A 56,464-nucleotide genomic window follows, 5' to 3' on the forward strand; every position below is an offset into this window, starting at 1 on the left:
CGGCTAGAAGACCGTTGCAAGCTCCGTCGCGGGACAACGCCAGTCCGAGGAACAGCACCGGACTCGACTCCTCGTCGTCATCGAAGATCACCTGTCCAACCGTATTCCAGGCTCGGGCGTAGCCGTGGAGCACCGCCGTGCGCAACTCCTGATCGGCCACCGCATGTTGGCGACTGCGAGATGCGATCAACGATCCGTAGCCGAAAATGAAGATGCGTTTCGGTTGCGACGCCTCCGTCAACATGGCGCGACGCTCCAATGCGAACGACGTGGGGGAGTCGTGGGGGCCGCCGGACTGCTTGCGACGGATCAGCGCCAGCTTCTTTGGATCCTCCTCGATGGTCTCTGCTAGTTGTCCGAAACGGGAGTACAGCGTCGGGCTACCCTGGATCCTGTAGTCATCGACCCAGAACTGCAAGAGTCGCCAGTAATGAGGTGCCAGGAAATCGAACATTCGTCGGGTGTAGGACGGACTGACCGTTCGATTCTCGTAGGCCTCACCAACCTCCTGGAACAGGTTGGCAAACGCCTTGACGGTCTTGTCGAGGATGCGATCGCGTTGGAGTTCCAGCAGCAGGCGCGCCTCCATGTGGGCCAGCTGCAACGTCTCATCATCAAGATCGTTGTCGCCTGACTTATCGGCGGATTGTCGGAGCGCGCTTTCTTCGTATCCCGCCAGCCAGTCATCGACCCGACCACGCATGGAGATGACTTCGGGAGAGTTGAAGCGTTCGATGAAACTAGCCGCCCGCTGATGCCTGAAATGAAAGGCGGTCAACGCAAAAGCTGCCAGCACGAGCAGCAGTTCTACGAGTCCGAGATACGACGGGAAGCTATTGGAGTCGAGCGCGTGCTGGACTCGCGCCTGGCCAGGTACCGTGTCCGGTGGCAGCAGACCGATGATCGCGAAAGCGATCAGGCCAAGGATGATGGCGCCCAGGATTCCGACCAGAAAATCGAAGCGCCGCCGCCAGAGAGTCACCGCAATACCGGTACGTTGCTCACTCATCGTGGGCGATCTTCGCAGACCCGGTGCTCGATGGCAATCGCAGACGTTGAAGATGGTCCGATCGGAGTTCGATCGTCCGTGAACTAGAGTACGATTGCCCCGAAGTACTCGTCCGCCACAGGAGATCGAATCATGGTGTTAAAGAGCCTCGGAGTGTTGTCGTGCGCAAAGATCACGGGGGCGCTGTATGCCGTCCTGGGGCTTATAGGTGGAGCGTTCTTTGCATTGTTCTCGTTGCTTGGCGCGGGAGTGGCGGCCAGTCAAAGTGACGGTGGCGCGTTCATCGGGATGCTTTTCGGCGTCGGAGCGATCATCTTCCTACCCCTGTTCTACGGCGTGATGGGATTCGTGATGGGCGCACTCACGGCGTTTGTCTACAACATCGTGGCTGGGTTCGCAGGCGGTGTGGAAATGGAACTGGAGTAACGGCTGACGTCGTCTCGGGTTACGGCCGATCCGTCAGGTCCATCGTACGTATGAGTCGGCAATCCTTCAGTTTCTTCAGGGCCTTCGCCGGCGGGATCTCCTTCAGGCCCATCGCCTGAAAGTAGTAGTCCTTTCCCGACTCGATCGTGACGGCGGTGTCCCTCTGCCACTTGTCGCGACCCCACCAGACCCGGTGTTCGCCGGGGGCGACGTAGGCCATGTGGTAGGTGTTGCGTTTCGACTCCCCGATGGTGACATCATCGATGCCGACGCGGAAGCGGTTGGCGCCGCCGACCATCCCTTGCGGACGCATGATGTAGACCGTGCCGTGGGGAATCTCCGGGGGGCCGTCGCCGTCGAACGGCATGCGAAGTCTGGCCAGGACTGCCTCGGGTTCCATCCCCTTGGACAGTGAGAGGTAGGCGCCCAATTCGACCGCAGCCCGCTCTTCGATCAACGTGATACTTCGTGCGGTCAGGCCGCCCCAGTTGAAGCTGCGCGTCTCCGAGAAGGTCTGGAGCGTGTTCCCCGTCTGGGCGTCGATCAGCGTGACATCGAATTCGAAGTTGGCCGAACTGGTTCCGGCCACCAGCCACCGGGCGGTAAAACTGCCTGGTTTGTAACGGGTGACATTCACCCGTAGTACGACGCCGCTCTCCGAGTTCTTCGGTGCCCGGCGCAAGACCTCCGGGAACAGGTCGCGATCGATCGCGTAGTCGATGTAGTCGGCCAACCGTGCGGGTACCGTCTTGACCAGGTCCTGGATCTTGCGCTCGGGCGCCTCCGGGTCGGTGACCTCACAGTCCTCGACGAAGACCCGCTCGTAGCCGGAGAGATCCACCGTCGGCCAATCCAACGCACGACGGAGTCGTTTCTCCGAGCCGGCCTGCAGGATGCCGGGAAGAAAGACGAAACAGACGATCCATCCTATGAAACGACGTTGAGCGGTCATGGGGTCTCCGGGTCGAGCGGCGCAGGTATTAGTCTACGCCGCCGTTAGCGATCGACAATGAGCTCTTGGAATCGCGCGTTCCCGTGGAGCTTCTTCAACCGCGGGTCCGCCGCCAGCATCGGCACCGAAACCAGCGATGGGATCGAAAGCAGTTGCTCGATCTGATCCAGCGCCAGGTCATCTTCACCGATACGTGCATAGATCAGGGCCAGCGCCTCGACGGCCTGGGGTCCGAAAACGGCATCCCGCGCGATGGGGTACAGATCGACCGCCTTGGTGCCCGCTCGAATCGCGTCGGCGTCTTCGCCTAACCCCGCAAGCGCGATACCCAGTGCGCTGTAAAGACGGTAGTCGTCGGGCTGTCTCTTGATCTCGCGCTCGAGGATCTGGCGGGCCTGCTCGTAGCTGTCACGTGCCCGCTCGTTGTGACCCATCAGGTCGTGGAGCTCTGCGAGGAACAAGGCCTTCGGCCGGACGGCTCGGAAGTAGACCATCAGCTCTACAGGACTCGCCTCGAGTCGTAACAATGCTTCTTCGTATCGTTGTTCGTAGATCTGCTGTCGGAACCAGTACCAGTCCATGGCCGGATGGTCGGTGGGTGGGATCCTCTCGAGGGTTGCGCGAGCCGCCTCGAGGTCACCGGTCATCCAGTAGGTAAAGGTCTTCTCAAAGTAGCCGGAGGTTTGAAGGGGGAGCAGGCCGATCGAATGATCCAGCGGTGCGAGCGCGTCGTCATAGCGTCGCAGGAAGTTGTAGGTCGACCCCAACTCGCCTCGTACGTTGGCGTCCATCGGATTCAATTCGATCGCTCGCTCCAGATTGCCGGCGGCCTCCTCCCAGCGTCCCTGTCGACGCCAGATGAAGCCGACGAACTCCAGAACCTCGAGCTTCGAGGGCATCCGCTCCTGCACGAAGGCGAAGGAGTCGAGCGCCCGTTCGTAGTCCTTGTGGCACCAGTAGAAGTAGTTCCCCAGGGCGAAATGCACATCGGGCGATGTGGGTGCCAGCTCAAGGGCCTTCTCGACACTCTTCTTCGCCAGCTCCTGGCGTTTCATCGTGCGATCGTGGCCAAAATGATAGAGCGCTGCATGGGCTCGTGAGAGTCCCGCATAGGCGGCGGCAAACTCGGGGTCGAGTTCGATCGCCTCTTCGAAGAGCGCGATCTGGTCCTTGTAGGTCTCCTCGGTATAGATCGGGAGTTGGAGGAGGTGCTGCCCCTGCATGTAAGCGCGATAGGCGTCCAGGTTATCGGTGCTGCGGAGATCGTCTGCCCAGCGGCTGCCACTGAGTGTGATGCCGATATGATCGATCACCTTCTCTGCAATCGCCGACTCCAGGGTGAACATGTCGTCGATCACCTCGTCGTAGGTGTCCGACCAGACGGCGGTCTCGTCCGCAACGTTGACAAGTTGCGGCGTGATCCGCACACGACTCTTGCCACCCGATGATCGGGCCCAGCGAACGGAACCCTCGAGCAGGTAGTCGACGCCGAGCTCGGCTCCGATCTCGGCAGGTGTCTTGTCGGTGTCCGCATACTGAATCGCGCTCTTACTCGATATGACACCCAGGCCGACCACCGACGCAAGCCGGCTTGTAATCTCCTGTGTCATGCCGACGGCGAAGTACTCGTCATCGGCGTCACCGAGATTCTCGAAGGGCAGGACGGCGATCATCTGCTTGCGGCTCGCCAGCGGTCGATCGGTGCCGGGGTTTGCTCGGACCGGGACCGGCTCTCCCGTGGGACGGGTCTGCCACCAGATCGTCCCGAGGACCGCGATGATCACGGCCGCGATGCCGGCGATCGCCGGCCAGCGGCGTCGGGGAGTCGGTGTTGGCGTCGGCGTGGGCGACGGAGCGGATGGGACCGGCGTGTAGTTGGTGAGCCCGGAAGGGCCCTCTTCCGACGTCATGGTGGCTCGACCGGTCGAAAGGTCCCGCTTCAGATTGCGAAGGTCCGTCGCCAACTCGTCTGCGTGTTGGTAGCGCCGTTCGGGTTCCTTCTCCATCGCCTTCCGTACGACCCGCTCTACTTCCGTCGGGATGCCGTCGGATCGATCCGACAACGGCGCGGGTTCCTCCTCCGTGATCGCCTGTCGGACGGCCTCGTCGGTCTTGCCGCGGAAGGGGACGCAGCCGCCCGCCATCTCGTAGAGCAGGACACCGAACGCGAACAGGTCGCTGCGATGATCGATCTTCTCGCCGCGGATCTGTTCCGGCGACATGTACGAGCGGCTCCCGAAGATCTTCCCGTTATCTCTCGGCTCGCCATCGTCAGCGCCGGACCCGATCACCTTGGCCAGGCCGAAGTCGAGGATCTTGACCTGGCCGTCCGTGGTGATCATCACGTTGTCCGGCTTCAGGTCTTGATGAACGATGCCGTTTTTTTGCGCGTGGGCCAGGCCGTCCGCGATGCCGACGCCGACGGCCAGCCATCGCCTTGTCGGCATGGGGCCCTCTCGAAGGATCTGTCGCAGGGTCTGGCCGTCCAGGTACTGCATGACGATATAGGGGTTGCCGTCGTGCTCACCGACCTGATGGATCACGGCGATGTTGGGATGCTGAAGGGCGGCGGCCGCCTCCGCCTCCTGTTGGAAGCGCTGACGCCACTGCGGGTCGGCATTCAGCGTGGCGGGAAGGATCTTGATCGCCACATGTCGCTTCAGCGACGGGTCCAAGGCCTTCCAGACGACACCCATGCCGCCCGCGCCAATCTGGGCCACGATCTCGTAGGGCCCAAGAGTCGATCCGGGCTCAAGATTCATATAAGGCAAGGTTACCAGAACCGTAAGGCTTTGAGGGTGCCCGGTCTTGAGTTACCCTGGAGATCGCACTACGGGGTTTTCATGGCAGTCAGCTTCAAGATCGGTACAACCCTCGTCGAACTCGTCCAGGGCGACATCGCCCTACAGGAGGTCGACGCCATCGTCAACGCCGCCAACCCCGAGCTTTCCGGCGGTGGCGGCGTCGATGGGGCCATTCATCAGGCTGGCGGACCGTCGATCATGGCGGCCTGTGATGCCATCGGCGGCTGTCCGATCGGGCAGGCGGTGGCGACGACGGCCGGAGATCTTTCAGCGAAGAAGGTCCTGCACGCCGTCGGCCCGGTCTACCGCGACGGGAAACAGGGCGAGCCCGAGTTGCTGGCATCGGCTTACACCCGTGCGTTGGAGTTGGCCGTCAAGCACGACCTGAAGACCGTCGCACTCCCGTCCATCAGTACCGGTGCCTACGGCTACCCGATGGAAGAGGCGGCACGGATCTCCCTGGGGATCACCTTCGAGTTTGTGGGGCGTCACTCGGAACTGGAACTGCTTCGCTTCGTCCTCTGGGACGCCGCCGCCCTCGAGACGTATGAGATGGTCTTCTCGGAGCTCGCACCCACCCAGGGGCCGGGCGACCTCTAGACGGACCGCGGTCCTCCCCATTTTGGGGGAGGGACAAATCCTGCCAACGGTCGTACCTTCAGAATCCCATAGCGTTATGTCGATCTCAGGAGGAGAGATCCATGAAAGGGTTCTGCCAGGTTGTATTCGGGATGCTGCTCATCGCCGTCCTCTGCACCGGACCCGCCCTCGCCGAGGTCGCATCCTCTCCCAGCTACGTTCTCCAGCAGACCGCCGTCGATGGCGCCGGGACCGAGTCCTCATCGGGTAGCTACGTCATGAACGGCGCCGCCGTGCAGAAGGCGACTATCGGCACCAGTGCGTCGCCGGCCTACGTGCTGCAGTCGGGTTTCTTCTCGTATCTCGGTTCGGGGTTGGTCCCGGTGGTATTGACCGTCGACAAGGACGCCATCGACCCCCAGGATATCGACCTGAGCTGGTCCGGAAACAACGATCCCTACAGCGTCTATCGCTCGATCGATTGCACGGCGATCATCGGCGGATTCCTCGCACAGGTAAACACCAACGACTATGACGACGACACCGTCGGCACGACGGGTCTGAACTGCTATCGCGTCTTCGCGACTGCGCCGGGGCCCGCCCCGCCAGGAGGAGCCCCATGAGCTCGATTTCGTTTCGCCGAATCTGCCTACTGTCGCTCATACTTCTCGTTAGTGGAATAGCGATGGCCCAGGTGCCGTCCCTCGTCAACTATCAGGGTCGCCTGACCGACAACAGCCCCCAACAGAACCCGCTGACGGCGACGCTTGCGATGGAATTCGCCATCTGGGATGACCCTGTCGGTGGGGTCGAGCTGTGGAGCGAGGTCTGGGCCTCGGTCGATGTGAACAACGGCATCTTCAGCGTGCTACTCGGCAGCAACGGAACGCCACTTACGCCGTCGGTCTTCGTCAGCGGCGGTAGCCGCTACCTGGAGATCACGGTCGGCGGCGAGACGCTGGCACCGCGGCAGCAGATGGGGTCTGCCGCCTATGCGGGGCTGTCCTCGGACAGCGAAGGACTGGGTGGCCTCCCGTCGACGCTGTGGCAGAGACGTGTGGTGTCAAGCTGCGCACCGAACAACTTCATGCGGGCCGTCGCCGCAGACGGCACCGTCACCTGTGAGGCGGACGACGTCGGCGTAGGCGTCGAGAACGACCCGCAGGTCGGTGCGCTGGATCCAGGCGACATCCCGTACTGGGCCGGTAGCACGTTGCTGCCGTCCAACATTCGTCAGGTGTTTTTCGACACGGGGGTGGGACTCGGCGGTGGCGTCGACCCGGCGGAGGATTTCCATGTCTATCGCGCGGACAGCGACGTGGCCCGGATCTATGCAACCGGACAGAGCCAGGGCGGTGGGTTGTTCTTCGCCGGGCAGAGTCCGCTCTACGGCGGTGGGTTCTCCTACGATGGCGATAACAGCCCGGACATCACCGGAGGCTCCGATCGCATCACGTTCTTCAGACGCAACAACAACGTGGACACCGAGGTGTTCTCCTACGGTTACGCCAACGACGACATCTCGTTCAGCGGCAACCTCGACGCGTTCACCGGGGCGACGATCGGTCAGTATCCCGGTCAGTCCGCGACGCTGTCGGCGTTCTACAACAACACAGCGGGCAACTACACGCTCCTCGCCGGAAATGATTCGACGTTCCTGAACGTCCCGAATATCAACGGCACGATGTACTTTCGCACCGGAAACAGCAATCGAATGACTGTCACCTCGTCGGAGGTGGACCTGACCGTCAGCCTGGACGTGGCGGGAACTGCAAACATCGGCTGGGAGCGTGTGACCGCCGCAGGCACCACGAGTGCGACCGCCTCATCTTGCTTACAGGGTGGCACGTCGTGGAGCTGCTATCAGGGGACCACAACGGCTACCTGTACCGCCCCAAGAAAAGTCATCGGCGGTGGCTGCAACTGTAGCGGTCTCAATGACACGATCTGTTACGGGTATCCGGATTCGGATACCAGTTACCGATGCCTCAATGCGGAAGACAGCGCCAGTCAACCCTTCACGGCGTACGCCATCTGCGCGCGGGTCGGGAGCTAGGGTCGGGCTAGGGACAAGGCGTCAGGTTCGTCCGCCCGGTGCCTTCGGAGTCCAGCCCCATCGGTCCTTCGCCCGCGGCGTTACGCCCGGTCACCAGATAGAACCAGCCGGTCCCGACCGGTGGATCGGCGGCCTCGACCGCGGCGGGTGACTGAAGGCTCGGCTGTCCGCAGCTGCCGTACGACCCACCCAGTACGGTCAACGTTCCGCGATAGAGGTTGTAGGAAGTAGCACCACCCGACGAACCGTCTTCCCACGCGAGATTGTCGGCATCGACAAAACGCAACGGTTCCACCGACCCCGGTGGCGCAATTTCCATCGGCGGTTGGAGCGCGGTTACGTCGATCGTCCAGGCCGCCACATCCTGATTGGAACCGTAGCGTGACGGTTTGATGAAGTTGGTATCGGCAGTCACCTCGCAGGTCAACGTGTACTGGCCAGCCAACGTGAAGGTGTGTGAGTAGGCCTCGGTCGCGCTGGCGACGAGGGTGGGACCGGGCAGCCCGGGGCCGTCGAGGGTCCAGGTAATCTCGTGGGTCGCCGGTGGCGCGGGCAGACGCGTGGTGATCGAGAAGTCCTGCTGAACGAAGCTGTTCGTGTTCACATTCGCTGCAGGCGTCATCGATTCCAGTGGCGCCGTCGGGTTGACCCGGGAGTGAGCGAACGACCACAACGACCAGTGCTGGTTGCAGACGTGACAGAACGGTTGGTTCAGGTTGCGCATTTCGCAATCTGCCTCCGGGCGATAGATACACTGGCCCCAGTACTGAGCGCCTTCGCGTGGCGAGCCGATGTCGGCGATCCACTCGGACCAGGCGCCGGAGACGCCGTTGGTCGAGGTGTTGACGTTGCCGGCAAAGCTCCCACAGCCGGAGTTGGACACGTACTCGTCCGCAAGACCGGACATCGAGTGACCCAGCTCGTGAACCGCCAACTCCAACGCCGAACCGTTGCCGGCCGCGTAGGTCGCGCGGGAGCCGCCACAGCCGCCGTAGCGGGTGGTGTTAACCATCACGACCGTCTCGTCCTGGGCCGGTGCCCGCAGTTCGGCGGCGACGACGTTGCCCGTGCCGTTTGTGTCGCAGCCACCTCCGTAGGACAGGCAACGATTGTCGCTGTGACCACAGGTCGGATTGGACAACGGGAACCGGGTTCCCATCGCGGTGTCGACGATGGTCCCGCAGTCGCACTGGTCGGTCCCTTGCTCTCGCGAATAGGCGTAGACGAGGATGTAGTTGTAGAGCAGGTCGTGCTCGGCGTGGGGCGTCTTGCCACGGAAGTAGGCGACCATGGCGTCGGCATGGCTCTCCATCAGAGCCTTGTCTGTGTACTGATAGCCGTCCGGCACGATGACGATGTTGATCCGGCTTCCGACCGCGGCGGCGTCACCATAGACGCGGTAGATGTCGGTGTCGCCAAGGTTCTCCGGCCAGACGACGGTGCTGGCCAACCGCGACGCTCCGGGATCCGTGGAATTGGTGGACGCGATCGCCAGGCTGTCGTAGGTGACCGGACGGCCGGCGGCGTCGAAGTTGTGACGGGTCATCGGAAGCGCGCCAAGAGATCGTCGTGCCGCCTGGCCACGCTCGTTCTCGTGGTAGGCCACCTCGATCGTGTCGAAGCCGGCCAACTCCGGCAGCTCAACCAGGAACGAGTCGCGATGCATGCGGATCGTGTCGCCCTCGACGTGGGGTTCGTCGTAGGGGCCGTGAGACAGACAGACCATGCCGGCGCCCACCCGCCGGGTGTAGCGAGTCCCGTCATCGCTTACGAGACTGACCTCGATCTGGACCTCGTTCCGTTCTTCGTAGCTGCGAACGGGTTCGGTCTGAGCGGTGCGAACGAAGGCGCGGGGCTTGACGGTGTAGCCGAGGATCCGCGCCTCGTCTCGGTCAATCTCGATGCCGACCACCAGCGTGCGGTCGGAGTAGCGGCCCAGGGCTTCGGAGGCCGGCTCGTCCCCGGCGGCCAGACCGACGGATAGCAGGAAGCAGGCAGCAGCGACGACACCACGAAAACAAGGCGATTCCATCATCGGCTCTCCTTCAATCTTCGGGAAGTGTAGCGGCAACCTCAAATATACGCCGATCGCCGTTCCCGAAAGAGCGATTCCCTGCGCTAGTCTAGGTTGATGACCCGACGCGACGACGACGAGTACGCCCGCCAGATCGCTGCAGCGACGAAATTTCTGGAGGAGATCGCCGAGGCCTACGATCAGCTCGCAACGCTGCCGGAGGATTCTCGCCGACAATTTTTGATGGCCGCCGGGCGTGTGGCGCGACCCGGACCCTGGGATCGTCACGCGCTGGCGACGGCCGCGTCGGATCGGCGCAAGGCCAGGCATCGGAAGCGGGACGAGGAGCGGCTCGAACAGACCGGGATCCGTCAGGTCCGCCGTCGGCCGGTCTTCGCGCCATGGGTTCATGGTGGGATGATCGAGAGCGGGGGAGAGACTCGTCGCAACGAACCTGACGACGTCGAGACACCTGCCGACGGGTCTCGTCTTGATGCATCGATCCCATGCTACATCTGCAAGACCCAGTTCAAGCAACTGCACTTCTTCTACGACGCGCTCTGTCCCGACTGCGCGGACTTGAACTGGGCGAAACGGACGCCGAACGCCGATCTCGCTGGACGGGTCGCCCTCATCACCGGCGCCCGGGTGAAGATCGGTTATCAGGCGGCGTTGATGTTGCTTCGTGCCGGTACCCGGGTCGTCGTCAGTACCCGCTTTCCTCGGGACGCTGCGAAGCGCTACGAGTCCGAGAAGGATTTCTCCAGCTGGTCCGACCGGCTGGAGATCTTCGGTCTGGACCTGCGTCACACACCCGCCGTCGAGTCGTTCACCAGATTTCTCCGAGACCATCTCCCGCGGCTCGACTTCATCATTAATAATGCGTGCCAGACCGTCCGCCGCCCGCCGGGGTTCTACCAGCACCTGATGGATGGAGAGACGGAACCGATCGAACAGTTGCCGGTGCACGCCCGGGCCCTACTACCGGCGACCCTATCGCAGATCGCTCTGCTCGAGGAAGACCACGACCGCGGCTCTCACCTGTTTCCCGCCGGGCAGCTGGACGCCGACCTGCAGCAGGTCGATCTGCGAGAAGTGAATAGCTGGCGACTTGGGTTGAGCGACGTGTCGGCGGTCGAACTTCTGGAAGTCCAGCTTGTCAATTCCGTCGCACCCTTCATCTTGAACGCACGACTCAAGCCACTGATGCGGAAGACCGACAACCGCGACAAACACATCGTCAACGTCTCGGCCGTCGAGGGACAGTTCTCCCGTCGGCACAAGACCGACCGTCACCCTCACACCAACATGGCCAAGGCTGCGCTGAACATGATGACCCGGACCTCTGCGGCAGACTATCTCCGCGATGGCATCCACATGAACAGCGTGGATACCGGATGGGTCACTGACGAGGACCCTGCCGTCATCGCCGAGCGCAAGAAGCGCGAGCAGGGATTCCATCCGCCGCTGGACATCATCGACGGCGCGGCACGGATCGTGGATCCGATCTTCGACGGCATCACGACCGGCGTTCACACCTGGGGGGCGTTCCTGAAGGACTACAGGGTCGTGGACTGGTAGTCGCCGTGGGCGAGGACGAAGATCCGCTGTTGCACGTTCCCCGTCGTCACCGCACGATGTTCCACGATTCGCAGTCCGGTACTCTGGACCGCCGCCGTGAACAGACGATACTTGACGACGATGATGGCGATTCGTCCATCGGGAGCGAGTACCCGCTCGAACGCCGCCAACAGCTCGGCGTAGAGGACATCCAGTCGCGCCCGTCGGGCCTGACGCAGCCCGTGGGGTGGGTCGGTGACGATGTAGTCGAACCGACCGTCAGACTCCGGGTCTAACTCTCGTGCGTCGGCGGTGGTGACTTCCAGGGGGATCCCGTGGTTCGCCAACGTGCCACGCGCCGTCTCGACCGTATCGGTATCCCAGTCCGATGCGACGATCTCGAGGCTCGGGTTGGTCGTCGCGGCCTCGACCGGAATGACTCCGGCGCCGCAGAGCGGATCGATCAGCCTCCCGGCCCCACTGTGCGCACCGGCAAGACGAAGCATCGCTGCTGCGATGGTCGGTTTCATCGAACTGCGTAACGATCGTCCCCGACGAACGCGGTTTCCCAGCGAGGGGCGGGTGCGCGACACACCCACGACCAGGCGATGGTCGTAGAGATCGACCCGTATCTCGACGTCAAACTCCTCGAGGCTGACGGGCGTCGCGAAGCGGCGGACGAGGGCCGCACCGGCGGCCCTCTGTAGTTCGAACTTCTCAAGGCCGATGTCACCGAGGATGTTCGACGTGACACGAAACGACCCAGCGTCGCCAAGCAGGTCGAACGCTGTCTTGTCCAGAACGCTCTGTATATCGGCAAGCCCCTCGACCGGCTCCTCCGCGAGAACCTCGAGAACGTGATGGATCGTGGTGAGTTGCAGCAGCGGTGCCGGTTCGTCGGTTTCCACGAGGACCTGCCCCGGGAGACCGAACGGATTCTCCGTGGCTCGGGACGACCGGGATTGCTCGTGAAGCTCGCTTACGACCACGTCTTCGAGCCCGGGATCGACGCTCAGAAGAAATCGCTTTTCGGACTTCGTGGACACGGTGGGACTCTCCGGAACGGAACGGGTTCCAGCATATCCGTAAAAACCCTGGCAACCGCCCGTCGATTCGAGGGGGCCGCGCGTACAATTGGGACGGATGGGGGAAATTTGTGAATAGAGCAGTTGTGGTCCTGGTCGGGTGGATGCTGGTCATCGCGGCGTCCGGTTGTCGGACCCCACCCACGCCGGAAATCAAAAGGCTCGTCATCGAGAACGTCACCGTGATTCCGATGACCGGCGTTGGAGACGAGCGGATCGCAACCGTCGTGATCGAGGACGGAAAGATCGTTTCCATGGTCGGACCCGATGGTGAAGATGCCCGACACAACGTCCGGCGAATCGACGGTAGCGGCAAGTTCCTGTTGCCGTCGTTTGTCGACACGCACGTGCATCTCGACGACGTCGGCGACCTGTCGGTACTCCTGGCCCATGGTGTGGGCGCCGTCAGGAACATGGAGGGGCAGCCGTACCACCTTTATGTCCGGGACCTCGTCGATGATGGGACGTTGATTGGTCCACGATTCAAGACTTGTGGTCCCTACACGAACCTGCCGACGATCCAATCGGTCGCCGATGCCGAGAACGCGGTGCGAGAGCAACACGACGCCGGTTACGACTGCATCAAGATCCATGGGGAGCTATCCGTCGAGAGCCTGGAAGCACTCGGTCGAACCGCTAGCGAGTTCGGGATGCCCGTCGTCGGCCACGCGCCACGGAATCTGGATCTGCAAGCGTCGCTGTCCGTCGGTGCGATCCGGGAGATCTCCCACGCCGAGGAGTACCTCTACACCTGGTACGCCCATCACAACAACGACGGGTGGGAGCGGGACGCCGCGACCGCGACGCGGCAGGCCGGCGTCGAGGTCGCTCCGGCTCTCGCCATGTATCGCTCGATCCTGCGTCAGGTGGCAGACCTGGACGCCGAGCTTTCCGGCATCCCGTTGGAGTTGGCCGGTCCGTTTTCCCGGCGGGCATTTCGACCGTCGAACAACCAGTACAAGAGGAAGTTCAACCCGGAAGACGCGACCTGGATGGGGGAGTACCTGGGCCGGCAACAGGCACTGGTCACCGCGCTTCGTGACGAGGGCGTGACACTGTTGCTGGGCACGGACGCCAACGCGACGGGATCGATCCCCGGCCACGCCGTTCATGAAGAGCTGGCCCTGTTGGTGGCGTCCGGCCTGACACCGTACGAGGCACTCGAGGTCGGGACTCGCAACGGCTGGGACAGCGTTGTCGGGCGGGGGTTCGCCGGGCGAGTAAGAGAGGGCCTTGCCGCCGAACTGGTCCTGCTGGACGCCAACCCTCTGGTCGACATCCAAAACAGTCGAAAAATTACGGGCGTCGTGAGCAGCGGTCGATGGTTCGATCGAGCGGCATTGGATGCGCTACTTCGGGAGCAGATCGATCGATACGTCACCGATCAGCCGTTCGTCGATCGGCTGTGGGACAACGACATCGGCGATGCCATGGAGTGGTATGGACAGATGCGCGAGGAAGACCCATCTGTTCAGGTGGCACGGGAGACGATGGCCTGCCAGGCCATGCGCTCCGTGCGCGACGGCGCCCCTGAGGCCGCGGTCGAGATGCTTGATATTCTCGTCTCGGAGTATCCTGAAGATCCGCTGGGAACCCGTCTTCTAGAAGACCTAAATGAGCGAGGAGCCGCAGAATGAGACACGTAGCACTATCCATCCTGGTCGCGGCCGCATTCATGACGGGGCCTCCAATTTCAGCCCAATCAGATGAAGACCACGCCGGTGTGGAGCGGGCCGTGCTGGACTACGTCGAAGGGCTTTACGAGCTCAAGCCGGAGCTGATCAAGCGCAGCGTCCATCCGGATCTCCAGAAGTTCGGCTTTGCCCGTCGCTCCGCCGACAGGCTGACCGCGGAGTGGGGAGTCGATTACTTCCATCTGGCGAAGTACGACGGGAAGCGGATGCTCGTCCACGTTCTCTGGCAGAGTCTCGACGATTGACTTCTCGCGGTGGCAAGTGCGGAGGTAACGAATTGAATCGCTTATTACGACTTGAACTGGCTGTTCTCTCACTTCTAATCCTGATGTGCGTGACGACGGCATCAGGGGCGGAGATCCTTGTCGTCGGTGGTGAGGGGAGCAACTGTAACGAGGATCCCCAGTGCATCAACCGGATCCACCCCGAGATCCCGATGACGGCACGTGCGAAACCCGGACAGAAGATCCTGCTCCGCACCCGCAACGCCAGTGACTTCGATCTCGCTCCGTCGGCCGCACCCGATCCTCGTCTTGGCGATAGCCAATTCGGCACTGTCCACCCGATGACCGGACCCATCCATATTGACGGCGCAAAAGCAGGCGATGTCCTCAAAGTCACGCTGCTGGATATCGATCCGGGGGAGTACGGCTTCACGTTGATTACCGGGAGCGGGTTTGTCGCCGATGTCGTCGAGGGACCGTATCGGATTCTGTGGCGTCTCGATCGTAATCACGCGGTGACGGACGATATTCCCGGTGTGCGGATTCCCAACGGCAGTTTTCCGGGCGTCGTCACTGTCCTGCCCGGAGTTGAACAACATGCCGCGATGCTGGCACGGGAAGCTGAACTGGCAGCGGTCGGGGGGGCGGTCCGTCTTCCGCATCCGACTCACGCATCGCCCGCCGAAGTCTGTGGCGACGAGGGGTCCAAGACGGACGAGTGTCTGAGAACCATTCCGCCACGGGAGCACGGCGGAAACATGGACATCCGTTACCTCGGCGTGGGCGTCACGATCTATCTACCGTGTTACATCGATGGATGCGGATTGGCCGTGGGCGATCTTCACTACGCCCAGGGGGACGGGGAGGTCGCCGGAACGGCCATCGAGATGGACGCCGATGTGCTGTTGACGACGGAGTTGATCAAGGAGGGGCCGACGCTGAGCCGCGGCCCGCACTACGAGGGACGATCGACCTTGCTCGATATCCCGTCACGCCGGTTCTACGCAACGACCGGCTTCCCGCTGAAGAGTCCGGGCGAGGTTCCACCGGACATGCGGTACCTCGAATCGCCGGTGGTTGCGAAGCTCTCGAACCTCTCGAAGGACATCTCTCTGGCGGCCCGAAATGCTTTGCTGGAGATCATCGACTACATGGTTGACACCTATGGCCTGACCCGTCAGCAGGCCTTTCTGGTCGCCAGCGTCGCCGTCGATCTGCGGATCGGGCAGCTGGTGGATGCGCCCAACGTCGGGGTGACGGCGATCCTTCCGCTGGACATTTTTATTGAGAAATAGTGCCCTTCTTGACAAATGATGTCAAAGTGATATCATATTGATATAAATCAAAATAAAGAAGGAGAGAGCACCCATGAGTACCGAACGGCGTTATCGCCCCATGTCCGGCTGGTTTGCCCTGATCGCCTGTCTCGCCCTGACGATCGGCACACCGATACTTTTCATTACCCACGCCGTCCGCAACGGCGGTCCGACACCGACGGCCGCCATCATCGCGCCGATCTGTTTCATCACCGGCATCATCGTTCTCGCCGGCTTCCAGGCCATCGCCCCCAATCAGGCTCGCGTCATGCTGCTGTTCGGCAACTACAAGGGATCCGTCGTCGAGTCCGGCTTCTACTGGGTCAACCCGTTCTATTCGAAGAAGAAGGTCTCGCTGCGGATCCGCAACTTCGAGACCGGCTCGATCCACACGCCCGAAAAGAAGGATGCCGCCGGTAAGGTGGTCGAGGCCAAGCGTCGCAGCGCGGGCAGGCCGTCCAAGGTTAACGATCGCGACGGTAACCCCATCGAGATTTCGGCCGTCGTAGTCTGGCGAGTCGTCGATACCGCCGAGGCGTTGTTCGAGGTCGACGACTTCGAAGACTTCGTCGCGGTCCAGAGCGAGGCGGCCCTACGAAACCTCGCGACCCGTCATCCCTATGACAGTCAGGATGACAAGATCTCTCTTCGTGGAAACACCCAGGAAGTCTGCGACCAGCTTCAAACGGACATCCAGGAGCGACTGGGTAAGGCCGGCGTTGAGGTGATCGAGGCGCGGATCAGCCATCTGGCGTATGCCCCGGAGATCGCGGCGGCCATGCTCCAGCGACAGCAGGCAGCCGCCGTGGTCGCGGCGCGGACGAAGATCGTCGAAGGCGCGGTCGGTATGGTCCAGATGGCGCTCGAACACCTCTCACGGGACAACATCGTCCATCTCGACGACGAACGGAGAGCGGCGATGGTCTCGAACCTGCTGGTCGTACTCTGTGGCGATCGTCACGCGCAGCCGGTCGTCAACGCCGGCACGCTCTACCAGTAGCCACCCATGGTAACTCGCGAATCGTTCCTGTTGAGGACTTCTCCGGAGGTCCTCAACGCGTTGCGTCGTTGGGCCCGGGACGAGTTGCGTAGCGTCAACAGTCAGGTGGAATACCTGCTGCGTGCGGCATTGAAGGACGCCGGGCGTCTGCCGCCGCCGGACGACGAGTCGTAGCCAACGACGTCAGTTGAGCGTGAAATCGACCTGCACGGTGACGACGACGGCGACATTGTCGCCATTCCGTGTCGCCGGGTCATAACGCCACTGCATCACCGCGGCGATGGCCGCGTCTTCAAACTCCAAGCCCTCCGGATCGACGGTCAGCGGCAGCAGGCTGCACACCGCGCCACGATCCGATACGACTCCCGTCAAAAGGACGGTTCCCTCGATCATCGCGACCCGGGCGGCCTCGGGATACTCGGGTGCCACCTCGCTCGATTGGATCAGGGTCGCGTTGGTGTCGACCTCCGTCGGCGAGAACACAACGAGCGCGGGGCAGCCGGTGGTTCCGAGCAGCGGGTCGCTGCTGCTGGGACAACCGACCGCGAGTAGAAGTAACGGAATCGATAGCAAGGCACGGGATAGACGCATCGGTTCTCTCCACTGGCGTCGGCGGGTCACTTTCGTTCCCTATTGTCCGGCTCTGTACGGCATCATAACCTCATGAAGGCACAAACAGAATCGTTCCTCCGATTGCAGGGAACCGTCGGCGCCAACAAGGTCATGGAGTCCGAGCTGTTACGGCTGGTCATGCGGTCGCCCTTCAAGGTTCGCGTGCCGAAGCCGACCCGCCAGGGATCGACGGCGCTGCGCTATCCCTTCGACCCGTCGGTTGCCTGGGTCGCCGCCTGCTATCACCGCAGCTCATCGCGGATCGGTTGGGAGCTTGCGTCGTCGCCGGCCGTCCGGCTGGAACCCCTTGTCGCCGACCTGGTTCCGCTGTTGGCCGTAGACGACCGTCTTCCGAAGGGCCGATCGGTCAGCATCTCGGTCGAGGTCAAGGGCGCCGAGGACTTCGAGTCCTCGCCTCTGCAGTTGCGCGGCGCGATCAAGAGCGCGTTCGAACAGGCGATGCAGAAGCGTGGCGGGTACGCGGAGGTGCAGCCGAGCGGTGCGGAGATGCAGATCCTCGTGCGTCGCGCCGGTCTGGATGACGAGCGGATGACCTACGTCATCCTCGACCTGGGCGGCGGCCCACGTCATCGACGCGGGCAACGGGTGGCCCAGGGACCGGCGCCGATGCGCGAGACCCTGGCTGCGCAGCTGATCCTTCTGTCGAAGTGGATGCCCCAGGCCGAGCCTCTGGTCGATCCGATGGCCGGGAGTGGCACCATCGCGGTCGAGGCGGCGTTGCTTGCGAGAGGCTTCGCGGTTCGGAAGCCCGAGGACCTGCCGGCGTTCGGAATGTCGGTCTTCGGCGGCTTCCCGTCCCAGTCGCCGCCGCTCTATCCGGATACACGGCCCTTCATCCTGGCCTCCGATATCAACGAGGAGTGCATCGGCTGGATGATCGGGAATCTGCGGGTGTCGGGACTGACGGGGCGGGCGGTCGACAAGTCGATCGTGGTGCATTCGATTGACGCGATGCGATTGACGCCGGAGCGAGTCGCAAGCTATCTCCCCGACGCACCGGCCGGTGTCGGAGTGTTTGCCACGAATCCGCCGTACGGGCACCGGCTACAGACGCGGGAGAGTGAGTTGCTCGCTCTCTATCGCAACCTCGGGCGAACCCTGAAACGTTTCGACGGCTGGCGCGCCGCGTTCATCGTCGCCAACGAGGGATTCCGGGAAGCCTTCAACGCACGGCCCTCCATGGCCAAGCCGACGTCTTCCGCAGGGCTTCGGGGAGAGTTCCTGGTCTACGACCTGGGGGGACGATCCGCCTCGGTCCAGCGTCGGAGGTAGCGGAACAGCTGGCGCGCCGATTTCGGTGGCTTGCCGAGGTCTCGTTCCTTGAGGGCGTTGCGAACGAGTTGGCGCAGTTGAGACCGGTCGCAGTCCGGGTAGTCCTCGAAGAACTCCGCTAACGATTTCTGATCCTGATCGAGCAGGCGATCACGCCACTGCTCGGCCTCATGCAATGCAGCCACCTTGTCTGCGTGGGGTTTGAGTTGACCCTCTAGCGCGGTCCGCAGAACGTCGGCATCCTCATGAGACAGCAACGATGTGAGGTAGCGGAACTGACGCTGCAGCGCATTACGGGTCAGCCCCTTCGTCGCGAGGATGACGTCGCGGGTTTCCTCGGACAGCGGAAGGGCCCGCACCTGACCCTCGGACAGATCAACGAGTTCCTTCCCCAACGCCTTCAGGTCGCGAAACTCCCGCTTGATCTGCGATCGGCTCTTGTCGTCGGATTGCGTCATGGGATCTCTTGCTGTGGGACGGGCAGCGTGCCGCGACACCCATCGCGAAGTCGATTATAGTGGCGGACCCATGACGATCGAAGCCGGCCAGACACTATTGCATTTCCGCCTCGTCGAGAAGATCGGCGAGGGAGGGATGGGTGTGGTCTGGAAGGCGACGGATACCTCTCTCGAGCGGGACGTGGCGATCAAGATCCTACCGGCCCAATTCTCCTCGGAGCCGGAGCGACTGGCGCGGTTCGAGCGTGAGGCACGAGTCCTGGCCTCCCTGAACCACCCTCACATCGCGGGGGTCTACGGTCTACACGAGGCGGACGGGCATCGGTTCATCGCCATGGAGTTCATCCCCGGTGAGGATCTGGCCGACGCCATGAATCGTGGTCGTCTTCCGGCCGAGCGGGTCTTGCAGATCATGCGGGAGGTGGCCGAGGCCCTGGAGGTCGCCCACGAGAGCGGCGTCATCCATCGCGACCTCAAACCGGCCAACGTACGGTTGAACCCGGAAGGCAAGGCCAAGGTTCTCGACTTCGGCCTGGCCAAGGCCTACGACCCGGCGACCGCCAGCGACCCGATGACCTCGCAGACGATGACCTCCGCAGGCACCGTCGCCGGACTGATCCTCGGCACGGCGTCGTACATGTCCCCGGAGCAGGCGTCCGGCCAACCGACCGATCGACGGGCGGACATCTGGTCGTTCGGAGTGATGCTCCACGAGATGTTGTCGGGGAAGCGCCTGTTCGAGGGGGAGACGGTCTCCCATACGTTGGCCGACGTGCTGCGTGCACCGATCTCGATGGACGACATCCCTGCCGATGTTCCTCCGTCCATGAGCAGCCTGGTCGATCGTTGCCTGACCCGGGACAAGATGCGCAGGCTAAGGGACATCGGCGAGGCACGGATCGCCATCGAGAACACGATCGCCAATCCCGACGGGCCGGTGGAGTCGGTGCGGCACGACGCCCGGAAGGCGTCTCGACTACCGTGGATCGTGGCCGGCCTGGCGTTGCTTGTCGCCGTCGTGGCGATCGGATTCTCTTTGTTCGGATCGGGCAGCGACCCATCGACACAACTCACACGACGCTTCACGCTCGAGGTCCCCAACACCGGCAGTACGCGCCAGGGCGCGGGCAGAGCGATTGCCGTCTCTCCCGATGGCACGCGGGTCCTCACGCTCGGTGGGGCCGGCGCCGATGACATGTTGTACATGCGTCAGATCGATGCGTTCGATGCCAGGCCGGTCGAAGGGACGGTGGGTGGAGGAATCCCGCTGTTCTCGCCGGATGGACAGTGGATCGGATTTCGCGATACGGATCGCTTCGCGAAGATCCGGACCACAGGCGGGCCCGCCATCCACATCGGAACGGCCCCCGCGGCGATGGACGGCGTGACATGGGGCAGCGACGACCATCTATATTTCAGCTATCAGGGAGAGCTCTTCCGAATGTCGGCGACGGGGACCGAACCGGCCGAGCAGATCAGCCGCAAGGAGGATCAGAAGATCGGGCTCATGTTCCCTTCCCTGATCCCAGACACCGGGACCGTCCTATGTAGCACGCGGGACGAAGGAAACTCCGTCAGCCGACTCGTGGCGCTGGACATCGCCACCAAGCAGCTGACGGATCTCGAGATGGGTGGCACGAATCCCCGCTACCTACCGACGGGCAAGATCCTCTTCGTTCAGCGTGAGACCATCGTTGTCGCTCCATTCGATCCGGATCGACTGGAGATTACGGGTCCGCCGGCGCCCGTGCTCCCACGTGCGTGGGTCGACGAGGGTCAGATGCAGCTGGACATCTCCAGCGAAGGCAGCGTCGTCTACCTGCCGATCTCTCAGTCCCAGAATCAGTCGCTGATGAGTGTCGACCTCAGCGGCCAGGTGACGCCACTGTTCACGGACGGATTGCCGTTCAAGAACTTCAATGACCTCCGTCTATCCCGAGACGGTCGGAGTATCGCCGTTTCCGTCGAGGGAAATGCCATCTGGATGGTCGACCTGGACACCCAGACACCGACCAAGTTGTCCGAGAGTGGGTTCTACCCCCTGTGGAGCCCGGATGGCAGCGAGCTGATCTACGGAAGCGCCCGGTCCGATTCGTTCAACATCTACCGACGTCCCGTAGATCTCAGTCGGCCCGAGGAGATTCTGCTGGACGTGGAGAACAATCTTCGTTCTGCGGATTGGACCCGTCAGGGTGCCCTGGTCGTCCGCGAGCAGATTCCCGAGAAGGGGATGGATCTGCACTACGTCGAGGACGTCGATCAGCCGTCGATGGTCAGTCTCATGGACGGCGACGATGACGAACTGGCGCCGATCGTCTCGTACGATGGGCAATGGTTGGCCTACGTTTCGGACTACTCCGGTACCGACGAGATCTACGTGACCTCCTTTCCCGATACCGGTGCTCGCCACCGCATTTCTACAAAGGGCGGGACAAGTCCCACGTGGGCTCCCGACGGCAAGACGGTCTACTACCTGGAGGGTGCGACGATGGTCGCCGTGTCGCTCGAGTTCGCCCCACGCTTCCGGGTCACCGGCCGGGAGCCGCTGTTTGACGGCGCATGGGTTCAGTACCGCTGGTCCCGGCAGTACGACATCCATCCGGACGGCGACCGCTTCCTGATGGTCCTCAATCCCCCCCGTGGCAACGTCGAGGTCATCACCAACTGGTTCCAGGAGCTGGACGCGTTGGCAAGAACGAATTGATCCTCCTCGGTGGAACGTCGCAGCTCGGCTACTCCATCGTGCGACGGTTTGGTCTTGATACGCTGACGCCGTTTTGTAGCGAGTACAGTCGTTACGAAGAGTGCCAGACCTGGCCACGGGTCAATCTGGACGACGCCGATGGGCTTCGTCGCGTGATCGATGAGTGGCAGCCGAAACTGCTTCTTCACTGCGCCGGCATCTGCGACGTCGAGAAGTGCGAGAAGGAGCCTGAGTTCGCGCGGGCGGTCAACGTCAAGAGCATGGACGTCTTGCTGAACTCACTGCCCGATTCGACGCGACTGGTCTACTGCTCTAGCGATCACGTCTTCGGTGGGGATCGTGGTCCGTATTGCGAGAGCGATCCGACTCATCCGATTTCGATCTATGGGCAGACGCGATGTGAGGCGGAGGAGAAACTCCTTCGCCGGCGACCGAGTTCGTTGATCATCCGCCACGGCCTGGGAATCGGCCCTTCGATCAGCGGCCGAACCGGCCATCTGGATTGGTTGCGTTATCGCACGCAGAACCGACTACCGATAACGGTGATCTCCGACGAGGTTCGCAGCGCGGTATGGGCAGCGGATCTGGCGGAGCGTGTCTGGAGTCTCGCCGATTCCGACATCACGGGAATTCGCCACGTGACAGCGACGACGTCTGGAACCCGCGTGGAGCTGGCACAGTTCCTGAGTCACGAGTACGACATCGGTGCGACTCTGAACATCGCTTCACGACATCAGCAGGCGTTCCCACACATCGGAGATGTCGAGTTGGCGACGGAGTTTCTCGATCCGCTTTATAGACCCCTGGAAGCGGTTAGTTCTCGAACAACCGTTCCCTGAAAACCGGACGCCCGGGCAGAGAGGCGCGGAACGCCCGCCCCCCCTAACTTTCGTTCTCTTCACCGAGGATTCGTTTGCGGGTATCCTTGGCTCCGCGAAAAGAGGGGATCCCATTGCAAGCCAAACCGGACCAGATGCTGGGTCACTATCGTCTTGTTGAGAAACTCGGCGAGGGTGGGATGGGTGTGGTCTGGCGTGCTGTCGACACGACCCTCGATCGCGAGGTCGCGATCAAGATCCTGCCCGAGACCCTTCAGCAACATCCCGAGCGATTGGAGCGATTCGAGCGCGAGGCCAAGGTGTTGGCCTCGTTGCATCACCCGAACATCGCGGTGATCCATGGACTGCATCAGACCAACGGTGTTCACTATCTGGCGATGGAGCTCGTCGATGGCGACGACCTCTCCACCCGTCTCGCCGCCGGCCCACTGCCGATGCTTGATGCGCTGAAGCTCTGCGCGCAGGTCGCCAGAGCGCTACAGTCGGCCCACGATCGCAACATCGTTCATCGCGACCTGAAGCCGGCTAACATCGTGTTAACGAAGTCGGGCGAGGCCAAGGTCCTGGACTTCGGGTTGGCCAAGGTGCTCGACCCGGAGAATTCGATCGAGAGCGACGAAACTTCATCGCCCACCGTGACCACTGGTGGCACCGTCGCCGGAATGATCCTGGGGACCCCGGCTTACATGAGCCCCGAGCAGGCGAGAGGCAAGGCGACGGATCGTCGTACCGACATCTGGTCCTTCGGTTGTGTGCTACACGAGTGCTTGACCGGTGTCTCGGAGTTCCGTGGTGACACGATGTCCGATTCGATCGGAGCGATCCTGCACAAGGATCCGGACTGGGGAGTGTTGCCGGTCGATCTTCCGGTCACTGTGCACTGGTTGCTGCGCCGCTGCCTGACGAAGGATCGGGACAACCGACTACATGACATCGCCGATGCCCGCATCGAGTTGGAGCAGGCGATCGTCGACCCCGAAGGGGTCGTCGTGGGTGCAGCCGCGGCGGACCGACCGGCAGAGCCGGCGGGGCGACGCTGGCTTCGTGGCGTCGCCATCGTCGGACTGATCGCGCTGGCGGCGACAATTGGCTGGTGGCTCAAGCCGGCTCCGGATGGAACTGTCGAGCCGCTGGGGTTGTCGCTTCAGTTGAACGAACCGCAGACGCGGAACGTGCAATTCTCGTTCTCGCCGGACGGATCCTCGATCGTCTACCGAGCGATGGGCAAGGATGCCGGGAACGGCGGTGTTGCGACCTCCCGTCTCTGGCTACGACGCCTCGACTCGTTTGTCGCGGCACCGATTCCGGGAACCGAGAACGCCGACGTTCCGAAGTTCTCACCGAACGGGGGACAGATCAGCTTTCTCGTCGAGCCCGATGGAGCGGACGATCATCGGGCGGATCTTCGTGTCGTCGGTCTTGACGGTCGTCCACCACTGACGATCGCGATGAACGTACTCGATCACGGGGCGACAAGTTGGGTCACCGAGGATCGAATCGTCTACGTCGATTATCTTGACGAACACCGTCTTCTCTCGGTCTCATCGGGCGGAGGTGAGCCCACAGTTTTTGCGGAGATTTCCGAGAACGGGCAATTCAGTGTATTTCAGTTTGAAGTGATCGATGGTGGAAGGTGGATACTTGATTCCAGCTTCATCGACGGTCAGCGGGCGATCCTACTCGTCGACACGAGGGACGGCACCGAGCATACGCTCCTGAAGAACGCCTACAGTGCACAGGTACTTGACAGTCGGCAATTGCTGTTCTTGCGCGGCAAGACCCTGTTGTCGGCTCAGCTCGATCTGTCCCAGACACCTCCGGCATTGACGGGAGATATCGTGACCGTGTTGGGGGGCGGCTCCAACCCTGACGATGAGATCCGGTGGATGCGTGCCTCACGGGCCGGGCATCTTGCGTTCGTGACCGGTGCCGGTGCAGGATCGGACAACAGGTTGATGACCATCGATCAAGACGGGGTGGTCGAGCCTTTGATCGAGGCCCGTGGTGCGTACATGACACCCGTCCGGTTCTCGCAGGACGGCCAGCGGTTGCTGGTCTCGATGTCTGCCGACGAGTCGCCATCGGAGCTGTGGTTGGTGGAACTGGACACCGGGTCCAGCCGTCCGATCGCATCGGACCAGTTCGTAACGTTCGGGGGGGCATGGCTGTCAGAGCAGCAGTTTGCATTCACTTCCTGGCAATCGATAGAGGACGGAGAGATCTTGACCCGTGAGTTGCGGCGGGACTCCAAGCCCCGCCCGCTGTTCGACGAGTGGCCGCAGGATCTCGTTCTTCACAGCGGCGACATCGACTTCGACGGCAGGTACGCCCTGTTTGACGTCAGGAGTTCTGGTTCCACGCAGTCGGACATCTGGATCGGCGCCGTAGATGGTTCTTCCGAGATTCGGCCCCTGATCGCCACCGTGGCCAGCGAGTCCCGCGGCGCAGTATCACCGAATCGCCGTTGGATTTCCTACGTATCGAACGAGAGCGGTCGGCCGGAGATCTACGCGCGGTCGTACTCCCTCGAAGGTGGGGTGGGCGAAACGGTGATCAAAGTCTCACGCAGTGGTGGAGTGAACCCGTTCTGGAGTGCCGACGGTAAGCAGTTGTTCTTTTTCGACCGGCCCCGAAAGAAATTGTTAGCAGCGACGTTGGACAATGACAGCGGACGGTATTCAACCCCCGACGTTCGGATCGAATCCGTCGAAGACCTTCAGTTGTCCGAGTTGTTCTCTGAGCAATCGTTCGTACCGGTTCCCGGCAGTGATCGATTGGCGTTCGTTCAACGTCCGGAGTCACAGCAGGCCACCGATCGGATCGAGGTCGTGCTCAACTGGGAGCAGCTACTCGATCGGTAAGCCTCGAAGACCTACTCACCGCTCAATAGCGAGTCGCCGAAGATCTTTCGTCCCGCCAGCGCCGCGTAAAATGCCCAGAGCGCAATAGCGACCCAGATCGCCAGCGGCAGTACTGCTGCTCCGGCGTACCAACGGGATGTGTCCAGGCTTACAGGAAATGTGGAGAGCATGAATACCGACATCATGGCGATTCCTGCCACCAGGCCGATCCGCAGCATCAGCAGAGAGAGGGTCGCCATCAACGTCATCATCGCAAGGACCGCCCACACCAGTAGAGATGGCGGAGTGCCGTCCGGCATGCTCACGATCGGACCGATCACAAAGAGAATCATCAGAGCGGAGACGGCGGCCCAGTCACGTCGCAAGAGTAGGCGGAACAGCAACAGCACGACGAGAAGGAGCATGGGCATGAAGATGCTGGTCTGGCTCTCGCCTATGATCGTGCCAAGGCTGTCTCCTGCGCCAAGCATGCCCTCGTTCGGTAGGTTAGTCGTCGGTGGAAACGGTGAGCCACCGGTCCAACTGGCGACGAGCGTGTTCAGATACGATGCCGAACCAAGAACACCGCCGACGGCCATGCCGATGAGGACTTCTCGGCCCAGTAGTGGATCTCGAAAGCGGCCAAGCAGAAGTCGTGACCAACTGACGAGCGTGCGAGGCCAGAGTTTTCGAACGTAGGGCTCGAGTGCCATATAAACTACAAACGAGATCGACGCGTGAAGAAGCGCATGCGCGAGGGGTCGCCCAAACACAAAGCCGAAAAATAGGTCCCCGAGATCAAGCGTGTTGAGTCGAACGCCGAGGGCAAGCCAACTTGCCAGCATTACAGCGATGACGAAGAAAAAGAGTCGCAACGCACCACGAACGTCACTTCTCCCGCTCTTGATATTGCGACGGGCCAGAAAAATCGCCGACCCGATCACACCGGCAAAGACAAACCCGAAGAAAACGCTGCCGCCGTTGGACGAATCGTTGTCATCGTCCGGTGTTTCGTAGGCTGTTCGCTCCCACGGTTGGATGACGCGAAAGTGGGTCACTAGACTGCCGTAGGCGCCGACTTGAATGACCGCGCTGTCGTTACCGTCGATCTCCCACGCGATCCGCCGAGTTGTCGGCACGGTGGGTGCGAAGAGAGGTTCGATCTCGGTCAGTTCGGATGCGTCCCATCCGGCCAGCTTCAGCACGGAGGTCCAATCATCCTCCTCATCACTCATCGCCTTCGCGTTCTCTGGAGGTAACGCTTCGAGATGATGGAGTCGTCCGGTTGTATCGAGTTGCATCGCGATCTCGGAGGATTCCGACAACGGTGGATCGAACTCGGTGACCTGGTAGGCATGGACGTTGCTAGGCTTGAGCGGCGATGGGGCCCGTCGGTACCAGAAGACGATTCCCGGAGGGCGCGCGTCTCGCAGATCGTCCCAGTGATCCGCCGTAGGCTCTGACTCAGTAATCTCCCTTATGTAGTCCCGACGGACACGGAATCCACTCTCCAGATAATCCGGCAGCTCGACGTGACCCAGCGCTACTAACGCGTCTTCCGCTTTTCCCTTCAGCTCCTGACCTGAGAGCTCCATCGGGACCAGATTGAGTATCGATGCCTTGTCGATGACCAAGGTGCGGCCGACCAGTCCAAGCAGCACGATTCCCAGAAGAATGAGCGCGTTCCGTGGGCTGAGCCCTCCTTCGACGCCGGCATCGGCCACCATCTCCGGTGAAGGGGTCTCGCCGGCAGCCAGCGCAGCCGCCAACGGGTCGCCACCCGGCAGTGCCGCCGAGACCGCCAGCGCCGAACCGGGGCGTTGGGTGGGGTCTCGCTCGAGACAACGGAGGATCACCCGTTCGACCGCGTCGTCCACGTCGCTGACGTGGTTGGCGGGGGAGGTTGGCATCGTCTCCTGTTGTGCCTTCGCGATCTCGTGCGGTGTCTTGCCGCTGAAGGCTTTCTTGCCGGTCACCAGTTCGTAGAGCACCAGCCCCAGCGCGTAAATATCGCTTCGCGCCGAGACTCCCTTTCCGGAGAGTTGTTCGGGTGCCATGTAGGCGGGGGTGCCCCAGCGGATCTCGTCGCCGGTGAAACTGTCGGTTAGACCCGCAAGCCCGAAGTCGGTCAGCTTCACCCGGCCGCGACCGTCGATCATCACGTTGGCCGGTTTCAGATCACGATGCAGGATGCCCTGCTCATGGGCGGCTGCCAGCCCGGCGCAGATCTGTCGTGCGGTCTGCAGCCCCTTCTCTTTTGGTAACCGTCCGATACGTCGAAGCAGTGAGGCGAGGTCCTCGCCATCGACATACTCCATCGAGATGAACGGTAACCCGTCCAGCTCGCCGATGTCGTAGACGGCACAGACGTTGGGATGGGAGACCTGACGCGCCATCCGCACTTCCGTGAACAGGCGGGTCATCTTCGTGGAGCCCGGTTCCAGGGACGCCGGCAGGAATTTCAGGGCGACGGTCTGTCCCAGCTTCAGGTCGTCGGCGCGATAGACCTCGCCCATGCCACCCTTGCCGAGCAACGCGACGATCCGGTAGCGATCCTCGAGGACCGTACCCGGCACGAAGCGTCCCTGATCGAACGAACCGGTCGCGAAGGACTGGGAAGGGGAGTCGTCCTTGAGGCTGGTCTGGGTCGGATTGTCCTCCGACCCATCCACACGACAGCCGCAGCTACCACAGAAGGACTGGTCCGTTTGGATGTTGGTCGAGCACGAGGGACAACGAGTCATCACCATAGTCTAGTGCTCCGGTTCGGGTTCGTCGTCATGATTTCCGACCGAGATGACGATCGCCGTCGTGTCCTCCCGACTACCGTTCAGCCGCGCCTGTCCAACCAGCTGTCGGGCGGCCTCGGCAGTAGGTGGGAACTCCGGCGCCGTCAGTGCTGCCGCCGGTGTGGCGGATTGCCAGACGCCCCGGGTGACGAGGATCAGTTTCTCGCCCGGCTTGAGCGTCATGGCGCCGGTTTCGATCTCAAGCCCCGGCCCTTGCCCGATCGCCCGATCCAGGACCCGACCCTTGGCGTGGTCCTCGGTAAGACACTGCCAGCGGCCGTCTACAAGATGGTAGAGGCGGGTGTCGCCGACATGCGCCCATCCCGCGACGGCCGCCTCACCCCGGGGATCTTCCCAGAGCCAAACCGCGGTCACCGAACAGCGCGCCCCGATACGCTGATGGCAGCGGTCGTTGGCATCGTGCAATCGATGAAGCATGAGGTCCGGCCGCAATTCGGCCCGTCGCGGGTCATCCAGGATCTCGAGCAACGACGTGCGAGTCTCCCGGGACGCGGAGCGGGTGACACCAGGCGTCGTCTCGCCATCGACCACGGCGAACAGGTACCCGGCGGCCGCTTGCTCCGCCGCGTCCGTGCCCGGAGCGGCAAACAGGGACTGGTCTTCGTTGCGACTCCGCCCGGCTCCCGCGGCGCTCAGGCTGGCGCAATCCAGCCGGAACCGGTTCCAACTTCGACTCTCACCGGATGTTTGGATCGGACTCTGCGTCGATTTCATGGCCGACCAGTGTACAGGCACGCTATCCTGACTTCTTTCGGAATCCACGTCGTGAGGACCGGTCATGAAGCCGAAGGATCGCTATCAAATCGTTACGTTGCCCGGTGACGGGATTGGCCCCGAGGTCACGCGCGAAGCGCTGCGGGTCTTGATGGCCGGCGCCGAGGCCGTGGGGGTCGGGTTCGATTTTGAGGAGATTCCAGGCGGCGGCGAGTACTACCTCGAGCATGGGCGGGAGTGGCCGGAGGGATCCGAGGCTCGCTGCGATGCAGCCGACGCGATCTTGCTGGGTGCCGTCGGTGCACAACACCCCGAGACCGGGGAGAACGTCTTCACGAAACCGGGCGCACCGTACGAGACCCCGCAGATGGCCGGCTTCGCCCAGGTGATCGGCAACCGTCGTCGCATGGAGCTCTTCTGCAATCTCCGACCGATCAAGCTCTACCCCGGCGTCCCTCACAAGGTCTCGGGTAAGTTCCAGTCGGTCTGGAAACCGGAGAACGTGGATTACGTGGTCTGTCGGGAGAACACCGAGGAGGCCTACACCGGTCGCTCCAGCGATCTGACGGGCGACGACGGTTCGATCGTGGGTCGCATGAGTCCCATCGAGGTCACACGGAAGGGGACCGAGCGGATCTGTCGTTACGCGTTCGAGCTGGCCCGTCGGCGGAAGGCCAGCAAGGGCAAACCGGGCAAGGTGACCTGTGTCGTCAAGTCGAACATCATCGGTGCCCACCGCTACTTCGAAGAGATTTTCCGGGAGCTGGGCGACAAAGAGTTTTCGGATATCGAACAGGACGTCGCCATGTTCGACGCATTCTGCATGTGGCAGATGCGAAACCCGGAGTGGTACGACGTCGTGGTTGCACCCAACCTGGTGGGCGATGTGATCTCGGATAACGGCTCGACCACTCAGGGCGGCATGGGTCTGGCCGCCGGTGGAAATATCGGATTCGACCACGGGATGTTCGAACCGATTCATGGCTCCGCGCCCAAACATGCCGGTAAGGACAAGGTCAATCCGATCGCTGCCGTGCTCTGTGGCGCCATGATGGCGGAGTGGCTCGGCGATCGTTACGGCGACCCACGGCTCGTGACCCTCGCCGAACGGATGGAGGAAGCCGTCGGAGACGTGCTCAAAGACGGGAAGACGCTGACCTACGATCTCGGGGGCAGCACCTCGTGTTCCGGGCTTGGTAAGGCGTTGGCGGAAGCCGTTGCCCGGTAGGGGTTCACCGCTGGGCGCGAAGGCGCTGGAGCGGATCCTGGAGGTCACGCGGGATCTCGCCCGCCCCCTGGACATCGATACGACTCTGGAGCACGTGATCGATGCCGGGCGCTCGATCCTCAATGCCGAGCGCGGGACCGTGTTTCTCTACGATTCGGAGAACGACGAACTGGTCACCCGCGTTGCGACCGGTGCGGACGAGTTTCGTGTTCCGGCCAGCAAGGGAATCGTTGGCGAGTGCGCTCGCACGCGTCAGGTCGTGATCGTCCCGGATTGTTACGCCGATAGCCGATTCAATCCAGAGATCGACCGCAAGACGGGCTACCGGACTCGGTGCCTGATGGCCGTCCCGTTGATCGGTCACGATGATTCTCTCGAGGGTGTCCTCCAGGTGCTAAACAAACGCAAGGGCGTCTTTGGTTCGGAGGATGAACGGATTGCCACGGCTCTGGCCGCACAGTGCGCGGTGGCGCTCCAGCGATCGCGACTGTTGCGGGAGAAGGTCGCCCGCGAGCGGCTCGAGCAAGAGCTGGAAGTGGCGCGGAGCATCCAGCAGCGGGTCTTCCCGCAGTCCATGCCGACGATGGACGACTACGAGGTCTGCGGTTGGGCTCGACCTGCCGATCAGACCGGTGGCGACATCTACGACATCCATCTTCAGGACGACGGCGGATTGATCTTGCTTCTCGGCGATGCCACCGGGCACGGGATCGGTCCTGCGTTGAGTGTCACCCAGGTTCGGGCGATGCTGTGTATGTGTGTTCGATTCGGTGTCGATATCGATCACGCCATGCAGCAGATCAACGACCAGTTGGCGCTGGATCTCTCTTCCAATCGATTCGTGACCGCGTTTCTCGGTCGCCTCGATCGTGATGCGCACAGCGTCGTCTATCACGCGGGAGGGCAGGGACCGTTGCTGCACTACCACGCGCAGGACGATCGCGGGGAATGGCTCACGTCCACGACCCGCCCGTTGGGGATGCTTGGCGATCTGCCCGTCGGGCCTGCCCACTCGATGGAGCTTGCGCCCGGTGACCTCTTGCTACTCTCGACCGATGGCATCTTCGAGCATGAACGCGCCGACGAAGAAGCGTACGGGGAGCAACGGATCCTGGATGTCGTGCGTCGTCATCGTGACAGCCCGTTGGCGTCCCTGATCGGGGCTGTCATCGAGGACGTCGATCGATTCGGCGACGGCGCGCCACAACTTGACGACATGACCGTGGTCGTTTTGCGCCGTCGACTCGCCGAGAAGCCCGAAAAGCGTAACTAATATCGGCGCGTCGTCGTTAAATACACGGGTGAGTACCCGGGTTCGGTTCCATAATCCACTGGTTTTGGCTATATTCATGGGCGTGGGTCGCGCTCATCGTGTCGTCTGGGGGGAAGTCATGCGCACTCGGTTCCTGAGGATCGTTCTCTGTCTCGCGCTTGTCGCCGGAACTCTTCCGCTATCGACTCCCGGTTTCGCCGCAGAGGCGAGGATCGATCTTGACGGCAATCCCGTCAACGGCGCGGAAAGCACGGTGGAAACCAAAGTGCTGCAGAGCTTCCCGGTCATGATCGAGAACATCATCTTCAACAACACACGCGGCAGGGAATTCACGTTCTTCTGGCCCGGCGCGGGGCCCGGTGGCTTCGAGTCGATCCTGACCTCCGGTCCCGACGTGGGGACCAAGTGGCAGTGGACCACCGTCTCTCAGGTGTTCACGGTTCAGAGCCCGGCGACGTTCGTGCAGGAGCGGACCGTCCAGTCCTTCGGTGGCATGCAGGACGGCGTGCAGGCTTCCGGTGGGGCCGAGCGCGAGTTCATGGTTCCCGGCAAATCGATCTTCCCGACGATGGTGACGCTCTCCAGCGCGTCGTTGACGTCGAGCCTGGTCACGTTCTTCAGTCCGGAACAGACGATTGCGACCTGTGAGAGTGACTTCACTCCGGGCCGGTTCGAGCAACGCATCACCAATAACACCGGTGGCGACGTGGAATTCACAGTCGTACAACCCGGCTGTTGTTCCGAGGCGGAAATGACGATCTGCGAGGACGGCTGCCAGTCCTACCTCACGGATGACAACAACTGTGGTGGCTGCGGGATCGAATGTGCATTCGACGAATTCTGCGATGTGGGCGCCTGCGAGCCGATCTGTCCCGGTGCGGGCCAGGAGCTCTGCGGCGAAACCTGTGAAGACACACTGAACGATCCCACCAACTGCGGTGGTTGCGGGATCGAGTGCGCGTACGACGAATTCTGCGACGGCGGCAGCTGCGCTCCGATCTGTCCCGGCGAGGGGCAGGAGCTCTGTAATGACGTTTGCGTCGACACCTTCACGGATGTTGGTAACTGTGGCGCCTGCGGCAACCAGTGTCAGTACGATGAATTCTGCGACGGCGGCAGCTGCGCCCCCATCTGTCCCGGTGACGGGCAGGAGTTCTGTGACGACACCTGTGTCGATACGTACAACGACACCGCCAATTGCGGCGGCTGCGGACTCCAGTGTGCCTTCGATGAATATTGTGATGTCGGGACGTGCACACCGATCTGTCCTCCGGAGTCCCCGACCCTTTTCGGAGAGACCTGCGTCGACCTGCAGAACGATCCGCTGAACTGTGGCTCCTGCGGGAACACCTGTGGAGCGAACGCCGTCTGTTCCGGCGGCGAATGCGAGACCTGTCGCCCCCCGCTTCAGACCAACTGCGATAACGTCTGCGTCAACATCCACAAGGATCCGTTCAACTGCGGTGAGTGTGGATTTGTCTGCGACTTCAGCAATTGCCCGTCCACTGGCACCGGGGCCTGCAGTCAAGGTTCCTCATGCGTCTGCGATACCGCCCGAGCACCAGACGCAGAGCCGATCGTCTTCGAACCCTATCCCACCAGTCCCGTGCCCGTCGTTCGGCCGCGCCCGTCGCTGCCCAGGACCGCCGCGACCGTGCGTCCGACGGTCGAGCGGGAGGGGCGACAGATCGTCGTTCACGAGCCCTCGACCGCGGAGGAACGCCTATCCGTGGGTCGCCCGAAGCGATCCTCGCTGGCCGAACGGCGACGATCGGTGCGGGAGTCGACGCGGGAGGTGACGTCCACAAGTCACGGTGTCTCGGGCGTGATCGAGGCGCCGGTCTGCGGGGTTGCTCCGATCACCCAGGTCGTCGGCGACGGCGAGACGTTCACCCAATGCCAGAGCGGTTCCAACATCGGTATAGAGGTCTTTACCACGGCGACCGTCATGCAGGGCGGAGAAGTCGTAGGTCAGGGGCCGTGCGCGATCATCGTGCCGGCACCGCCGGAGCTGATGGATGACTTCGTCCCGTCGCCTACGACGATCATCGTGCTCGACGAGAGTGGTGACGGACTCCTGCAACCGGGAGAGCAGGCAGATGTGCTGGTAGAAGTGGTGAACGTCGGGCCGATGGCCCTGACGAACGTCGTTGCGACGTTGACCAGTCCGCCGGATACGTTCAACACGCAGCCGATCACGTTGGTCAGCGCCACGGCGGCGTTCCCGGACTTCCCGGCACTGACGGAGCCTGGAGATTGCGACACGCCTCCCGTTCTTTCTCCAACCATGAATACCGTTCCGTTCAGGCTGGTAATGCCGTTGGAGCAAGAGCCGGATGTCGGGCGGGTGTTCAGGGTCGGCTTCCAGGGTCTGACCGACGTGCCGTTCGAAACGGAGATGCCGTTCGTCATCGGCGTCGGTGAGAAGTGCGATCCGGATGTCGATCTGGACGGTGAGACCTACGACGGGTTGAAGGGCTTTCTGAGTCCGGTCAATGCCGATCTCGTGCCGAAGGGTAACCCCGTCAACATCTCCGCGTCTTCCGTGAATCAGGGAAGCAATGTGCCACTCAAGTTGAAGTTGGCGTGTGGCAATTTGACGCTGAATGCGGACGATCTCGAGACCTTCCCGGAGATCGTCGATCTGACGCACGAGACGCTGGGGTCCATGCCGCTGATCAACATCAATGCGGACAACAATTCGAACCCCAACGACCCACAGTTTGTCTGCGGCTCGAATCGTTGCGAGTTCGGTTTGCGGACCGAGAGCTTGGCACCGGGCGACTGGACCATCAGTGTGGAGATGCCCGATACACGAGTCTTCGAGGCCGGAATCACGGTGGTTCCGTAGGGAGGTTGCTATGCGAATGACCTGCAATTCTCTGCGGTGGCTTGCGTTGGGGCTTCTCCTCCTGTCGGCGGGCGGGATCGTCGTCGCCCAGACGATGGCGCCGATCCGGGAGGCCGAGGTCTCCATCCGGACGCGCCCGGTTGGCGGTATTCGGAGCGCGGGGACCCCCGCAATTCTGTTGCCGACCGTGGATCCGCGTCCCTCAGGCGCGTCCGTTCACCGAGGCGCCGGGAGTTCGATCAAGATCTCGGCAGCCACGATGGCGGGGAGTGTCCGCTCGTTCGCCGTCAGTCCGGACGGAGCGACGGCGGTCTATCTCGCGGACCAGGTCACGATCGGACGTGTGGAACTGTATGCCACGCCGGTCGATGGATCGTCGACTCCCATCACACTCAGTACGGGCCTGGTCTTCGGCACCGGAGACGAGGGTGTCTCCACATTCCAGATCAGCCCCGATGGGGCGAACGTGGCATTCCTCGCCGACGCCAACAGCGGCGGCGGTGTCGATGATCTGTACAGCGTGCCGATCGATGGTTCGACTGGCGCCGTGCAGTTGAGCGTCGCCGCGATGGCGCCGGTCACCGGGCTTGGCATCACGCCGGACAGCGCGACCGTCGCCTTCTTCGCGCAGGACATCGCCAGCGGCAGCGGGGCCACGGAGCTTCACGCCGCGTCGATCGGTGTCGCGTCCTCCGCACAACAGATCAGCGACGCGTCTGCCGGCAATGCCAACGGGAACGTCGTCGCGGCGATCTTCAGTCCCGATTCATCGCGGGCGGTCTATGCGGCGGACGCAGGAAGTGACGATGTCTTTCAGTGGTACGGCGTTCCGCTCGGCGCGTCCGGTCCCGGATCCGACACCCAGCTCTCGTCTGCGCTTGGGTCGGTGACACTGGCGGAAGTCAGTCCCGACAACTCTACGGTGGTTTACGTCGGCGATGACAACGTTCTTGGAATTCTGGATGTCTTCTCCGTGCCGATAAGCGGAGGCAGCCCAGTCAAACTCAACCCTGGAATGGCGGGCGACGGCGTCAACACGATTCAGGTTAGCGCCGATGGGACGAAGGTCGGGTATCTCGCAGATCAACAGACCGATGGCGTCAGTGAGGTCCACGCGGCGGCGATCGCCGGCGCTGGATCGGGCACGCGGCTCAACACGCCGCTGCTCGGGACCCAGTACGCCGATGTTCTTACGCTCAGCCCCGACGGTGGGACGGTCGTCTACGAGGCCGATGAGAATACCGTCGGCACGATCGATCTTCTATCAGTGCCGATTGACGGAAGTGCACAGCCGACGACACTCCACGGTCTCGCGATACCACAGAGCGCCGGCTCCTTCGTCGGCCGCGGGACCCCGGTGCTGGGGCGTCGTGCGGTCTATCCGGTCTTCGGTGCGGCCGTCGACCTCTTTAGCGTTCCGATCGATGGAGCGGCCGAGGCGACGCAACTGAACGACGTATTGTCGGCCGGTGACGCGTTGTTCAACGTCTACGTGCCCGCGGTCGCAACCCAATTGGTCGCTTACGGAATCGGCTCCCAGTCCGAAGGCGCGACGCGAGATATCTTCTCAGCGGCTGCCCGAGGAAACCTACCGCGAGAGCAGGTCAACGTGAGTGCGACGAGTGGGGACGTGGGTGTGCTGGGTTATCAGATTACGGCCGACGAAGAGTTTGCCGTCTACGTTCAGGATCAGACAACAAGTGGTAAGCCCGAGCTGTATGCTCATGGGCTGGATTCCGACGACGATGGAACTCCCAATGCCACCGACAACTGCAAGTTCGTCGCGAATCCAGGGCAGAACCCAGTACCGTTCGGGCAGGTCGTGAGATCGACACTTGGAGTCTTTGTCTGGGATCTGACCGCGGATGTGCGGTTTGTCCGTGGATTCTTGGCTTCAGTCAGCACGCTCTCAATCGACGAGACAGGCGTATTAGTCGATGCGGTGTCCTACGACGACGGTTTTGCTCCTGGAGCCGGAGCAGGTCGGTTCTACCTATTCGCCACGGACTGCGACGGTCGGAGCTACCAGACCGTTCCCGGAACCGAGCCTGGCCGTGATCTTGCCGGTCTTCCCTAGATCGAGCTACAGCGGTAGTTCGAGACCTTCCCGGGCCACGATCGTATTCGGGAACTCTTCTTGCGCGACCCGCAGCACGGCGTCGAGGTCTTCGTCGGTGTGGTCCGGATGATGGTGGAACAGCACCAGCGAACCGATCTGAGCCACCAGAGCCGTCTGTACGGCGGCGTACCACGTGCTGTGACCCCAGCCGCGACGAAGCTCCTCGTATTCGGTGGGCTGGTACGTTGCGTCGTAGATCAGGTAGTCCGCGCCTCGTGCGAATTCAATCAACGCTTTGTCGGTCGCCTCGACCCCGTGCTCATGATCGGTGGCGTAGACGATCTGACGCCCGTCACATTCGATGCGGAACGCCATGCAGCCGTCGGGGTGGTTGAGCGGCAGACTCCGAACGGTGAGGTCGCCGATCTTGATGGGCGACTCTCCGACGGCACGGTAGGAGATATTCGAGGGTGTATCGGACAGCGTCACCGGGAAGTACGGAGGGCTGACGAGCGACTCGAGAATCTCTTTGACCGAGCGCCCGCAACTGTCCATCCCGTAGATCGAGAACGTGCTGTTGGCGTTGTAGAGCGGCGGGAAGAGGGGCAGGCCTTCGATGTGATCGAAATGGTAGTGCGAGAGGAAGATATGAAAGCGTCGCGCGCGATCGGCGGGTTCCGCGGCCAACACGTTTCCGAGGCCCCGCAGCCCCGAGCCACAGTCGAGGATGAGATAGTCGTTCTCACCAAGCTGCACGGCCAGACACGCCGTATTTCCGCCGTAGGCCAGCCGGTCGGCGGACGGGGTAGGGACCGTGCCACGAGCTCCCCAGCACTTGAGTTTATATCTAGCCGACGCCATGCAGACCTCATTTATTAATCGAGATCGGATTCTAGCAGCTATGATGCAGTCGATGTGTAGGGGGGCCGCGAGATGCAGCGCAAGAATCGTCCGGTAGGTGTCATTTTCCTGATCGGCCTAGGGGTGGTGCTCGCGTCCCCGGTCCTCGGCGCCGATGACCCATGCGGCAAACTGGCTTCGGTCCAGAACGACGTCACGACCCTCTCTAGCGAGGACGAGCAGTGGCATCCGTCGGTGATCAACGAGAACCTCTTTGCCAGCGATCGAGTGAAAACCGGTGAAGGCAGCCGAGCGGCGATCCTCTACTCCGATCAAACGCTGCATCGTGTCAACGAGAAGAGCGAGGTCGAGATCCGTGCCCCGCAGGACGGTCAACCGGGTGCACTTCGCGTGCTATCGGGTCAGCATTACTTTTCCAGTCGCAAGCCGAAAGACTACGGAAGGATTGAGACTCCGACCGTAACGGCTGCGATCCGCGGTACCGAGTTTGTTGTCGACGTCGGACTCGACGGAACCACCACGATCACGATGGTCGAGGGTGTTGTTGATGCGTCCAATGACTTTGGCTCGCTTCGTGTTTCGGCGGGGGAGTCTGCATTCGTCAAGCCGGGCAGCGCTCCGGTCCGGCGTGTCGTGGTGCGACCGCGCGACGCCGTTACCTGGTCGCTCTACTACCCACGTGTCGTCGGTCGCGCGGACGCCGCGCGTCTTCAGTCCATGGGTGCCGAGGGTCAGGGACTGCTGCAGGCGGCAGACCTTTTGGCCTCCGGGCAGGTCTCTCGCGCCTCGTCGATAATCGCCGAGGCGAGAGAGCGAAACCCCAACAATCCGGTGGCTCTGGCGTTAGCCTCGGTGATCGAGGTCGTGGCCGATCGGAAGGACGAGGCTCGTCGCCTCGCCCGGAAGGCCTACGAGGCCGACGACGAATCTGCCGCGGCAGCGATGGCGATGTCGTTCTCGTATCAGTCCGATTTCGACATCGAGAGCGCCCGCGAGCTTGCAGAGACCGCGGTGCGACTGGATCCGGATAGTGCAGAGGCACGTGCCCGTCTGGCGGAGCTGCGGATGGCGGAGGGCGATACCCGCGGGGCACGGGAGGCTGCAGAGAAAGCGGTTCGTCGTGACGCCGATTCGTCGCGGGCGTTGGCGGTGCTTGGATTCGTGGAGTTGGCGGAATTTCAGACGGCCCGGGCGGTCGAGACGTTTCGACGTGCCGTGGCCTCCGATCCCGGTTTCCCGCTGGCGCGCCTGGGACTGGGCATCGCGTTGCTACGCAGCGATCTGGCCGCCGGTCGCGAGGAACTGCAGACCGCCGTCATCCTCGACCCCGACAACTCGCTGCTTCGTTCCTATTTGTCGAAGGCGTACTTCGAGGAGCGGCGCGAGGGCGCTGCGTCGAAGGAGTTGGAGATCGCGAAACAGCTGGACCCCTCGGACCCGACGCCGCATCTCTACGACGCCATCCTCAAACGGACCTATAACCGACCCGTCGAGGCTCTAGGCGAGTTGCAGCAGTCGATCAAGCTGAACGATCAGCGGGCCGTCTATCGCTCGCGACTGTTGCTCGATGAGGATTTGGCCGTTCGCTCGGTGGACCTGGCGGGGATCTACAACGAGCTGGGATTTGATCAACTGGGCATGGTGACCGCTCGCGATAGTGCCGATCAGGACCAGTCGAACTTCTCGTCCCATCTCTTCCTGGCGGGAACCTACCGCAATCTTCCCGGCTTCGCTCCGGCTTTCCTCAGTGAGACATTGCAGGCGAGGATCTACCAGCCCTCCAACGTGAACGCCGTCAGGCCGGACGTCGTCAACGAGAGCGTGTCATTCAATGAGTACACGTCGTTGTTCAATCGTCCGCGAACTCGAGGCTTTGCCGGTCTCCGCTATGGGTCGACCGACAGCGATCTCAGTGAGTACTTCGATCCGGGCGATGTTTGCCTGGATCCGATGGGCAACGTCGGCTCTTGCCTGGACCTGCTCGAAGTGAAAGACAGCAGTTCGAGCGGTGCAGACCTCACGCTAAGTTTCAATCGCGATCGGTTCGCCGCCGCGGTCTCGTACCAGACGTTCGAGGACGACGGCTTCCGAACCAATAACGATACCGACAACGACTCCGTGCGGGCGTTCATGGTCTTTGCGTTGACGCCTCGCGACCAGTTCCAGGTCAATGTCATCGATGGCACCCGCAAGACCGGTGATCTGCCGCTTCGTGGCTTTCCGGCGCTCATCGGGCTGGAGCGCATCGAGACGGACCTGACGAACATCGGCCTCGGCTATCACCGCAAGATCTCGCCGGCCTCCGATCTGGCCGTCTCCGCCATCATTAGCGAGGTCAAGCAGGATTTCGCGATCCCGATCTTCATGCAGGCCAGCTCCGCAGAGATCGATGGTGCTCAGCTGGAAGCGCAGTACGTCCTCAGAACCAGGAATGTCAGCTGGACCGCAGGTGCCGGCCATTACACCGGTGACCAGACGGTCCGCAGCGCGACATTCGGTCTCCCGCCTGCGATGGCCAGCGGCGACGACGAGTTCTCGAACCTCTATGGCTATGCCAAGATTCGCGGGATGGGTCCTCTGGAGTTGACGGCCGGGCTGTCCTATGAGGATGCCTACGTCCCACTGGGACTCCTGCCACCGAGGGACTCCAACCTGCAGATCTCCGATCTGGTCCTCGAAGACTCCGAGGTCAGCCCGAAGTTTGGGCTGTCGGTTCGGGCCTCCGCCTCGACCGTCTTCAGGGCGACCGCCTACAGCCGTTTGACTCCCGCCATCGGTCGGCTGCAAACACTCGAGCCGACCCAGGTTGTCGGCTTTAACCAGTTCTTCGACGACCCCGCCGGCACGTCGTCCTGGAACTACGGAGTGGGTGTCGATCAGGAGTTCGGCAAGCGGGTCTTCGGCGGACTCTCGCTGCTTCGACGCGATCTGGACATCCCGGAGCCCTACTGTTCGGCGCCGGATCCATTCGCAGGCTGTGCGTTTCAGTCGGCCACGGAGATCGTCGGAAGGAACAGCGACGACTGGCTGGGTAACCTCTACGTCAACGCGACGGTTGGCAATCGTCTGGCCCTGAGCCTTGAATATGCGTACGAGGAGCGGGACTTCGATTTCACCCAGTTGAGCAACAACAGCCTCTTCGAGGACTTCGTTCGCACCCAACGACTGCGACCTCAGGTGCGTTTCTTCCTGCCGATGGGTTTCTTTACCGCCGTTCGCGGAACGATGTTCGATCAGCGTGTCGACCAATTTGACGATCTGTCCAATGCCGCCCGGTCGCCGATCGAGGAGGATTTCTGGACCGCCGACCTGGATATCGGCTATCGATTGCCCGGTCGTTGGGGATCCGTGGTCCTCAGTGTGATGAATGTGACGGATCAGGAGTTCGATTACTTCCGTAGTTCACTCGAGCAGGACATCGTTCCCGCCCGAACGGCGCTCCTGACGGTGAACTTCACCTCGCCGTGACGGATTCACGCACCCGCACGGCCGTGGTGTTGGCGGTCGCCGTCGGCCTTGTTGGTGTGGTCCTGAGTCACTGGCCGTTGATGGCGAGTCTCGAGAAACGTTACGGCCACGACTTCCTGTTCAAGCTTCGTGGCGCTCGGCCCGCTCCAACGGGGGTCGTTGTCGTTGCGATCGATGACGCCTCGTTTATCGAGCGCGGTGTCGACCCCCTGGCGCCGTGGCCTCGGGAGCTCCACGCCGAGCTGGTCCGAATACTGAAAGATCGGGGAGCTCGGTCCGTCGCCTTCGATGTGCTGTTTGAAACGCCGGGTGATCCCGCAAGCGACGTTCAGTTCGAGCTGGCGCTGTTTGACGCGAACAACGTCGTTCTGGGGTCGACGATCGATCGAACAGAGGATCCACGTTTCCGACAAGCACGACTGATCGAACCGTATCGACCGTTCGCCGAGAGTGCGGCGGCAGTTGGCGAAGTTTCCATGCCACAGGACGGCGACGGCGTCATTCGAGAGAGTTGGCTGTACACCGGAGACCGTCCGAGCCTGGCGTTGGCCGCTTACGAGGTTGCGACAGGCGATCTCTCATTCCGCGGGGATCGTGGCAGCCGTCTGATCGACTACTACGGGCCGCCGCGAACGATCAACACCGTGTCGCTCTATCAGGCCCTCGACCCGGACCAGTACCTGCCCGATGGCTTCTTTCAGGATCGAGTCGTGTTTGTGGGCCTTTCACAGGTCGCCGCGACGCAGATCGGCGAAAGTAAGGACTCGTTCCCGACGCCGTTCAGCGGGGGGGTGGTGGGGTTCACCTACGGTGTCGAGGTGCACGCGACGATTGCCGCCAACCTCCTCGAGGGAAGACACCTCGATCGACCGACGATCGGGTGGATCGTAGCCTGGTCGTTCGGTCTAGCCCTGCTGGCGGCGTTTCTGTTCATCTTCCTGCGCCCCCTCACGGCCGCCGTGGCGTTGTTCGCGCTCATCGGGTGTGTGTGGGTCGTCGGCTACGGCGCGCTGACCTTCTGGGGTCGATCGATCGCGGTCATCCTGCCGGCGCTGATCCAGGCACCGATCTCCTACGGCGCCAGTACGCTCTGGTACTACCTGACCACGGTTCGTCAACGCGAGAAGATACGCCGGGCATTCGCCCTTTACCTTTCGCCGGAGATGAGTCGACGTATTTCCGAAGAGTCCGAGTCTCTTAGCCTGGGCGGCGAGGAGGTCGTTGGTACCGCCCTGTTCACCGACGTTCAGGGGTTCACGTCGATCGCAGAGGACATGACGGCCACCGAGACCGCCAAGATGCTCAACGAGTATTTCTCCGCGATCACGACGAAACTGTTCGAGACGGGTGGCACGCTCATCAAATATATTGGCGATGCGGTATTCGCCATCTGGGGCGCCCCCGTCCGGATGGAGGATCACGCACCGCGGGCATGTCGCGCAGCCCTTGCGATGGCGGCGCAGCAGGAGTCGACGGGGGATTCGCCGGCGTCGCGTCTCGTGACACGCATCGGGGTGCATTGCGGCCCGATGTTGGTGGGAAACCTGGGTTCTTCACAGCGGTTCGATTACACCGCCATCGGCGACACGATCAACCTGGCGGCTCGCCTCGAATCGCTGAACAAGACCACCGGCACTCGCGTCCTTGTCAGCGGAGAGGCGATCGCAGCCGCAGGAGACGAGTTCATCTCTCGGTTTCTCGGCCGGGTTCGAGTGGTTGGCCGTGCGGATCCTGTCGAGTTGTATGAACTGCTGGGATCGCATGAGACTCCAGGCAGCATCGACGCCGACACGCTTTCCATCTTCGGCGACGCCGTCACCCAATTCACGTCTCGCAGGTTCCGTGAGGCGGTTGCCGGATTCGAGGAGACCTGTCGTCGACGAGGTGGCACCGACGGGCCGTCGGAGTGGTACCTGAGCACGATTGCCGGTTTCGAGTCCGATCCGCCGCCACAGGGCTGGGACGGAGTCATCCAGCTCGCCAAAAAGTGAATCTCGTCTGCCCCGGCCAGAACGGCTAGAATCGTGGCGACGCCACCCAGGCTGTAATCTCGACGGGAACAACAATGCACGGACCGGGGAACGAACACCAGCGCACACTGGCCGATTGCGAGCCGTTCAGCGGACTGCCGGACGACTTGCTCGAGCGACTGATGGACCGCATGGACGAGACGACGTTCGCCGAGGGCGAGAAGCTGATTCATCAGGATATTCCGGCCAGCTCCCTGCAGTTGATCCTCGAGGGACGGGCGGCGGTCGTCGTCGCCGCCGGGATGGAGGCTCCCACCGAGGTCGCGGAGGTCTCGGTCGGGGACGTAATCGGCGAGATGGCGTTGATCTCCGGCGAGCCCACCAGCGCCGATGTCGTCGCGCGGACGCCGATGCGGGTGCTGGAGCTCGCCGCCGACGATTTTCACGATCTGGCCCGGCGTCATCCGGAGATCGCCGTCGTCTTGACTCGGTTGATCTCCGAGCGCCTGGGACGCTCGGACGCCGACGCGCTTGGCGGCAAGCATATTCACGGGTATCGCATCGTCCGGTGTATCGGTCGTGGCGGCATGGCGATGGTCTACGAGGCCATCCGCGATTCGGATGGCAAGCGATTCGCGTTGAAGATGATGAGTCACAAGCTGGCATACGACACGACGGCGTTATCCCGTTTTCGTGAGGAAACCAAGATCGTTTCCGGCCTGGATCACGAGAACCTGGCAAAGCGGATCGAAGGATTCTCGGCCTACGGTACGCAGTTTATCGTCGTCGAATATTGCGAGGGACCCGGACTCGAGCGGGTCACCGGGCGTCGTGTTCCGATCGCCGAGAACCTGGTGCGGCCCATTACCGGCCAGCTGGCCAACGCCCTGGAGTACATCCACGGGAAGGGCGTCTTGCACCGTGATGTGAAGCCCAGCAACACGATGCTGACCCCCGAGGGCGGAATCAAACTGATCGACTTCGGTGTTGCGCGACCGATCGAACACGGCGGTGACCGGACGAAAACACTCGAGACATCGGTCGTCGGAACACCGTTCTACATGGCGCCCGAGCAGCTCGAGGAGACCCTCGGCATCGACGAGAAGGTCGACAATTACGCGCTGGCCTGCATGACCTACGAGCTTCTCGCGGGAAACCGGTTGATCAAGAAGGGCACCACCATCGGAATGTGGCAGCAGAAGCAGTCCCTGGAACTACCGCCGCCCCACAAGATCGGGCACGGCATCAGCGAAGAGATGCACTCGTTCCTTCGTCGAAACCTCAATGCAGATCCAACCCGACGTCCCGATTCCGTCGCCGCGCAGGCGGCGTGGCGTGCGCCCATCGACGTCGACGCGCTTCCGCTTGTTCGATGATCATCCCGCATCGCCAGCTGAGCGGCCACGCACTGGCCGGTGTCATCGAAGAGTACGTCTCCCGGGACGGAACCGAGTTGGGGGATGTGGACGACAAGGCGGAAGAGGTCGTCCGGAGACTGGACGCCGGAGACCTGATCCTGGTCTATGATCCCGAGTCTGAGGGGTGCAACATCATCTTGCCCGAGCAACTGCCGAAGTAGGAGAGCCCTGACATGGCACTAGAGATCGGCCAGCGCCTCGGAGCCTACGAGATTCTCGGTTCCCTCGGAGCCGGGGGGATGGGCGAGGTCTACCGAGCCCGCGATGGCCGGTTGGATCGCGACGTCGCGATCAAGGTGTTGCCCGAGGCCTTTCGCACCAATCCGGAGGCGCGGGCGCGCTTCGAACGGGAGGCCAAGGCCGTGGCGGCCATGTCGCACCCGAACATCATGGGAATTCACGATTTCGGCGAAGACGACGGCGTCGTGTACGCGGTCATCGAACTGCTAGACGGGGAGACACTGCGCGACGCGCTCGCGGCCGGCCCGCTGCCGTCACGAAAGGCCGTCGACTACGCACGCATGGCCGCTCGCGGGCTGGGTGCCGCCCACGACAACGAGATCGTCCATCGAGATCTCAAGCCGGAGAATCTCTTCCTGACTCGCGGCGGCAGTCTCAAGATCCTGGACTTTGGTCTGGCCCGCAGCACCGCCGATGCCCCGGCGTCACTACCGGAGAACACACCGACCTTTACCCACCTGACCGGCGCCGGAGCCGTGCTCGGAACCGTCAACTACATGTCACCGGAGCAGGCCCGTGGGGAGCCGGTCGGTTCGTCGTCGGACATCTTTTCGTTGGGTACGGTGCTGTACGAGATGCTCCGTGGGAAGCGACCGTTCGAAGAGGACACGGTGCCGGAGACGATGACCGCGATCCTGCGTGAAGACCCGCCGCCGTTTCCCGACGGGGAGACGGTTACGCCTCTGGCGGTTCAGCGAATTGTCCAGCGTTGTCTCGAGAAGCAGCCCGAACAGAGATTCCATTCGGCCCACGATCTGGCGTTTGCGCTCGAGACGTCGTCGGGGAGTACGATGGAAACGCAGGCACTCGTTACGGAGCCGCGGAGGGCCCGAAGGTCGCTACCGATGTGGCTGATCCCCGTCATTCTGGTCCTAGGTCTCCTCGTCGGTGCGTGGCTGAAAGGAACGTCAGCGCCCTCAGGTCTTCCGAGTCCGGTCAAGATCGAGCAACTGACATTTACCGGGACCGGGGCCCACCCCGCCGCATCGCGGGATGGTAGGACGATCGCGTTCACCGCCCGACGTGCGGGTTCAAGCGGGCTCTGGATCAAGCAGCTACAGGGTGGACGCGAAGCACGGCTAACCGACGGCAACGATTCGTTCGTACGGTTCTCACCGGACGGAACCAGTATTCTCTTCAGTCGCCTGACGGCTGACGGGCCGTCAATCTTTCGCATACCGGCAGTCGGCGGTGATCCACGCAAGATGATCGACCTGGCGAGCGAGGCCGACTGGTCGCCGGACAGCAAATCCATCGTCTTCGTGCGAAACAGCGGAGGCTCGGATGAGATCGGAATCTGCAACGCGGACGGTGCGGACGAACGGATACTGGCAACGTTCGACGGGTTGGCACTGGGTTCGCCTAGATGGTCCCCAGATGGCAGGCATATCGCTGTTGTCTCATCCTCCCAGAACAACGTCACACCGCTGAACATAAACTTGGTGGATGTCAAGACCGGAGAAGTGACCAGCCTTCCTCCCGAACGACCCAGTTTGACTGGCCTGGCCTGGTCTGGAGACGGGGAGCATCTGGTGTTTGGCTGGAGCGACGATCTCCTGGCAGGGTCGAGCACAACGGCCGTGAAAATGTCGAGTTTGAATGTGACAACGGGCGAGACGGTCGATCTGTTCTGGGCCAACCGCTTACTTCTGAATCAGTTCGGGTCGCGCTTGGACATCGTCGACGACGGTCGGATAGTGTTCGGTACGATCGGAAATCGACAGGGACTGACCCAGTTGCCGCTGCAGCCTGGTATCGAACTCCCATCGCTAACGTTGACCGACGGCAACAGTGTCGATCGCCAACCGGTTTACTCGCCCGATGGAACGAAGATCCTCTTCTCCTCCAACCGGGGGGGCAACCTCGATCTGTGGATTTTCGATGCCGCCTCTGAATCGTTGACCCAGTTGACCGACGATACGGCCAACGACTGGGACCCGGCGTTCATGCCCGATGGATCCAGGATCATCTGGAGTTCCGATCGCAGTGGCAACCTTGAGATCTGGATCGCCAGCCTCGATGGAGGTGGTGCGCGGCAGGTGACCCGGGACGGTGTCGACGCCGAAAACCCGACGGCATCTTCCGACGGAGAGTGGATCATTTATTCCACGTCGAACCCGAAACATGTCGGACTCTGGAAAATTCGCCAGGACGGCTCGGATGCCACGAGGCTGCTTGCGAAGTCGATCTACACGCCACAGATCTCGCCCGATGGCCGCTACGTGCTCTTTCCCTCACAAATGGATTCGACCTCGACCCATCTCTATGTCCTCGAGATCGAGACGCTCGAGGTGACTCAGTTGACGGAGGGTCTAGAGACCGGCGTCTCGCGCACGATGGTCAGCGTGGGAAGACCCCGTTGGTTGGACGGTGGTCGCTCATTCGTCTATGTCGCTAGATCGGGGCCCGTGTATGGGCTGATCACCCAGGAGTTCGACGAAGGTCGGGATACAACATCGACCAGCCGGTTGCTGTTGCCGCTCACCACGGATTTCAGTATCGAGTCGTTCGGCATCTCCCCCGACAGCCGACGGGTGACGATCTCCCGTTTCTATTCGCGCGGCGAAGTTCAAATGGCCGAGGGCGTTCCCTACGTGAAGCGGCCGCGGTTCACGACCCAGACGAACTGATCACGATCTCGACCCGACGGTTCTTGCTTCGACCCGCCGCCGTGTCGTTGTCGGCGACCGGTTGTTGCATGCCGAAGCCGACGGCCTGTAACCGATCGGCCTCCAGCCCCTGACTTCGAAGCAACGACAGGACTGAATTGGCGCGGCGTTGGGATAGGTCGAGGTTGTACTCCGCACCACCCGTCGAGTCGGTGTGGCCTTCCACCTCGACCTTCTGCTCCGGCATGATCAAGAGGATGCCTGCCAGTTTAGACAGCACGAGCTGGGCATCGACCTTGAGCGTCGCCTCGTTGACGTCGAAGAGGATGTCCGGGAGGTTGACGACGTAGCCTCGCGCCGAGTCCGTCGTGTCCGCCACGTGGGAAAGGGCGCTCTCCAGACGACCCGCCAGCTGGTTCTTTTCCATCTGGACGCGGGCAAACGTGGATTCCAGTTCGGCTTTTTCTCGTTCGATACGGGCCTTCTCGTCACGAAGGCGCAGGGACTCCTGCTCGAACGCCGTGCGTTCCCGTTCGAGGCGAGAGGACTCGGTCTGCAACGTGAGCGTCTCCTGTCGTAGCGCGCTCATGCTGCTTTCAAGCGTCGCCTTCTCGGTGCGCAGCGCGGTCGTCTCCGTCGCCATTCGCTCGCGTTCCAGGCGTACCTGCTCGGCTTCCAGTCGAGCCGTATCGGCCGCTTGCTTGGCCAGTTGCGCAAGTTCCTGCGCCTGGATCGTCGACTGTTCGGCCTCCGCCGCCCGTTGCTCCAGCGCAGCGGTTTCCGCTCGACGCTCGGCGATCTGTCGCTCGATCTCGAGCGCTTCGACGCGACGGGCGGAGATGTTGAGCGCCTGGTTGCTAAGCGCCACGGCCCGTCGGGCGGAGTCCAGGAGCTCTCGGCTCTTCGGAGCGCTCTGGGCGATCTTGTTGGCCTCGTCCATGGCGACGCCGGCCTCGGCGTGGATGTCGCCGGCGTGAATTCCAGCTTCCATGCGTGTCGCGAGTTCAAACGCCTTACGCGCCTGGAGCAATTCAAGGGGTACCCGGGAGTCCCAGCGGATGCCTTCGATGTTGTCCATCCCGTGCCGTGGTGCAGGCTCGAGTTTGTCAAACGTAAACGGCGTGACCACGTGGGGTTCACCCGTCGGCTTCAGGCTGCGAAACACGACGAGTTGCGACGGTCGATTCACCAGATAGTAGGACTCGGCGGTGACCAATAGGCCAAAACTCTTCTGCCCGGTCTTGAAGCTCAGCCGACCACTCATCTTGCGGGTCAGAAGCTCGCCGAGATTCTCGGTGGTGCCGTCGCGGGTGATGGCCCAGACCACGTAACAGGTGACGTCGCCGCCATAGAGGATGGCCGGTTTCATCGCGGAGTAGGTCAGGTCGATGCTGGCCTGCCCCTTGCGATAGTTCACATCCGCCGACAGACGCGCCTGGGGCGCACCGGGGATGGCTGCAATGGGGAGCGACACCGTCAGACGCTCGGGAAAGCTGACGCTGTGGAGGTCGACGGAGTTCTCTAGAGCGAAGCTCGGGCTTATCGCCAGAACCGGCAGAACGATCAGTGTTTTCAGCAGTTTCCGTAGCATTGGGTGACCCTCCGATGTCGGCTTGAACATAGGGTCGGGTCCGGGCAAATTCCAGTTTCGGGCCCCGAGGAGTGGAATCTTTGCCGGTCACTCCTCGTATTTCTTTTTGAGGGCGATGGGGGATCCCCGCGAGAGGAGGTCGGCGGTGGGCGATGGCGGTCTAAGAAAATGGTGGATCGGTGGTTGTCTGGGACTGCTGTTGCTGGCCGTGCTGGTCGTTGTGATCCTTGCGGGGCTGACCTGGCACTCCGTTGGTGACGCCGACCCCCAGGAATCCGTGCGCGTCCAGGATCCCGTCACCGTCGTTCCCGGTGCGCCGTTCAAGGTCACGCTCGAGTTGGACACCTGCGAGCTCTACCTCGAGCCGGCAGCACCCGGCGAGCCGCTGAGTATCGAGGCCCGCTACGACGCCAACGACTATCGAATTGAGGAGATCGTCGAGAATGGAATCCCGGGATCCTACCGTCTGCGATTTCTGGTCACCTCTTCAAGACTGATCACGGCGATCAAGCAGGGAATCCACGGTGGGCAGCCCCAGTTGCGGATTCGAATCCCGGTGGACACACCTCTCGAATTGAGCTTGCTGCAGAGAAACGGTGGGGCCGTCGTCGACTTGAGTCGTTTGCATCTCCTGGCAGCCGACTTCGACATCGAGGGGGCCTACCTGAAGCTCGACGCCAACACACCGCTTGAGGGGCGGCTCGAGCGACTCACGATCCGTGGTGGCACCGGAGCCATCCTCATCGACAATCTGAATCGAATGAACCCATCAATTATCGATGCCGAGTTCCGGATGGGAGAGGTCCACCTGGATTTTCGCGGCGAGTGGGAATCGGACAGCAAGATCGATTTGTCGTTGTCTCTCGTCGATGGGGTGCTGCGCCTACCGAGAGACGCGAGCATTGAAGGACTCGACACGTTCGTCGGAACTCGTGAAGGAATTTCTGAAATACCTCAACCGACTTTGTCGTTCTCGGTCAAAACCGGGCGACGAACGGACCTGAAGGTCTTCGAGTAGGAGTACAATCATCGTGGTAACCATACCCGATGAAACGCCCCGAACTACTCGCTGAAACCACCACACCCGACGGCATGCGGATGACGCTGTCGCTGCACACCGGGAACTATTACATCGATGTGGATGGCCAGGGGCTGATGTCGACTCGTGCGCCGGGTTCCGAGCGCGCGATGGCCGAGATGGCCGCGGAAGAGCTCAAGGGCTGCGATCGACCGCGGGTCCTGATCGGTGGGTTGGGGCTGGGGTTCACCCTGGCGGCGGCTCTCGATACGTTCCCCGCCGCGTCGACGATCGTCGTCGTCGAGTACTTCGAGACGATCGTCGACTGGAACCGCAAGTTCGGCTTCCAGTCGTCGACCGATCTTCTGGCCGATTCACGCGTCATGGTGGCTGTGACCGATGTGGTCGATTACCTGCGTGAGGTCCAGCAACCCTTCGACGCGATCTTGCTGGATGTCGATAACGGGCCCGACGCGTGGACTCTGGCCTCCAACGATCGGCTTTACAACCGTCCGGGCCTGCAGCAGATCCAACGAGCGCTCACGCCGGGGGGCGTCCTGGCGGTATGGTCAGCGGAGGCGTCGCCGGTCTTCGAGAGTCGATTGGCGGCCGTCGGCTTCGACGCGCGAAGCGAGCCCGCCCGCTCCAACGGAAAGAAGGGTGAGCGTCACACGATATTTCTTGGTCTCAGGGGCAGGCCTGACGGCTGACCCTGTTGGCGGCGTCGCCGTGCGGTGACGGGTTCCGAGCCACCCTAGCAGCACGTAGGCGATCCCGGCCAACGAAAGGATGATCCCGTACTCCGTCAGGAGGGCCGTCCCATCGACCCCACCGGTCCCGAACTCCCTCGTGAAGGGCCAGCCTCGCTCCGTGAATGCGTGGTAGCGACAGAGGTCGCCGTCATTCTGTCGGACCGGCGGGACCAGCGAGCTATGGAAGAGTCCCAGTCCGGTGGCCAGCAGCACGATTCGTTGCCATCGCGACACTTCCGATCTCCGTTCTCAGGCTTCCTCGGAACCGGTCGAATTATATCGCCTCAGGATCCACTGGCGAACCGCAGAGACGGGTCATAAGTTCTCCCCAGGCGGTAAAATAGACTCTGGAACAGGTCTTCATTATTAACGCCGACTCCGGCGGCAGGTCAGGGAAAAATGATGGATAGATATCAGGGGCAGGTCGCCGAAGCCGACGAGTGGTTCGCACGTTCCCGATTTGACGAGATCGAACGGCTCTTTTCTCCACAGCAGGTCGCGGCCCAGCAGGGCACGATTCTGAATGACTACTCGGTCGCGCGTGTCGCGGCGGAGCAGTTCTACGACCGCCTTCGCGAGCTGTTTGAAGACAAAAAGTCCGTCACGACGTTCGGGCCCTATTCGCCCGGTCAGGCCGTGACGATGAAACGTCTCGGCATCGAGGGGATCTACCTCGGTGGTTGGGCGACGTCCGCTAAGGGTTCGATTACGGAGGATCCCGGTGCCGACCTGGCCAGCTATCCTCTCAGTCAGGTTCCGGATGAGGCTGCGCCCATCGTGCGTGCCCTGTTGACCGCCGATCGCAATCAGCATTTCGCCCGCACGCGGATGAGCCCGTCGCAGAAGCTATCGACGCCCGTGGCCGACTTCCGACCGTTCATCATCGCGGACGCGGACACCGGGCACGGAGGCGATGCGCATGTTCGCAACCTGATTCGACGTTTCGTCGAGGTCGGTGTCCCCGGTTATCACATCGAGGATCAGAAGCCCGGCGTCAAGAAGTGTGGCCATCAAGGCGGCAAGGTTCTGGTGTCCGTCGATGAACAGATCAAGCGTTTGAACGCGACTCGTTTCCAGCTGGACGTCATGGGTGTGGCCGGCATCATCGTCGCACGCACCGACGCAGAGTCTGCAACGCTGCTGGAGAACCGTGCCGACGAACGGGACCAGCCGTTCATCCTGGGTGCCACCAACGTCAACGTGCCGACCTATCGCACGGCCTATCTTGCAATTCACAAGCGGTTCTTCGAGCAGGGTGTCGACGAGATTCGTGGACACCTTCTTGCCGGAACCTCGGATCTGGAGTTTGATGCGGCGTTTGCCTGGCTGGAACACGCCGGCGTCCTTGGAGTCATCGACGAGGCGGCCAAGAAGTTCAAGGCCAAGGGCGGTCGTGCCGAGGCGTTGCTTGACGATGTCGCCAATCGATTCCTCGAATGTTGGCAGGCCGCGGCGGGTCTCAAGACCTATGGCGAAGCCGTCGCCGACGCCATGGAGTTCCATCTCGAAGAGGGTGAGCAGCTCGAGATGAAGGTCGACGAGTGGCGAGCCTTCGCGTCTCGTGCGTCGTTCTTCGAAGCCCGCGAGAAGGCCCGTTCGATGGGTCTAGACATCATCTGGAACTGCGAGCTGCCGAAGACTCCCGAGGGTTATTACCAGATCCAGGGCGGGATCGACTATTCGATCGTCAAGAGCCTGGCCGCGGCACCGTTCTCGGATGTGCTCTGGATGGAGACCAAGACCGCCGATCTCGAGGACGCGCGTCGCTTCGCCAAGGCGATCCATGCGGTGTACCCGAAACAGATGTTGGCCTACAACCTGTCTCCTTCGTTCAACTGGGACACGACGGGAATGAACGACGAGGAGATGCAAAAATTCCCCGAAGAGCTGGGAAAGCTGGGCTTCGTCTTCAACTTCATCACCTATGGCGGGCATCAGATCGATGGCATGGCGGCCGAGGAATTCGCCCGCGCCTTGAAGGAAGACGGGATGTTGGCCCTGGCCCGTCTGCAGAGAAAGCTCCGTCTTGTCGAGTCGCCTTACCGCACGCCTCAGACCCTGGTCGGTGGGCCGCGGATCGACGGTGCGCTGATGGCCTCGTCGGGTCGAACGGCGACCACCAAGTCGATGGGCAAGGGATCGACCCAGTTCCAGCATCTGGTGCAGACCGAGGTGCCCCACGGACTGCTGGAGGAATGGCTGGCGATCTGGACCGATCACTACGATCTGGCGTCACCCCTACGTGTGGAGTTACGACCGCATACGGCCGGCTCCGAGTTACTGGAATTGCGGGTTCTCAGCCCCAGTGATGAGAAGGTGGCCAACGTCGTCTTCGCTCCCATCCTCGATCGTCGCGGTCGGAGTTTCCTCTCCATCCGCGATCAGAACACCTTCGACAAGGGGTTGCGCAAGAAACGGCTGATGTCTCTGGTACACCTGTTCTTGATCCACCGCTACAAGGCGCTTACGGTGCACTACGTCAGCCCGACGGAGGACAACCAATACCAGACCCAGAAGATGCAGACCCACGGTCTGTTCACCAAGGTCGACGACGAGGTCGGTCACATCATCGCCGCGAAGGTCAATGAGGATCGAGTCGCCGAACTGCTGGCGGCGGATCGTGAGGAATTGGGCAAACTGATCCGCAAGGAGACGTCGGTCTCGGCGGGGTAGCTCTAGCGACCGGACGGAACGATGCGCTCGACCTCGTCGAGCCAGTTCACCAGGATCGTGATCTTGTCCTGGAGGGCGGCGTCCTGCAGTGACTTCGGGACCAGGATCGCTTTGCCGTCCAGTGAGACGCCATAGCCCGATGTGAATCGTGAACGATCGAGATCGTTGAAGATCTGGCGCGGGGCTCCGACGCCGAAGGCCGTTGCGTTCTCACCGGGTTGAACGTCGACAACGTAGAGGTTTCGTCCCGCTCTGAAGTACAGCTTGCGTCCGTCCGGTGCCCAGCGCGGCAGAATTCCCGGACCGTTCGATACCTGCCATTGTCCGCCGCCACCGGAGGCGGAGCGGACGAAAACCTCGTAATCGCCGCCCTCGTCGGTGGTGTAGGCGAGCCAACGCCCGTCAGGAGAGAATCGCGCAAGATCCTCATCGCCGGGTCCCGCGATGAAGGGTTCCGGTTCGGCGGTCGGGTCGTTCGCCGACATTATGTAGAGGTCGCTCTTACTGGATCCGTGATAGCTGAAGAGGTATCGGCTGCCATCGAGCGAAACGTCTTCGGGCCCGACGGTAACGCCGTCAACCCTCCAGAGAATCGTCTCATCTCCACTGCCGTCAGCGGCCTTCATCGCCACCATGCCAAGACCATCCCGGACCAGGGCGTAAATCACCGCTTGGCTGTCGGCTGTGAAGTGCGGGTCCGTACAGTCACCGTCGAACGTAATTCGGGTGCGTGTCTTCTTCTCGATGTCGAACACCCATATGTCAAACGCATGGGTTCCGCTGATGGACACCGCGATCTTCTCTCCGTCCGGCGAAAGGTCGACGCCGACCACCGAGTCGACCGGAAAGCCGGGAACCGGCACAGACCCTCCATCGAAGTACTTCCAGAGCAGTTCCTTGTCGTTATCCTCCGGCTGTCCCATCAAGTAGGCCAGCATTCCGTTGTTCGAAATCGAAGCGAAGACGACGCCGGAGTTTCGAAGACCCTGGACGCCTGACTGTACCGGAAGCGGAGAACCGGTCGTCTCGAGCTTGTCGATGTCGAAGGGGATCGCCCAGAGGGCGCCATCGCGACCGAAGATCAGGTGACCACTTGCCGCGTAGCGGGCGAAGCTGGCGTTCTGGAAGACGGTCTTCCGTTTGCCGGTCTCGAGATTCACGGCATCGATCTGAGCATCGTCGTAGAATTCGGGACTGTCTGTGGTCGCGACCGTGAACAACACAATCGGGTGGCCAGGGACGATCTGCGGCCAGCGATGGGTGCGTTCCAGCTTGTCCGCATCCAGTTCGGTCAACGGTGCCGGCGTGCCGCCGGATCCCGGGACCTGCCAGAGTCCGGTGTCGAAGTGCTTCGGGAAGATGATCCGGTCGTCATAGCCCCACGAGGCGCCTCGCGAGGATCCGACTAAGTCACAGATCGCAACCGGTGGACCACCGCTGACCTGCATCTTCCTGAGCTGTCCGTCGGCGAAGAACGCTATCCAATTGCCATCCGGAGAGAAGATCGGGTTCTCACCGTTCTCCGTACCGGCCAGCTTTCGTACTCCCTCGGTGTCCAGGCTTCTTATGTAGAGGGCGCTCTGTCCGCCGTCGTCGAGCCCCGAGAAGACGACGAATCGACCGTCCGGGGAGAGTTCAACGTTTGATTCCTGTTCGTCCTCAATTCGCAAAGAGTCCGGCATGTTGATCGTCAGGCGCAGGAGGGCGTCATCGTCGGGCGGAGTAGATCCGACCCGAATCCAACCCACGATGGCCAACGCGATCGCGCCGACGGCGATCAGCCAGGGGAGGTAACGGCGTGATGGCGCGGCCACCGGCGTCGACGTCTCCTCTACGGGCTCCGGTACTTGCGCCTCTTCGAGTTCCAGGCGTGCGTCCGCGGCATCGCTCCAGCGTTTGCGGGCGTCTTTCTCGAGGCAGCGGCGAAGCAGACGACGGACACCGGCCGGCGTCTCCTTCGGCAGCAATGACCAGTCCGGCGACTCCTTGAGCACGGCCGCGAGCGTATCGGAGATTGTTTCGCCGCCGAACGCCCGTTGGCCGGTCAGCAACTCATAGAGTAAGCAGCCGAAGGCCCACATATCGGCGCGGCGATCGACCGCGCGACCGCGAGCCTGCTCCGGACTCATGTAAGAGGCGGTCCCCAGGATCGCTCCGGCCACGGTGCCGGCCGACGTGATGGTCGGAGACATGGCAGGGGAGGTTCCCGACGAAGACACGGGTTCGACTCCGACCGCCTTGGCCAGGCCGAAGTCGAGGACTTTGACCTCCGTCGCTACGGTCAACTTCACATTCGCAGGCTTCAGGTCGCGATGGACGATGCCGTTGGCGTGGGCCGCCTCCAGGGCACGAGTGATCTCGATGGCGATCTCGATGGCGCGCTCGTATGAAACGCCCATCGTGACCAACTGAGACAGGTCATCGCCTTCTACCAGTTCCATCACGAGCAGTCGCGCACTCTGTCCGTCGATGGACGCCTCATGCAATCCATGGATCGTGGCAATGTGCGGATGGTTGAGCGATGCCAGCAGACGGGCCTCGCGTTCGAAGCGCGCCAGCCTCTCACCGTCGTCGGCCACCACACCAGGAAGCATCTTGATGGCGACATCCCGCCCCAGTTCCGTATCGGTGGCACGCCAGACGACGCCCATCCCGCCTTCGCCGATCTTTTCGACGATGCGATAATGCAGCAGGCTCTGTCCTGGTTCGAGTTGCATGGGCAGGTTCCTACCTGGGTTCGGGTCGTCGTTCGCGCCGCAGGAGTATAACCGCTACCGGAAGGCTGTTGAAGCATATGGCACCACTGGTCGTTCTAATCCTCACGTTTGCCTTCTCTCTATTGGCCCTGCGTGTTCGCGATGATCGATGGAGCGTTCGTCCCGCAGGTCGACTGGCCATCGCGGTGATGTTCGTCTTCACGGGCATGAGTCACTTTTTCATGGCCGAGAGAATGATCGCCATGGTTCCACCGGCCTTCCCACGACCGGAACTGTGGGTCGTCGGCACCGGAATCGCCGAGATCTTCGGTGGTGTCGCACTGTTGATTCCCGGACTCTCCAGAGTTGCCGCCGGTTGCCTGATCGTCCTGCTGCTCGGCGTCTTCCCGGCGAACGTCTATTCCGCGCTGGAAACGGATCCGGGTTATCTGTGGTTTCGCGTCCCGCTTCAGCTGTTGTTTCTATGCTGGACGGTCTACTTCGGATGGTTCAAGGGAAGCGACCGGCGGCGCCAACGTTCTTGGTTATGACCTCGCAGGGGACTACGTCGACAATAGGGTCGAAGAGACACTCACCAGCGACGTTCTGGATCTCTCGTCTTCGCTGAATGGCGAGAACAACTGTGGATCCGGATCGTTGGGAGCGGGGCGTTCCGGGCAGGCTTGCGTGCCGTAGGGGGACCGATTCCTGTTAGGCTCCGAGGATGCGAGTTCTCTTCCTTCTGAGCGACTACGTGCTCCACAACTC

At 62.1% G+C, this 56,464-nt stretch carries 39 protein-coding genes; 27 read left to right on the top strand and 12 right to left on the bottom strand.

All coding sequences use genetic code 11. The annotated features are described in order from the left end of the window. On the bottom strand, nucleotides 1-1,009 hold a 1,009-nt coding region (locus tag OES25_12320; protein MDH3628420.1), incomplete at its 3' end, for a hypothetical protein. A 132-nt stretch (nucleotides 1,010-1,141) separates the two neighbouring features. Between OES25_12320 and OES25_12325 the strand changes: the two genes are divergently transcribed. Then, complete coding sequence (locus tag OES25_12325) at nucleotides 1,142-1,435, top strand: hypothetical protein (protein ID MDH3628421.1); 294 nt, start codon at nucleotides 1,142-1,144, stop codon at nucleotides 1,433-1,435. 19 nt (nucleotides 1,436-1,454) lie between these two features. Here OES25_12325 and OES25_12330 read toward each other — a convergent pair whose 3' ends face one another. Together OES25_12330 and OES25_12335 are read right to left on the bottom strand one after the other, a co-directional pair. Next, on the bottom strand, nucleotides 1,455-2,387 hold the full coding sequence (locus OES25_12330; protein ID MDH3628422.1) for a DUF2846 domain-containing protein: 933 nt from the start codon (nucleotides 2,385-2,387) through the stop codon (nucleotides 1,455-1,457). Nucleotides 2,388-2,431: 44 nt separating this feature from the next. After that, nucleotides 2,432-5,149, bottom strand: coding sequence for a protein kinase (locus tag OES25_12335; GenBank protein ID MDH3628423.1), 2,718 nt, complete (start codon nucleotides 5,147-5,149; stop codon nucleotides 2,432-2,434). Nucleotides 5,150-5,230: 81 nt separating this feature from the next. On the opposite strand from OES25_12335, the gene OES25_12340 reads away from it, so the two are divergent. From OES25_12340 to OES25_12350, 3 genes are all read left to right on the top strand, one after another. Next, entirely contained in the window at nucleotides 5,231-5,791 is a 561-nt protein-coding gene (locus OES25_12340; GenBank protein MDH3628424.1) for a macro domain-containing protein, read from the top strand. A 101-nt stretch (nucleotides 5,792-5,892) separates the two neighbouring features. Next, entirely contained in the window at nucleotides 5,893-6,393 is a 501-nt protein-coding gene (locus tag OES25_12345) for a hypothetical protein (protein ID MDH3628425.1), read from the top strand. Then, complete coding sequence (locus OES25_12350; GenBank protein ID MDH3628426.1) at nucleotides 6,390-7,826, top strand: hypothetical protein; 1,437 nt, start codon at nucleotides 6,390-6,392, stop codon at nucleotides 7,824-7,826. Before OES25_12345 ends, OES25_12350 begins: the two co-directional genes overlap by 4 nt. A gap of 7 nt (nucleotides 7,827-7,833) precedes the next feature. On the opposite strand, the gene OES25_12355 is transcribed toward OES25_12350, so the two are convergent. After that, nucleotides 7,834-9,861, bottom strand: coding sequence for a M64 family metallopeptidase (locus OES25_12355; GenBank protein MDH3628427.1), 2,028 nt, complete (start codon nucleotides 9,859-9,861; stop codon nucleotides 7,834-7,836). A gap of 96 nt (nucleotides 9,862-9,957) precedes the next feature. Between OES25_12355 and OES25_12360 the strand changes: the two genes are divergently transcribed. Beyond that, complete coding sequence (locus tag OES25_12360; GenBank protein ID MDH3628428.1) at nucleotides 9,958-11,421, top strand: SDR family oxidoreductase; 1,464 nt, start codon at nucleotides 9,958-9,960, stop codon at nucleotides 11,419-11,421. Here OES25_12360 and OES25_12365 read toward each other — a convergent pair. Further along, on the bottom strand, nucleotides 11,400-12,446 hold the full coding sequence (locus tag OES25_12365) for a methyltransferase (GenBank protein ID MDH3628429.1): 1,047 nt from the start codon (nucleotides 12,444-12,446) through the stop codon (nucleotides 11,400-11,402). The two genes, OES25_12360 and OES25_12365, sit on opposite strands and share 22 nt — an antisense overlap. Before the next feature lie 110 nt (nucleotides 12,447-12,556). On the opposite strand from OES25_12365, the gene OES25_12370 reads away from it, so the two are divergent. The 5 genes from OES25_12370 (at nucleotide 12,557) to OES25_12390 (ending at nucleotide 16,893) form a co-directional block, all read left to right on the top strand. Further along, a complete protein-coding gene (locus tag OES25_12370) occupies nucleotides 12,557-14,122 on the top strand; it encodes an amidohydrolase family protein (GenBank protein MDH3628430.1) in 1,566 nt (521 codons plus the stop codon). Further along, nucleotides 14,119-14,424, top strand: a complete 306-nt coding sequence (locus OES25_12375; protein ID MDH3628431.1) for a nuclear transport factor 2 family protein — start codon at nucleotides 14,119-14,121, stop codon at nucleotides 14,422-14,424. Before OES25_12370 ends, OES25_12375 begins: the two co-directional genes overlap by 4 nt. Before the next feature lie 83 nt (nucleotides 14,425-14,507). Continuing rightward, on the top strand, nucleotides 14,508-15,698 hold the full coding sequence (locus tag OES25_12380; GenBank protein MDH3628432.1) for an acetamidase/formamidase family protein: 1,191 nt from the start codon (nucleotides 14,508-14,510) through the stop codon (nucleotides 15,696-15,698). Between the two features lie 73 nt (nucleotides 15,699-15,771). Then, entirely contained in the window at nucleotides 15,772-16,719 is a 948-nt protein-coding gene (locus OES25_12385; protein ID MDH3628433.1) for an SPFH domain-containing protein, read from the top strand. Nucleotides 16,720-16,725: 6 nt separating this feature from the next. Beyond that, nucleotides 16,726-16,893: an Arc family DNA-binding protein gene (locus OES25_12390; GenBank protein MDH3628434.1), complete on the top strand. Its 168-nt coding sequence runs from the start codon at nucleotides 16,726-16,728 to the stop codon at nucleotides 16,891-16,893. A 9-nt stretch (nucleotides 16,894-16,902) separates the two neighbouring features. On the opposite strand, the gene OES25_12395 is transcribed toward OES25_12390, so the two are convergent. Continuing rightward, nucleotides 16,903-17,310, bottom strand: coding sequence for an energy transducer TonB (locus OES25_12395; GenBank protein ID MDH3628435.1), 408 nt, complete (start codon nucleotides 17,308-17,310; stop codon nucleotides 16,903-16,905). Nucleotides 17,311-17,382: 72 nt separating this feature from the next. On the opposite strand from OES25_12395, the gene OES25_12400 reads away from it, so the two are divergent. Next, nucleotides 17,383-18,624, top strand: a complete 1,242-nt coding sequence (locus OES25_12400; GenBank protein MDH3628436.1) for a hypothetical protein — start codon at nucleotides 17,383-17,385, stop codon at nucleotides 18,622-18,624. Here OES25_12400 and OES25_12405 read toward each other — a convergent pair. After that, on the bottom strand, nucleotides 18,579-19,082 hold the full coding sequence (locus OES25_12405) for a DUF615 domain-containing protein (GenBank protein MDH3628437.1): 504 nt from the start codon (nucleotides 19,080-19,082) through the stop codon (nucleotides 18,579-18,581). The two genes, OES25_12400 and OES25_12405, sit on opposite strands and share 46 nt — an antisense overlap. Nucleotides 19,083-19,152: 70 nt before the next feature. Between OES25_12405 and OES25_12410 the strand changes: the two genes are divergently transcribed. From OES25_12410 to OES25_12420, 3 genes are all read left to right on the top strand, one after another. After that, nucleotides 19,153-21,786 carry a serine/threonine-protein kinase gene (locus OES25_12410; protein ID MDH3628438.1) on the top strand — a complete coding sequence of 878 codons (2,634 nt, stop codon included), beginning with the start codon at nucleotides 19,153-19,155 and terminating at the stop codon, nucleotides 21,784-21,786. Continuing rightward, nucleotides 21,783-22,625, top strand: a complete 843-nt coding sequence (locus tag OES25_12415) for a sugar nucleotide-binding protein (protein MDH3628439.1) — start codon at nucleotides 21,783-21,785, stop codon at nucleotides 22,623-22,625. Before OES25_12410 ends, OES25_12415 begins: the two co-directional genes overlap by 4 nt. A gap of 113 nt (nucleotides 22,626-22,738) precedes the next feature. Continuing rightward, nucleotides 22,739-25,486, top strand: coding sequence for a serine/threonine-protein kinase (locus tag OES25_12420; GenBank protein MDH3628440.1), 2,748 nt, complete (start codon nucleotides 22,739-22,741; stop codon nucleotides 25,484-25,486). 11 nt (nucleotides 25,487-25,497) lie between these two features. On the opposite strand, the gene OES25_12425 is transcribed toward OES25_12420, so the two are convergent. Continuing rightward, a complete protein-coding gene (locus OES25_12425) occupies nucleotides 25,498-28,209 on the bottom strand; it encodes a protein kinase (protein MDH3628441.1) in 2,712 nt (903 codons plus the stop codon). A gap of 9 nt (nucleotides 28,210-28,218) precedes the next feature. Next, complete coding sequence (locus tag OES25_12430; GenBank protein MDH3628442.1) at nucleotides 28,219-28,989, bottom strand: SpoIIE family protein phosphatase; 771 nt, start codon at nucleotides 28,987-28,989, stop codon at nucleotides 28,219-28,221. Between the two features lie 64 nt (nucleotides 28,990-29,053). On the opposite strand from OES25_12430, the gene OES25_12435 reads away from it, so the two are divergent. The 4 genes from OES25_12435 to OES25_12450 all read left to right on the top strand — a co-directional run bounded on the left by OES25_12435 (nucleotide 29,054) and on the right by OES25_12450 (nucleotide 36,418). Then, nucleotides 29,054-30,217 (top strand): isocitrate/isopropylmalate family dehydrogenase, encoded by a 1,164-nt coding sequence (locus OES25_12435; GenBank protein MDH3628443.1) that lies wholly within the window; start codon nucleotides 29,054-29,056, stop codon nucleotides 30,215-30,217. Further along, nucleotides 30,207-31,490, top strand: coding sequence for a SpoIIE family protein phosphatase (locus OES25_12440; GenBank protein MDH3628444.1), 1,284 nt, complete (start codon nucleotides 30,207-30,209; stop codon nucleotides 31,488-31,490). Before OES25_12435 ends, OES25_12440 begins: the two co-directional genes overlap by 11 nt. 82 nt (nucleotides 31,491-31,572) lie before the next feature. Next, nucleotides 31,573-34,341: a hypothetical protein gene (locus tag OES25_12445; GenBank protein MDH3628445.1), complete on the top strand. Its 2,769-nt coding sequence runs from the start codon at nucleotides 31,573-31,575 to the stop codon at nucleotides 34,339-34,341. Nucleotides 34,342-34,357: 16 nt separating this feature from the next. Continuing rightward, the gene (locus OES25_12450) at nucleotides 34,358-36,418 is read left to right on the top strand and encodes a hypothetical protein (protein ID MDH3628446.1); all 2,061 of its coding nucleotides are present in this window, start codon (nucleotides 34,358-34,360) and stop codon (nucleotides 36,416-36,418) included. 6 nt (nucleotides 36,419-36,424) lie between these two features. Here the strand turns inward: OES25_12450 and OES25_12455 are convergent, their stop codons facing one another. Further along, complete coding sequence (locus OES25_12455; protein MDH3628447.1) at nucleotides 36,425-37,261, bottom strand: MBL fold metallo-hydrolase; 837 nt, start codon at nucleotides 37,259-37,261, stop codon at nucleotides 36,425-36,427. A 72-nt stretch (nucleotides 37,262-37,333) separates the two neighbouring features. On the opposite strand from OES25_12455, the gene OES25_12460 reads away from it, so the two are divergent. From OES25_12460 to OES25_12480, 5 genes are all read left to right on the top strand, one after another. Then, nucleotides 37,334-40,729 (top strand): FecR domain-containing protein, encoded by a 3,396-nt coding sequence (locus tag OES25_12460; GenBank protein MDH3628448.1) that lies wholly within the window; start codon nucleotides 37,334-37,336, stop codon nucleotides 40,727-40,729. Next, on the top strand, nucleotides 40,726-42,720 hold the full coding sequence (locus OES25_12465; protein MDH3628449.1) for an adenylate/guanylate cyclase domain-containing protein: 1,995 nt from the start codon (nucleotides 40,726-40,728) through the stop codon (nucleotides 42,718-42,720). Before OES25_12460 ends, OES25_12465 begins: the two co-directional genes overlap by 4 nt. Nucleotides 42,721-42,794: 74 nt before the next feature. Beyond that, nucleotides 42,795-44,075, top strand: coding sequence for a protein kinase (locus OES25_12470; protein MDH3628450.1), 1,281 nt, complete (start codon nucleotides 42,795-42,797; stop codon nucleotides 44,073-44,075). Further along, nucleotides 44,072-44,278 (top strand): YheU family protein, encoded by a 207-nt coding sequence (locus OES25_12475; protein ID MDH3628451.1) that lies wholly within the window; start codon nucleotides 44,072-44,074, stop codon nucleotides 44,276-44,278. The genes OES25_12470 and OES25_12475 overlap by 4 nt, the downstream gene beginning before the upstream one ends. Before the next feature lie 12 nt (nucleotides 44,279-44,290). Further along, the gene (locus OES25_12480) at nucleotides 44,291-46,987 is read left to right on the top strand and encodes a protein kinase (protein MDH3628452.1); all 2,697 of its coding nucleotides are present in this window, start codon (nucleotides 44,291-44,293) and stop codon (nucleotides 46,985-46,987) included. Here OES25_12480 and OES25_12485 read toward each other — a convergent pair. Next, nucleotides 46,968-48,557: an OmpA family protein gene (locus tag OES25_12485; GenBank protein ID MDH3628453.1), complete on the bottom strand. Its 1,590-nt coding sequence runs from the start codon at nucleotides 48,555-48,557 to the stop codon at nucleotides 46,968-46,970. The two genes, OES25_12480 and OES25_12485, sit on opposite strands and share 20 nt — an antisense overlap. Nucleotides 48,558-48,702: 145 nt before the next feature. Between OES25_12485 and OES25_12490 the strand changes: the two genes are divergently transcribed. The 3 genes from OES25_12490 to aceA all read left to right on the top strand — a co-directional run bounded on the left by OES25_12490 (nucleotide 48,703) and on the right by aceA (nucleotide 53,000). Beyond that, nucleotides 48,703-49,575 carry a hypothetical protein gene (locus OES25_12490; protein MDH3628454.1) on the top strand — a complete coding sequence of 291 codons (873 nt, stop codon included), beginning with the start codon at nucleotides 48,703-48,705 and terminating at the stop codon, nucleotides 49,573-49,575. 29 nt (nucleotides 49,576-49,604) lie between these two features. Continuing rightward, nucleotides 49,605-50,285, top strand: coding sequence for an MnmC family methyltransferase (locus OES25_12495; GenBank protein ID MDH3628455.1), 681 nt, complete (start codon nucleotides 49,605-49,607; stop codon nucleotides 50,283-50,285). A gap of 441 nt (nucleotides 50,286-50,726) precedes the next feature. After that, nucleotides 50,727-53,000: an isocitrate lyase ICL2 gene (aceA, locus tag OES25_12500; GenBank protein MDH3628456.1), complete on the top strand. Its 2,274-nt coding sequence runs from the start codon at nucleotides 50,727-50,729 to the stop codon at nucleotides 52,998-53,000. A 2-nt stretch (nucleotides 53,001-53,002) separates the two neighbouring features. Here the strand turns inward: aceA and OES25_12505 are convergent, their stop codons facing one another. Next, entirely contained in the window at nucleotides 53,003-55,717 is a 2,715-nt protein-coding gene (locus OES25_12505; GenBank protein ID MDH3628457.1) for a protein kinase, read from the bottom strand. 77 nt (nucleotides 55,718-55,794) lie between these two features. On the opposite strand from OES25_12505, the gene OES25_12510 reads away from it, so the two are divergent. Beyond that, on the top strand, nucleotides 55,795-56,247 hold the full coding sequence (locus tag OES25_12510; protein ID MDH3628458.1) for a DoxX family membrane protein: 453 nt from the start codon (nucleotides 55,795-55,797) through the stop codon (nucleotides 56,245-56,247). Nucleotides 56,248-56,464 lie beyond the last annotated feature (217 nt).

The sequence above is a fragment of the Acidobacteriota bacterium genome (assembly GCA_029861955.1).
GTDB lineage: Bacteria > Acidobacteriota > Polarisedimenticolia > Polarisedimenticolales > Polarisedimenticolaceae > JAOTYK01.

What these genes read in the sequence shown, in the direction of transcription:
- OES25_12325 (MDH3628421.1), top strand. Translation starts at nt 1,142, where the DNA reads ATGGTGTTAAAGAGCCTCGGAGTGTTGTCGTGCGCAAAGATCACGGGG.
- OES25_12330 (MDH3628422.1), bottom strand. Translation starts at nt 2,387, where the DNA reads ATGACCGCTCAACGTCGTTTCATAGGATGGATCGTCTGTTTCGTCTTT.
- OES25_12335 (MDH3628423.1), bottom strand. Translation starts at nt 5,149, where the DNA reads ATGAATCTTGAGCCCGGATCGACTCTTGGGCCCTACGAGATCGTGGCC.
- OES25_12340 (MDH3628424.1), top strand. Translation starts at nt 5,231, where the DNA reads ATGGCAGTCAGCTTCAAGATCGGTACAACCCTCGTCGAACTCGTCCAG.
- OES25_12345 (MDH3628425.1), top strand. Translation starts at nt 5,893, where the DNA reads ATGAAAGGGTTCTGCCAGGTTGTATTCGGGATGCTGCTCATCGCCGTC.
- OES25_12350 (MDH3628426.1), top strand. Translation starts at nt 6,390, where the DNA reads ATGAGCTCGATTTCGTTTCGCCGAATCTGCCTACTGTCGCTCATACTT.
- OES25_12355 (MDH3628427.1), bottom strand. Translation starts at nt 9,861, where the DNA reads ATGATGGAATCGCCTTGTTTTCGTGGTGTCGTCGCTGCTGCCTGCTTC.
- OES25_12360 (MDH3628428.1), top strand. Translation starts at nt 9,958, where the DNA reads ATGACCCGACGCGACGACGACGAGTACGCCCGCCAGATCGCTGCAGCG.
- OES25_12375 (MDH3628431.1), top strand. Translation starts at nt 14,119, where the DNA reads ATGAGACACGTAGCACTATCCATCCTGGTCGCGGCCGCATTCATGACG.
- OES25_12380 (MDH3628432.1), top strand. Translation starts at nt 14,508, where the DNA reads ATGTGCGTGACGACGGCATCAGGGGCGGAGATCCTTGTCGTCGGTGGT.
- OES25_12385 (MDH3628433.1), top strand. Translation starts at nt 15,772, where the DNA reads ATGAGTACCGAACGGCGTTATCGCCCCATGTCCGGCTGGTTTGCCCTG.
- OES25_12390 (MDH3628434.1), top strand. Translation starts at nt 16,726, where the DNA reads ATGGTAACTCGCGAATCGTTCCTGTTGAGGACTTCTCCGGAGGTCCTC.
- OES25_12395 (MDH3628435.1), bottom strand. Translation starts at nt 17,310, where the DNA reads ATGCGTCTATCCCGTGCCTTGCTATCGATTCCGTTACTTCTACTCGCG.
- OES25_12400 (MDH3628436.1), top strand. Translation starts at nt 17,383, where the DNA reads ATGAAGGCACAAACAGAATCGTTCCTCCGATTGCAGGGAACCGTCGGC.
- OES25_12405 (MDH3628437.1), bottom strand. Translation starts at nt 19,082, where the DNA reads ATGACGCAATCCGACGACAAGAGCCGATCGCAGATCAAGCGGGAGTTT.
- OES25_12410 (MDH3628438.1), top strand. Translation starts at nt 19,153, where the DNA reads ATGACGATCGAAGCCGGCCAGACACTATTGCATTTCCGCCTCGTCGAG.
- OES25_12425 (MDH3628441.1), bottom strand. Translation starts at nt 28,209, where the DNA reads ATGACTCGTTGTCCCTCGTGCTCGACCAACATCCAAACGGACCAGTCC.
- OES25_12430 (MDH3628442.1), bottom strand. Translation starts at nt 28,989, where the DNA reads ATGAAATCGACGCAGAGTCCGATCCAAACATCCGGTGAGAGTCGAAGT.
- OES25_12435 (MDH3628443.1), top strand. Translation starts at nt 29,054, where the DNA reads ATGAAGCCGAAGGATCGCTATCAAATCGTTACGTTGCCCGGTGACGGG.
- OES25_12450 (MDH3628446.1), top strand. Translation starts at nt 34,358, where the DNA reads ATGACCTGCAATTCTCTGCGGTGGCTTGCGTTGGGGCTTCTCCTCCTG.
- OES25_12455 (MDH3628447.1), bottom strand. Translation starts at nt 37,261, where the DNA reads ATGGCGTCGGCTAGATATAAACTCAAGTGCTGGGGAGCTCGTGGCACG.
- OES25_12460 (MDH3628448.1), top strand. Translation starts at nt 37,334, where the DNA reads ATGCAGCGCAAGAATCGTCCGGTAGGTGTCATTTTCCTGATCGGCCTA.
- OES25_12470 (MDH3628450.1), top strand. Translation starts at nt 42,795, where the DNA reads ATGCACGGACCGGGGAACGAACACCAGCGCACACTGGCCGATTGCGAG.
- OES25_12475 (MDH3628451.1), top strand. Translation starts at nt 44,072, where the DNA reads ATGATCATCCCGCATCGCCAGCTGAGCGGCCACGCACTGGCCGGTGTC.
- OES25_12480 (MDH3628452.1), top strand. Translation starts at nt 44,291, where the DNA reads ATGGCACTAGAGATCGGCCAGCGCCTCGGAGCCTACGAGATTCTCGGT.
- OES25_12485 (MDH3628453.1), bottom strand. Translation starts at nt 48,557, where the DNA reads ATGCTACGGAAACTGCTGAAAACACTGATCGTTCTGCCGGTTCTGGCG.
- OES25_12495 (MDH3628455.1), top strand. Translation starts at nt 49,605, where the DNA reads ATGAAACGCCCCGAACTACTCGCTGAAACCACCACACCCGACGGCATG.
- aceA (MDH3628456.1), top strand. Translation starts at nt 50,727, where the DNA reads ATGATGGATAGATATCAGGGGCAGGTCGCCGAAGCCGACGAGTGGTTC.
- OES25_12505 (MDH3628457.1), bottom strand. Translation starts at nt 55,717, where the DNA reads ATGCAACTCGAACCAGGACAGAGCCTGCTGCATTATCGCATCGTCGAA.
- OES25_12510 (MDH3628458.1), top strand. Translation starts at nt 55,795, where the DNA reads ATGGCACCACTGGTCGTTCTAATCCTCACGTTTGCCTTCTCTCTATTG.